43 protein-coding genes and 6 pseudogenes (1 of these 49 running past the window's edge) are annotated in these 48,878 nt (G+C 70.3%); 29 read left to right on the forward strand and 20 right to left on the reverse strand.

The annotated features are described in order from the left end of the window. From pafA to ACIQCJ_RS29720, 11 genes are all read left to right on the forward strand, one after another. Window positions 1-479 carry the 3' portion of a Pup--protein ligase gene (gene pafA / locus ACIQCJ_RS29670; RefSeq protein WP_355332986.1) on the forward strand. 883 nt of this gene lie to the left of the window's left edge, so the window shows 479 of its 1,362 coding nt (coding positions 884-1,362); its start codon lies beyond the left edge, outside the window; the stop codon is at window positions 477-479. 205 nt (window positions 480-684) lie between these two features. Continuing rightward, the gene (locus ACIQCJ_RS29675) at window positions 685-1,695 is read left to right on the forward strand and encodes an FKBP-type peptidyl-prolyl cis-trans isomerase (RefSeq protein WP_355332984.1); all 1,011 of its coding nucleotides are present in this window, start codon (window positions 685-687) and stop codon (window positions 1,693-1,695) included. 39 nt (window positions 1,696-1,734) lie between these two features. Continuing rightward, complete coding sequence (locus tag ACIQCJ_RS29680; protein ID WP_188282992.1) at window positions 1,735-2,106, forward strand: FKBP-type peptidyl-prolyl cis-trans isomerase; 372 nt, start codon at window positions 1,735-1,737, stop codon at window positions 2,104-2,106. 120 nt (window positions 2,107-2,226) lie between these two features. Next, window positions 2,227-3,165, forward strand: coding sequence for a WYL domain-containing protein (locus ACIQCJ_RS29685; protein WP_355332982.1), 939 nt, complete (start codon window positions 2,227-2,229; stop codon window positions 3,163-3,165). Between the two features lie 141 nt (window positions 3,166-3,306). Further along, entirely contained in the window at window positions 3,307-4,233 is a 927-nt protein-coding gene (locus tag ACIQCJ_RS29690; protein ID WP_355333585.1) for a WYL domain-containing protein, read from the forward strand. A 12-nt stretch (window positions 4,234-4,245) separates the two neighbouring features. Further along, window positions 4,246-4,500, forward strand: coding sequence for a hypothetical protein (locus tag ACIQCJ_RS29695; protein ID WP_391046240.1), 255 nt, complete (start codon window positions 4,246-4,248; stop codon window positions 4,498-4,500). Window positions 4,501-4,687: 187 nt separating this feature from the next. Next, a complete protein-coding gene (locus ACIQCJ_RS29700) occupies window positions 4,688-4,891 on the forward strand; it encodes a hypothetical protein (protein ID WP_355332978.1) in 204 nt (67 codons plus the stop codon). A gap of 247 nt (window positions 4,892-5,138) precedes the next feature. Continuing rightward, window positions 5,139-5,426 (forward strand): Sec-independent protein translocase subunit TatA, encoded by a 288-nt coding sequence (gene tatA / locus ACIQCJ_RS29705; protein ID WP_188282996.1) that lies wholly within the window; start codon window positions 5,139-5,141, stop codon window positions 5,424-5,426. Between the two features lie 68 nt (window positions 5,427-5,494). After that, complete coding sequence (tatC, locus tag ACIQCJ_RS29710; protein ID WP_355332976.1) at window positions 5,495-6,424, forward strand: twin-arginine translocase subunit TatC; 930 nt, start codon at window positions 5,495-5,497, stop codon at window positions 6,422-6,424. Window positions 6,425-6,506: 82 nt separating this feature from the next. Then, window positions 6,507-7,403 (forward strand): diacylglycerol kinase, encoded by an 897-nt coding sequence (locus tag ACIQCJ_RS29715; protein ID WP_355332974.1) that lies wholly within the window; start codon window positions 6,507-6,509, stop codon window positions 7,401-7,403. A 165-nt stretch (window positions 7,404-7,568) separates the two neighbouring features. Then, entirely contained in the window at window positions 7,569-10,424 is a 2,856-nt protein-coding gene (locus tag ACIQCJ_RS29720; protein WP_355332972.1) for a DEAD/DEAH box helicase, read from the forward strand. 155 nt (window positions 10,425-10,579) lie between these two features. On the opposite strand, the gene ACIQCJ_RS29725 is transcribed toward ACIQCJ_RS29720, so the two are convergent. The 5 genes from ACIQCJ_RS29725 to ACIQCJ_RS29745 all read right to left on the reverse strand — a co-directional run bounded on the left by ACIQCJ_RS29725 (window position 10,580) and on the right by ACIQCJ_RS29745 (window position 18,302). Then, window positions 10,580-11,143 (reverse strand): hypothetical protein, encoded by a 564-nt coding sequence (locus ACIQCJ_RS29725; protein ID WP_402713062.1) that lies wholly within the window; start codon window positions 11,141-11,143, stop codon window positions 10,580-10,582. Window positions 11,144-11,219: 76 nt separating this feature from the next. Then, a complete protein-coding gene (gene atzF, locus ACIQCJ_RS29730) occupies window positions 11,220-12,860 on the reverse strand; it encodes an allophanate hydrolase (RefSeq protein WP_402713063.1) in 1,641 nt (546 codons plus the stop codon). A 212-nt stretch (window positions 12,861-13,072) separates the two neighbouring features. Further along, the gene (gene uca / locus ACIQCJ_RS29735; protein WP_402713064.1) at window positions 13,073-16,669 is read right to left on the reverse strand and encodes an urea carboxylase; all 3,597 of its coding nucleotides are present in this window, start codon (window positions 16,667-16,669) and stop codon (window positions 13,073-13,075) included. Then, entirely contained in the window at window positions 16,666-17,436 is a 771-nt protein-coding gene (locus tag ACIQCJ_RS29740) for an urea amidolyase associated protein UAAP2 (RefSeq protein ID WP_402713065.1), read from the reverse strand. The genes uca and ACIQCJ_RS29740 overlap by 4 nt, the downstream gene beginning before the upstream one ends. After that, window positions 17,433-18,302 carry an urea amidolyase associated protein UAAP1 gene (locus ACIQCJ_RS29745; RefSeq protein WP_402713066.1) on the reverse strand — a complete coding sequence of 290 codons (870 nt, stop codon included), beginning with the start codon at window positions 18,300-18,302 and terminating at the stop codon, window positions 17,433-17,435. Before ACIQCJ_RS29745 ends, ACIQCJ_RS29740 begins: the two co-directional genes overlap by 4 nt. Window positions 18,303-18,535: 233 nt before the next feature. Between ACIQCJ_RS29745 and ACIQCJ_RS29750 the strand changes: the two genes are divergently transcribed. Continuing rightward, the gene (locus ACIQCJ_RS29750; protein ID WP_355333582.1) at window positions 18,536-19,108 is read left to right on the forward strand and encodes a TetR/AcrR family transcriptional regulator; all 573 of its coding nucleotides are present in this window, start codon (window positions 18,536-18,538) and stop codon (window positions 19,106-19,108) included. Window positions 19,109-19,150: 42 nt separating this feature from the next. On the opposite strand, the gene ACIQCJ_RS29755 is transcribed toward ACIQCJ_RS29750, so the two are convergent. Continuing rightward, on the reverse strand, window positions 19,151-19,591 hold the full coding sequence (locus tag ACIQCJ_RS29755) for a VOC family protein (RefSeq protein ID WP_391046260.1): 441 nt from the start codon (window positions 19,589-19,591) through the stop codon (window positions 19,151-19,153). A 189-nt stretch (window positions 19,592-19,780) separates the two neighbouring features. Here ACIQCJ_RS29755 and ACIQCJ_RS29760 point away from each other — a divergent pair. Next, window positions 19,781-20,562, forward strand: a pseudogene (locus tag ACIQCJ_RS29760) (DUF1731 domain-containing protein); the annotation flags it as partial. Window positions 20,563-20,626: 64 nt separating this feature from the next. After that, on the forward strand, window positions 20,627-21,406 hold the full coding sequence (locus ACIQCJ_RS29765) for an SDR family oxidoreductase (RefSeq protein ID WP_391161030.1): 780 nt from the start codon (window positions 20,627-20,629) through the stop codon (window positions 21,404-21,406). A gap of 64 nt (window positions 21,407-21,470) precedes the next feature. Here the strand turns inward: ACIQCJ_RS29765 and ACIQCJ_RS29770 are convergent, their stop codons facing one another. Continuing rightward, entirely contained in the window at window positions 21,471-21,716 is a 246-nt protein-coding gene (locus tag ACIQCJ_RS29770; protein WP_402713067.1) for a hypothetical protein, read from the reverse strand. Between the two features lie 135 nt (window positions 21,717-21,851). Between ACIQCJ_RS29770 and ACIQCJ_RS29775 the strand changes: the two genes are divergently transcribed. Next, window positions 21,852-22,391, forward strand: coding sequence for a GNAT family N-acetyltransferase (locus ACIQCJ_RS29775; RefSeq protein ID WP_402713068.1), 540 nt, complete (start codon window positions 21,852-21,854; stop codon window positions 22,389-22,391). A 79-nt stretch (window positions 22,392-22,470) separates the two neighbouring features. Here ACIQCJ_RS29775 and ACIQCJ_RS29780 read toward each other — a convergent pair whose 3' ends face one another. Next, window positions 22,471-22,977 (reverse strand): putative immunity protein, encoded by a 507-nt coding sequence (locus ACIQCJ_RS29780; protein WP_402713069.1) that lies wholly within the window; start codon window positions 22,975-22,977, stop codon window positions 22,471-22,473. A 581-nt stretch (window positions 22,978-23,558) separates the two neighbouring features. On the opposite strand from ACIQCJ_RS29780, the gene ACIQCJ_RS29785 reads away from it, so the two are divergent. Further along, the gene (locus tag ACIQCJ_RS29785) at window positions 23,559-24,614 is read left to right on the forward strand and encodes a hypothetical protein (protein ID WP_402713070.1); all 1,056 of its coding nucleotides are present in this window, start codon (window positions 23,559-23,561) and stop codon (window positions 24,612-24,614) included. A gap of 144 nt (window positions 24,615-24,758) precedes the next feature. Then, window positions 24,759-25,370 carry a hypothetical protein gene (locus ACIQCJ_RS29790; RefSeq protein ID WP_402713071.1) on the forward strand — a complete coding sequence of 204 codons (612 nt, stop codon included), beginning with the start codon at window positions 24,759-24,761 and terminating at the stop codon, window positions 25,368-25,370. A 183-nt stretch (window positions 25,371-25,553) separates the two neighbouring features. Here ACIQCJ_RS29790 and ACIQCJ_RS29795 read toward each other — a convergent pair whose 3' ends face one another. Next, complete coding sequence (locus ACIQCJ_RS29795; protein WP_391162955.1) at window positions 25,554-26,381, reverse strand: methyltransferase domain-containing protein; 828 nt, start codon at window positions 26,379-26,381, stop codon at window positions 25,554-25,556. Window positions 26,382-26,670: 289 nt separating this feature from the next. Between ACIQCJ_RS29795 and ACIQCJ_RS29800 the strand changes: the two genes are divergently transcribed. The 3 genes and pseudogenes from ACIQCJ_RS29800 to ACIQCJ_RS29810 all read left to right on the forward strand — a co-directional run bounded on the left by ACIQCJ_RS29800 (window position 26,671) and on the right by ACIQCJ_RS29810 (window position 29,613). Continuing rightward, the gene (locus tag ACIQCJ_RS29800; protein ID WP_402713072.1) at window positions 26,671-28,197 is read left to right on the forward strand and encodes a multicopper oxidase family protein; all 1,527 of its coding nucleotides are present in this window, start codon (window positions 26,671-26,673) and stop codon (window positions 28,195-28,197) included. A gap of 397 nt (window positions 28,198-28,594) precedes the next feature. Beyond that, window positions 28,595-29,071: a transposase gene (locus ACIQCJ_RS29805; protein WP_402713092.1), complete on the forward strand. Its 477-nt coding sequence runs from the start codon at window positions 28,595-28,597 to the stop codon at window positions 29,069-29,071. Then, window positions 29,068-29,613: pseudogene (locus ACIQCJ_RS29810) on the forward strand (transposase). Before ACIQCJ_RS29805 ends, ACIQCJ_RS29810 begins: the two are co-directional and overlap by 4 nt. Here the strand turns inward: ACIQCJ_RS29810 and ACIQCJ_RS29815 are convergent. Continuing rightward, on the reverse strand, window positions 29,614-29,988 hold the full coding sequence (locus ACIQCJ_RS29815) for a hypothetical protein (RefSeq protein ID WP_402713073.1): 375 nt from the start codon (window positions 29,986-29,988) through the stop codon (window positions 29,614-29,616). A gap of 452 nt (window positions 29,989-30,440) precedes the next feature. Between ACIQCJ_RS29815 and ACIQCJ_RS29820 the strand changes: the two genes are divergently transcribed. Both ACIQCJ_RS29820 and ACIQCJ_RS29825 read left to right on the forward strand, forming a co-directional pair. Beyond that, window positions 30,441-30,968 carry a hypothetical protein gene (locus ACIQCJ_RS29820; protein WP_402713074.1) on the forward strand — a complete coding sequence of 176 codons (528 nt, stop codon included), beginning with the start codon at window positions 30,441-30,443 and terminating at the stop codon, window positions 30,966-30,968. A 674-nt stretch (window positions 30,969-31,642) separates the two neighbouring features. Continuing rightward, window positions 31,643-31,807 (forward strand): PadR family transcriptional regulator, encoded by a 165-nt coding sequence (locus tag ACIQCJ_RS29825; protein ID WP_402713075.1) that lies wholly within the window; start codon window positions 31,643-31,645, stop codon window positions 31,805-31,807. A 662-nt stretch (window positions 31,808-32,469) separates the two neighbouring features. Here ACIQCJ_RS29825 and ACIQCJ_RS29830 read toward each other — a convergent pair. Continuing rightward, entirely contained in the window at window positions 32,470-32,760 is a 291-nt protein-coding gene (locus tag ACIQCJ_RS29830) for a hypothetical protein (protein ID WP_402713076.1), read from the reverse strand. A 151-nt stretch (window positions 32,761-32,911) separates the two neighbouring features. Between ACIQCJ_RS29830 and ACIQCJ_RS29835 the strand changes: the two genes are divergently transcribed. Next, on the forward strand, window positions 32,912-33,700 hold the full coding sequence (locus ACIQCJ_RS29835) for a hypothetical protein (protein WP_402713077.1): 789 nt from the start codon (window positions 32,912-32,914) through the stop codon (window positions 33,698-33,700). A gap of 575 nt (window positions 33,701-34,275) precedes the next feature. Here the strand turns inward: ACIQCJ_RS29835 and ACIQCJ_RS29840 are convergent. The 3 genes from ACIQCJ_RS29840 to ACIQCJ_RS29850 are packed head-to-tail and all read right to left on the reverse strand — an operon-like array spanning window position 34,276 to window position 35,798. Further along, the gene (locus ACIQCJ_RS29840; protein WP_402713078.1) at window positions 34,276-34,620 is read right to left on the reverse strand and encodes a hypothetical protein; all 345 of its coding nucleotides are present in this window, start codon (window positions 34,618-34,620) and stop codon (window positions 34,276-34,278) included. Window positions 34,621-34,663: 43 nt separating this feature from the next. Then, window positions 34,664-34,885, reverse strand: coding sequence for a hypothetical protein (locus ACIQCJ_RS29845; protein ID WP_402713079.1), 222 nt, complete (start codon window positions 34,883-34,885; stop codon window positions 34,664-34,666). A gap of 34 nt (window positions 34,886-34,919) precedes the next feature. Next, window positions 34,920-35,798, reverse strand: a complete 879-nt coding sequence (locus ACIQCJ_RS29850) for a hypothetical protein (RefSeq protein ID WP_402713080.1) — start codon at window positions 35,796-35,798, stop codon at window positions 34,920-34,922. A 410-nt stretch (window positions 35,799-36,208) separates the two neighbouring features. Here ACIQCJ_RS29850 and ACIQCJ_RS29855 point away from each other — a divergent pair, with 410 nt between their 5' ends. The 3 genes from ACIQCJ_RS29855 to ACIQCJ_RS29865 all read left to right on the forward strand — a co-directional run bounded on the left by ACIQCJ_RS29855 (window position 36,209) and on the right by ACIQCJ_RS29865 (window position 39,311). Then, complete coding sequence (locus tag ACIQCJ_RS29855) at window positions 36,209-36,748, forward strand: hypothetical protein (RefSeq protein WP_402713081.1); 540 nt, start codon at window positions 36,209-36,211, stop codon at window positions 36,746-36,748. Between the two features lie 225 nt (window positions 36,749-36,973). Further along, window positions 36,974-37,345 carry a hypothetical protein gene (locus tag ACIQCJ_RS29860; protein WP_402713082.1) on the forward strand — a complete coding sequence of 124 codons (372 nt, stop codon included), beginning with the start codon at window positions 36,974-36,976 and terminating at the stop codon, window positions 37,343-37,345. Window positions 37,346-38,978: 1,633 nt separating this feature from the next. Then, entirely contained in the window at window positions 38,979-39,311 is a 333-nt protein-coding gene (locus tag ACIQCJ_RS29865) for a MerR family transcriptional regulator (RefSeq protein ID WP_402713083.1), read from the forward strand. A 578-nt stretch (window positions 39,312-39,889) separates the two neighbouring features. On the opposite strand, the gene ACIQCJ_RS29870 is transcribed toward ACIQCJ_RS29865, so the two are convergent. The 6 genes and pseudogenes from ACIQCJ_RS29870 to ACIQCJ_RS29895 all read right to left on the reverse strand — a co-directional run bounded on the left by ACIQCJ_RS29870 (window position 39,890) and on the right by ACIQCJ_RS29895 (window position 45,561). Further along, complete coding sequence (locus ACIQCJ_RS29870; RefSeq protein ID WP_401308830.1) at window positions 39,890-40,093, reverse strand: cold-shock protein; 204 nt, start codon at window positions 40,091-40,093, stop codon at window positions 39,890-39,892. Window positions 40,094-40,558: 465 nt separating this feature from the next. Then, a complete protein-coding gene (locus ACIQCJ_RS29875) occupies window positions 40,559-40,867 on the reverse strand; it encodes an SCO5918 family protein (protein WP_401308827.1) in 309 nt (102 codons plus the stop codon). 72 nt (window positions 40,868-40,939) lie between these two features. Beyond that, entirely contained in the window at window positions 40,940-42,511 is a 1,572-nt protein-coding gene (locus ACIQCJ_RS29880; RefSeq protein ID WP_402713084.1) for a DEAD/DEAH box helicase, read from the reverse strand. Window positions 42,512-42,839: 328 nt separating this feature from the next. Continuing rightward, window positions 42,840-43,043 carry a cold-shock protein gene (locus ACIQCJ_RS29885; protein WP_311297653.1) on the reverse strand — a complete coding sequence of 68 codons (204 nt, stop codon included), beginning with the start codon at window positions 43,041-43,043 and terminating at the stop codon, window positions 42,840-42,842. Window positions 43,044-43,425: 382 nt separating this feature from the next. Further along, a pseudogene (locus tag ACIQCJ_RS29890) lies at window positions 43,426-43,865 on the reverse strand (hypothetical protein). A gap of 854 nt (window positions 43,866-44,719) precedes the next feature. Next, window positions 44,720-45,561: pseudogene (locus ACIQCJ_RS29895) on the reverse strand (IS5 family transposase). Between the two features lie 381 nt (window positions 45,562-45,942). Between ACIQCJ_RS29895 and ACIQCJ_RS29900 the strand changes: the two are divergent. The 3 genes and pseudogenes from ACIQCJ_RS29900 to ACIQCJ_RS29910 form a co-directional block, all read left to right on the forward strand. Next, window positions 45,943-46,374, forward strand: a complete 432-nt coding sequence (locus tag ACIQCJ_RS29900; RefSeq protein ID WP_402713085.1) for a hypothetical protein — start codon at window positions 45,943-45,945, stop codon at window positions 46,372-46,374. A gap of 1,555 nt (window positions 46,375-47,929) precedes the next feature. Continuing rightward, a pseudogene (locus ACIQCJ_RS29905) lies at window positions 47,930-48,319 on the forward strand (alpha/beta fold hydrolase); the annotation flags it as partial. Beyond that, window positions 48,319-48,878, forward strand: a pseudogene (locus ACIQCJ_RS29910) (histidine kinase); the annotation flags it as partial. The pseudogenes ACIQCJ_RS29905 and ACIQCJ_RS29910, both read left to right, overlap by 1 nt.

Genomic DNA, 48,878 nt, shown 5'->3' on the forward strand with positions numbered 1-48,878 from the left:
TCCGCAGCGGTGTCATCGAGCAGGTCCTGGAGCTATGGGGCCGCACCCTGGACTCCATCGGCAGCGGCGACCTCGCCCGGATCGGCACCGAGATCGACTGGGTGATGAAGTACCAGCTCATCGAGCGCTACCGGAACCGGGACAACATCACGATGTCCCACCCCCGGGTCGCCCAGATCGACCTCGCCTACCACGACATCCACCGCCGCCGCGGCCTGTACTACCTGCTGGAACGCAAGGGCCAGGCCAAGCGGATCTGCACCGACCTGAAGATCTTCGAGGCCAAGTCGGTGCCCCCGCAGACCACCAGGGCGCGGCTGCGCGGCGACTTCATCCGCCGCGCGCAGGAACAGCGCCGCGACTTCACTGTCGACTGGGTGCACCTGAAGCTCAACGACCAGGCGCAGCGCACCGTGCTGTGCAAGGACCCCTTCCGGTCGGTCGACGACCGGGTGGAGAAGCTCATCGCCGGTATGTAGGCCGGTACGCGAGCCGATATGTCCTACCGGCGGCGTGACATCCCGGTACGACCTGTCGGTTAGACGTACCGGCGCACGCCATGACCCGGCGTCACAGACGGCACACAGGCCCCGTGCAGAACTCGTACGGGGCCTGTGGCACGCCGTAGGGTGTGGGACGGCATCCAGCCGCCGTTCCCGAACCCGATCCGAACCGAGGACATCCGTGCGCCGACGCTCCGTACTGCTCGCCGTGCCCGCGCTCATGCTCACCGCCGCCGGTTGTGGCAGCGACGACAGCAAGAGCAAGAGCGACCCGGCGGCATCCGAATCCCCCTCGACCTCGGGCTCGCCGTCCGCGTCCGCCACGCCCAGCACGAAGATCGTGGCGGGCCCCGTACCGGACATCACCGGCGGCACCAAGTTCGGCGAGAAGCCCACCGTCGCCAAGGGCACCGGCACCCCGTCCACCGACCTGGCCGTCAAGACCGTCATCCAGGGCGACGGCGCCGCCATCGTCGCGGGCGACTACGTCACGACCAACTACCTCGGCCAGATCTGGGACACCGCCAAGGTCTTCGACACCTCCTACGGCCGCGCGCCGTACACCAACGTCATCGGCCAGGGGAAGGTCATCCCCGGCTGGGACAAGGGCCTGGTCGGCCAGAAGGTCAACAGCCGCGTCGAGATGGCGATCCCGCCGGCCCTGGGCTACGGCACCTCGGGCAACTCCCAGGCGGGCATCAAGGGCACCGACACGCTGGTCTTCGTGATCGACGTGCTGGCGACCTACAACGCCAAGAGCTCCGCCAAGGGCAAGGCCGTCCCGCAGAACGACGCGAATCTGCCGAAGGTCGGCACCAACACGGACGGCAAGGCGCCCAGCATCACGGTGCCCAAGGTCAAGGCGCCGACCAAGCTGGTCTCCGAGTACATCCTGGAGGGCGACGGCGCCGCGGTGAAGGCCACCGACACGCTGCTGCTCCAGTACAAGGGCGTGCTGTGGGACGGCGGCAAGGAGTTCGACGCCAGCTACACCGCAGGTCAGCTCGCCGCCTTCCCGCTCGCGCAGCTCATCAAGGGCTGGCAGGAGGGCCTGGTCGGCAAGAAGGCGGGCAGCCGCGTCATGCTGGTGACCCCCGGAGACCTGGCCTACGGCGCCACGCCGCCCAGCGGCAGCAACATCCCGGCCAACGCCACCCTGGTCTTCTCCTTGGACATCCTGGCGATTCTGTAAGACTGTCCAGGTTGCCCGCAACGCACAAGGAGCATTGAAGTGAGCATCGAGAAGCCCGAGATCGACTTCCCGGGCGGCGAGCCGCCGGCCGACCTGGAGATCAAGGACATCTGGGAGGGCGACGGCCCGGTCGCCAAGGCCGGGGACACGGTCTCCGTCCACTACGTCGGCGTGGCCTTCTCCTCCGGCGAGGAGTTCGACGCGAGCTGGAACCGCGGCTCCGCGCTCCAGTTCAAGCTCGGCGTCGGACAGGTCATCGCCGGCTGGGACCAGGGCGTGCAGGGCATGAAGGTCGGCGGTCGCCGCCAGCTCATCATCCCCGCGCACCTCGCCTACGGCGACCGCGGCGCCGGCGCCGCGATCAAACCCGGCGAGACCCTGATCTTCGTCTGCGACCTCGTCGCCGTCTGATCGGGCCCGTCCGCACAGCCGTCACAGGAGCCCCGGCCTGCCAGGCCGGGGCTCCTCGGCTTTTGTCGCGGGACCTCGGGGCGGTACGGTCGGCGACGAGAGCCGAACGAAGGGTGCGGGATGGCGATTGCCAAGGCTGAGCGGTTGATGAATCTCGCACTGTGCCTGATGAACACCCGGCGGCCGGTCAGCAAACGCGAGCTGCGCAGCTCCATTGAGGCGTACCACGAGGTCACCTCCGACGACTCCTTCAACCGGATGTTCGAACGGGACAAGGACGACCTGCGCGAGCTGGGTCTGGTCATCGACACGGTGGAGAGCATCGACGGCGAGTTCGGCTACCTGGCGCGGCGCGACCGCAACCGGCTGCCCGACATCGCCCTCGACCCCGAGGAGGCCGCCGCGCTCGCGCTGGCCGCCAAGGTCTGGCAGCAGGCCAGATTCGCCGAGGCCGCCAGCGGCGCGCTCCAGAAGCTGCGCGCGGCGGGCGTCCCGTACGAGGACACCCACAGCGCCCTCGAACCGCGCATCCCCACGCCGGAACCCGCCTTCGAGGCCCTGATGCTCGCCACCCGCGAGCGGCGCGCCGTCTCCTTCGAGTACCGCAAGGCCAACGCCGCGCGGCCGGAGCCCCGGCAGATCGAGCCGTGGGCGCTGGAGTGCTGGCGCGGCCACTGGTACGTGGCGGGCTGGGACCGCGACCGCGGCGCCGTCCGCGTCTTCCGGCTCTCCCGGATCAGCGGCAAGGTCCGCGCCCGCGGCGCCTTCACCACCGAGGTGCCCGCGCACGTCGACGTCCGCGAGGCGGTGGCCCGCTGGGCGGGCGAGGGCGCCACCGCGACCGCCCGCATCCGGCTGCGCCGCGACAGCGGCTACCCGCTGCGCTCCCGCGCCGTGACGACCACCCCGGTGGACGCCGACTGGGACGAGCTGGAGATCCCGTACGGGCACGGACTCGACGCCTGGCTGGCCGAGTTCGGCCCCGACGTACTCGTCCTGGCGCCCGAGGAGCTGCGCACGGACGTACTGGACCGGCTGCGCGCCGTGGCGAAGGGCTGACGTGGCCGACGTGAGCGACGCACGCGGGGCCGCCGGGCGGCGGACCAGGACGACGGCCGCGGCCTTGCGCCGGGCGGGCACGGAAGCGAAGAACAGGCGGGGGACGGCGGCGTGAGCAACGCGATCGACCAGACGCGCAGGATGCTGTCCCTGGTGACGTATCTGCGGGAGCGGCCCGGAGCACGGGTCAGCGAGGTGGCACGGGCCTTCGGGGTGACCGAGGCCGAGCTGATCGGCGACCTCAATGTGCTGCCGCTGTGCGGCACCAGCTTCCGCGGCGGCGACCTGCTGGACATCGACACCGACGGCGAACGGATCTGGTGGCACAACCCCGGCACCGCGGACGACGTGGCGCAGCCGCTGCGGCTGGCCGCGGACGAGGCCACCGCGCTGCTGGTGGCCGCCCGCGCGGTGGCCAATCTGCCGGGCCTGCGGGACAGCGACCGGCAGGCGCTGCTGCGTGCCGGGGCGAAGCTGGAGGCCGCCGCGGGCGAGGCGGCCGGGGCCAGCGCGCAGCTCTCGGTGACCTTCGAGTCCGAGGGCAGCGTGTTCGCCACCGTGGACCGGGCGATCACCGAGCGGCGGCGGCTGTGGATGCGCTACTACTCGCCCGCCAGGGACGCGCTGACCGAGCGCGAGGTCGACCCGATCCGGCTGTTCGCCGTCGGCCACACCTACTTCGAGGGCTGGTGCCGCCTCTCGGAGGACCGGCGCACCTTCCGGCTGGACCGGGTCGAGGAGATCCGGCTGCTGGACGAGCCGTCCGACCCGCCGCGGCTCCAGCCGCGCGACCTGTCGCAGGGCCTGGTCCAGCCCGCGGGCGACGACCCCGAGGTAGTGATCGAAGTGGGCCCCGGCGGGCGCTGGGTCGCGGAATACTATCCGCACGACAGTGCCGAGGAGCAGCCCGACGGCGGCCTGCGCATCACCTTGCGCACCCCCGACCCCGGGTCGCTGCGGCGGCTCGCGCTGCGGCTCGGCAAGGACGGCCGGATCGTGTCGCCCCCCGAACTGGCGGGGGACGCGCGCGACGCCGCCGTGCTGGCGCTCGCCGCCTACGGGGAGTGAGAGGACATCACGATGACGGCCACGGCGTCCGGCTGCGCGCCCATGACCATGCCCGTGCTCTTCCGCGCGGGCTGCCCGCACTGCCGCACCAGCTTCGAACTGTCCGCGGGAGCGCTGCTGCTGGCGATCGGCGGCTCGGCGCGTACGACCTTCTACTCCTTCACCTGCCCCGAGTGCGACACCGCCGTCCGCAAACCGGCGGGGGAGCGGATCGTCGAACTGCTCACGGTCGGCGGGGTCCGCACGATGCGGCTCCACGCCCACTGACGGGTGTTCACGTCGGGCGGCCGCGGACGGGGCCGGTGCGCACGGGGGCGGTACGGAACAGGCCGGTACGGAAGAGGCCGGTACGGAAGAGGCCGGTACGGAAGAGGCCGGTACGGAACAGGCCGGTACGGAACAGGCCGGTACGGGTGGCGTCGGCGCGGAAACGGAACCGGTAGGCTCGCGGCCCATGTGGTGGCTCTATCTCTGCGTCGGCCTGGCGACCGCGGGACTCCTGGTGCTCGGGGTGCTGGCGGTCCGGGTCTTCGCCGCCGTCCAGGAACTGGCCCGGCAGGTGGCCGCGGCCACCGACGCGCTGGCCGCCGCGGGCGACCGTCTACAGCGCGCCGCCCGCCCGTTGAGCGAGCGTGCCGGGCAGATCTCCAGAAGCTGAGCCTGCCGCGAGGCCGCGAACGCGGGGTACGCTGACCGGGCGGCCCGTACTCACGAGCGCGGCGAGGGTCGCAATCCGGCGGATTCCGGGGCATTCCCCGGTGTTCACCGGTGCACGATACGATCACAGCCAGCGCGGCGGCCGGGCACCTGCCCGAATCGTCGTGCACCTGCGGAAGCGGACGCGCGAGCGCCACGCCCTCGCAGTCACGGAACACGCCGCCCACCGGTGAGAAGGTAGACATTTTATGCTCGGCAATCTCAAGCCCCTAGAGATCGTCCTGATCCTTCTCGTCGTCGTCCTGCTCTTCGGCGCGAAGAAGCTGCCCGACATGGCCCGGTCGCTCGGCAAGTCGGCGCGCATCCTCAAGAGCGAGGCCAAGGCGATGAAGAACGACGACTCCGGCACCGCGGAGTCCACCGCCGCCCCGGCTCCCCAGGAGCAGGCCGCACCCCGCACCATCCAGGCCGCGCCCGGCGACACCACGAGCGCCCGTCCGGTCTCCGAGCCGGCGGACCGCACGCCCCGGGCCTGACCTGACCCTCTGCTGAAGGACGAAGCCGACCGCGAGCCGGGCGGCTGCCGCACGAGACGAGGACGTGGGTGCTCAAGACTGCCCGCAAGCAGGAGAAGGACCCCGAGGGGCGGATGCCCCTCGCGGACCACCTGCGTGAGCTGCGCAACAGGCTGGCCAAGTCCGTCCTGGCGATCCTGGCCGTCACGATCGTGGCGGCGTTCGTCTACAAGGACATCATTCACTTCTTCCAGCACCCGATCCTCAAGTCGGTCGGCTGTGTGGACGGTGCGACGCACCAGAAGAACGGCCAGCCCTGCGCCCAGATGACCGTCAACGGTCTGCTCGGCGGTTTCTCCATCGCGCTGAAGGTCTCGCTGATGGCGGGCATCCTCTGCGCCTCGCCGGTCTGGCTCTACCAGCTCTGGGCGTTCCTCGCGCCCGGTCTGCACCGCAGCGAGAAGCGGTACACCCTCGGCTTCGTCGGCGCGGGCGTCCCGCTCTTCTTCGCCGGTGCCTGGCTGGCCTACGCGATCCTGCCGCAGACCGCCAGGATCATGATCGGCTTCGTGCCGGACGACACCACCAACCTGCTGGCCCTGGACGACTTCCTCGACCTCGTCGTCCGCATGGTGATCGTCTTCGGTCTCGCCTTCGAACTGCCCCTGGTGCTGGTGCTGCTCAACTTCACCGGCATGGTCAGCGGCCGTCGCATGCTCGGCTGGTGGCGCGGCATGGTGATCGGCATCACCGTCTTCGCCGCGGTCGCCACGCCCACCGGCGACCCGCTCACCATGTGCCTGCTGGCCGCGCCGATCGTCTTCCTGTACTTCGTCGCCATGGGCATCTGCTTCTTCAACGACAGCCGCCGCAAGCGCCGACTCGAAGCGAACCCGGACTACGCCCTCGACCCGGACGAGGCGTCCACCCTGGACCACGTCCCGGAGCAGATCGCCGCCGAGCCGTACGAGGACCGGACCGGCGAGCGCGTCGACGACGGCTACGACGACGCGACCTGAGCGCCCGACCGCCCGGCCGGCCCCTGACACCGCCGCCCCCCACCGCTACTGGTGGGGGGCGGCTGTCCGGTAGGGTCCGCGCGTGACCAGCGAGATCACCCTCTTCGTCAATCCCGTCGCCGGACGCGGCCGGGGCGCCCGCGCCGCCCAGCCCGCCGCCCACGCGCTCCGCGAAGCCGGTTACGGCGTCCGTACCGTCGTGGGCGAGGACGCGGCCGACGCGCTGGCCCGCGCCCGGCAGGCCGTCGACAGCGGTACGGGGGCGCTGGTCGCGGTCGGCGGTGACGGCATGGTCTCGCTGGCCCTCCAGGCGGTCGCCGGGACCGACACGCCGCTCGGCGTGGTCGCCGTCGGCACCGGCAACGACTTCGCGCGGGTCAACGGCCTGCCGGTCCGGGACGCCGCGGCGGCCGGTACGGGCATCGCCGAGGCGCTGCGGGACGGCCGCAGCCGGGCGCTGGACCTGGGCAGGACCGGGGAGCGCTGGTTCGGCACCGTCCTCGCCTCCGGCTTCGACTCGCGGGTCAACGACCGCGGCAACCGTATGCGCTGGCCCGTCGGCCGCTTCCGCTACGACCTGGCGATGCTCGCGGAGCTGGCGGCGCTGCGGCCGATCCCGTACCGGGTGACCTTCGACGACGCGCCGGAACGGCAGATCGAGGCCACGCTCATAGCCGTCGGCAACGGCTCGTCGTACGGCGGCGGCATGCGGATCTGCGCGGACGCGGTGATGGACGACGGGCTCTTCGACGTGTGCGTGGTCGGCCCGTGCAGCCGCACCACCCTGCTGCGGGTCTTCCCCCGCGTCTACCGGGGCACCCACCCGAGCCACCCGGTCGTCACCGTGCACCGCGCGGCCCGCGTCCGGCTGGACGTCGACCCGGCGCAGGGCGTGACCGGCTACGCGGACGGCGAGCGGATCGGCCCGCTGCCGCTGGTCGCCGAGACGGTGCCGAAGGCCGTACGGCTGCTGGTCTGAGCCGGTTCACGCGCGGGTGCGCGGTGCCCCATGGGGGACCTGATCCGGTCGGCGTGGCGGGCCCGATCCGGCCGCCGCGGCGGGCCTGATCCGGCCGCTCGACGGGTATAGCGGCAATAAAGATCACGTGCCGTGTCAGTGGTGGCGGGTAGGCTCGGAGCCAAGATGACCGATGAGAAGTCCGCAGATGAGATGGCGCTCGATGAGATGTCGCCCGCCGAGCGCTTCGCCGCCAGCCGTCGCCGCGCAGCGGAGAACGCAACGGCCCTCGCCCAGTTCCGTGAGATGTACGAGTTCGGCCTCGACCCCTTCCAGGTCGAGGCGTGCCAGGCGCTGGAGGCGGGCAGCGGCGTCCTCGTCGCCGCCCCGACCGGCTCGGGCAAGACCATCGTCGGCGAGTTCGCCGTCCACCTCGCCCTCGCCGAGGGCCGCAAGTGCTTCTACACCACGCCCATCAAGGCCCTGTCCAACCAGAAGTACAGCGACCTCGCCAAGCGCTACGGCGCCGAGAAGGTCGGCCTGCTGACCGGTGACAACAGCGTCAACGGCGACGCGCCGGTGATCGTCATGACCACCGAGGTCCTGCGGAACATGCTGTACGCCGGCTCCGCCGCCCTCGACGGCCTCGGCTATGTGGTGATGGACGAGGTGCACTACCTCTCCGACCGCTTCCGCGGCGCCGTCTGGGAAGAGGTGATCATCCACCTCCCGCAGTCCGTCACCCTCGTGTCGCTCTCCGCGACCGTCTCCAACGCCGAGGAGTTCGGCGACTGGCTCGACACCGTCCGCGGCGACACCGAGGTCATCGTCTCCGAGCACCGCCCGGTCCCGCTGTGGCAGCACGTGCTGGCCGGCCGCCGGATGTACGACCTCTTCGAGGAGAAGGCCGGCGCCACCGACGGCAAGGGCCGCCGCGAGGTCAACGCCGATCTGGAACGGCTCGCGCGGATGGAGAACCAGCGCAGCTACCACCCGCGGGCCAAGCGCGGCCGCGAGGCCGACCGCGAGCGGGAGCGGCGCGCCCGCAGCCGGGTGTGGACGCCCAGCCGCGCCGAGGTCATCGACCGGCTGGACAACGAAGGACTGCTGCCCGCCATCACCTTCATCTTCAGCCGCGCGGGCTGCGAGGCCGCCGTCCAGCAGTGCCTCTACGCGGGCCTGCGGCTGAACACCGAGGACAAGCGCGCCCAGGTGCGCGCCATCGTGGAGGAGCGCACCCGCGCCATCCCCGACGAGGATCTGCACGTCCTGGGCTACTTCGAATGGCTCGAGGGCCTGGAGCGCGGCATCGCCGCCCACCACGCGGGCATGCTCCCGACCTTCAAGGAGGTCGTCGAGGAGCTCTTCGTCAAGGGCCTGGTCAAGGCGGTCTTCGCCACCGAGACGCTGGCGCTCGGCATCAACATGCCCGCCCGCTCCGTGGTGCTGGAAAAGCTCGTCAAGTGGAACGGCGAGACCCACGCCGACATCACCCCCGGCGAGTACACCCAGCTCACCGGCCGCGCGGGCCGCCGGGGCATCGACGTCGAGGGCCACGCCGTGGTGCTCTGGCAGCGCGGTTTCGACCCGGGCGCGGTCGCCGGACTCGCGGGCACCCGTACGTATCCGCTGCGGTCGTCCTTCAAGCCGTCGTACAACATGGCGGTCAACCTCGTCGGGCAGTTCGGGCGGCACCGCTCGCGCGAGCTGCTGGAGACGTCCTTCGCGCAGTTCCAGGCCGACCGCTCGGTGGTCGGCATCTCCAAGCAGGTGCAGCGCAACGAGGAAGGGCTCGACGGCTACAAGCAGTCGATGACCTGCCACCTCGGCGACTTCGACGCCTACATGCGGCTGCGGCGGGAGCTGAAGGAACGCGAGTCGGAACTGTCGAGGCAGGGCGCGATGCAGCGCCGCGCCGCGGCCTCCGACGCGCTGGAGAAGCTGAAGCCGGGCGACATCATCCACGTCCCCGCGGGCAAGTACGCCGGGCTCGCGCTGGTCCTCGAACCCGGTGTCCCCGCGGGCCGTTCCAACGGCCACCCGCATCGCAACGAGGAATTCGCCGACGGCCCGCGCCCATTGGTGCTCACCGCGGAGCGCCAGGTCAAGCGGCTCGGGCAGATAGACTTCCCCGTTCCCGTCGAGGCGCTGGACCGGATGCGGATCCCCAAGTCCTTCAACCCGCGCAGCCCGCAGTCCCGGCGCGACCTCGCCTCCGCGATGCGCTCCAAGGCGGGCACCGCGGGCTGGGCCGCACCCTCACGGCACCGCAAGCAGCGGGCCGCCGCGGCCGACGACACCGAGATCTCCCGGCTGCGTACCGCGATCCGCGCGCACCCCTGCCACGGCTGCGAGGAACGCGAGGACCACGCCCGCTGGGCCGAGCGCTACCACCGGCTGCGGCGCGACACCCAGCAGTTGGAGCGGCGCATCGAGGGCCGCACCAACACCATCGCCCGCACCTTCGACCGGATCTGCGCGCTGCTCACCGAACTGGGCTATCTCCAGGCCGAGAAGGTCACTCCCGAGGGGCGGCGGCTCGCCCGGCTCTACGGCGAGTTGGACCTGCTCGCCAGCGAATGCCTGCGCGAGGGCGTCTGGGACGGCCTCGGCCCGGCCGAACTGGCGGCCTGCGCCTCGGCGCTGGTCTACGAGACCCGGCAGGCCGACGACGCCGTCGCGCCCAAGCTGCCGACCGGCAACGCGAAGGAAGCCCTCGGCGAGATGGTCCGTATCTGGGGCCGTCTCGACGCGCTGGAGGAGTCCCACCACATCAACCAGGCCGAGGGCGTCGGCCAGCGCGAGCCCGACCTCGGCTTCGCCTGGCCCGCCTACCGCTGGGCCTCGGGCCACGGCCTGGACGCGGTCCTCTCCGACGCCGACATGCCCGCCGGTGACTTCGTCCGCTGGTGCAAGCAGCTCATCGACGTCCTGGGCCAGATCAGCGACGCCGCTCCGGAGGGCAGCCCGGTCCGCCGCAACGCCCGCCGGGCGGTCGACGGGCTGCGACGCGGGGTCGTCGCGTACTCCTCGGTGGGGTGAGCCGCCCCTGCGGCGTGCACCTGTGCGGCCCGGTCCCGGAGGATGACGGGCCGCACGGGCGGTCCGCGCGTTGACTCACGGCATCACGGCATCACGGCCTTACGGCCGCACCGGCGGACCGACACACCGGCGCACCGGCGCACCGGCGCACCGACTCACTGACCGGTGAGCTTGGTGCAGGTCAGAGAGCCGTTGACGGTGATCGACTTCCTGTCGTCGCCGTGGTTGCCCGCGATGACGAGGTCCTTCGCCGTCACCTTCCAGGTCCCGGCGCTCTTGGCGGCCGTCACGCTGCCGGACGACCGCTGGGAGTACGAGTCGGTGGCCGTCGGCTGGAGCATCGCCAGCTTCTGGAGGCCGCCGGTCGTCGCGATGAACGACGGGGACTTCGGCGCCGACGCGTCCGTCCTGTCGGGGGCGGTCACCCCGACCAGCTTTCCCGCCACGACCTCGCAGGAGATCGCCGAGGTGAACAGGGCGGTCCCGGTGGTGTCCCCGGTGTAGTCCAGCCTGCCGTTGGCGGTCTTCGTCGGCACCGCCGAGGTCGTCGGCGTGGCCGACGGTGTCCCGGCCGACGCGGTCGGTTTGGCGCTGTCGTCGGACGAGTCCGACGACGAACAGCCTGCCAGGGCCGTCCCGGTGAGCGTGACGGTCAGCAGAGCGGTGGTGATTGCGGTGACGCGGCGCATACGGCCGTGGTCCTCCCCGTCGGTGAACAATCCGCACAGTGTACGGAGGGTGCCGCTGGGTGGCGGGGGACGGGTGGGGCGACTTCTCCGGGTCCGCCGTCGAGGTTCATGCCCCGGACCGGTCGGCGAGGTACGCGCGCCAGCCGCCGTAGGCCGTGATGTCCTCGGCGCTGTCGAGCGCCGACGGCTCGCACAGGAAGCCGGGGCAACTGGTGCCGTCGGCCAACTCGACGCTGCCCAGGGCCATCGGGCGCGGCAGGGCGGCGGTCAGCGTGCCGAGACCGGCGGCGGGCAGTTCCCAGACCTCGGCCTCGACGGCGGCGCCGCCCTTCTCGGTCCGCACCAGACCGGGCTTGGCGGGTTCGGTGTCCAGGGCGTAGAGCCGGTACGCGGGGGCGGTGGTGGTCGTGGCCGTCAACCGGCCTCCGAGCGCGACGAGTTGGTGGTTGAGGGGCTGGCCGCTGAGGTGGGCGCCGACCACGGCGACGCGGAGAGGCGGCTCCAGCAGGGCGGCGACGTCCGCGATCCGGTCGTCGGTGTGCGCGGGGCCGAGCAGCATCACGCCGAAGGGCCGGCCCTCGACGGTGCCCGCCGGGACCGCGACCGCGCAAAGGTCCAGCAGGTTGGCCGAGTTGGTGAAGCGGCCGAGGCGCGCGTTCGCGCCGAGCGGGTCGGCGGCGACCTCGGCGAGCGTGGGGTGCCCCGGTGCGGTCGGCAGCAACAGGGCGTCGGCGTCGCCGAGTCGCGCCATGGCCTCGGTGCGCAGCGCGGCCAGCCGCCGCTGGTCGGTGAAGAGGCGGTGCGCGGGCAGGTCGCGGGCCGCTGTGATGATGGCCGCGACGGTCGGGTCCAGGTCGGGGGCGTCCCGGTGCGCCTCGATGAACTCGCCCACGGCTGACCAGCGTTCCGCGACGAAAGCGCCCTCGTAGAGCAGCGCCGCCGCCCACGTGAACGGCGTCAGGTCCAGCGTCCGCAGTTCGGCCCCGGCGGCGGCCAGCCGGTCCGCCGCCGCCTCGTAGGCCGCCGCCCATCCGGCGTCCATCTCGCCGAGTTGCGCTCGCGCCGCCACCGCCACGCGCCACGGTCCAGGGCGGCGCGGCGGTGCCTCGCAGCTCGCGAGGAGCGCCATCGCGCGGCGGGCCTCGGGCAGCGTCCTGGCGAAGACGGACACGCAGTCCAGGCTCGCGCACGCCGGTACGACGCCGCGCGTCGACACCAGGCCGCGGGTCGGCTTCACCCCGACGATGCCGTTGAACGCCGCCGGGACGCGGCCGGAGCCGGCCGTGTCCGTACCGAGCGCCACGTCCACGAGGCCGAGTGCCACCGCGACGGCCGAGCCCGAACTGGAGCCGCCGCTCACCCGCTCCGGGGTGACGGCGTTGCGCACCGCGCCGTAGGGGCTTCGCGTGCCGGCCAGGCCCGTCGCGAACTGGTCCATGTTCGTGCTGCCCAGCACGATCGCGCCCGCCGCGCGCAGGGCCCGCACCGCCGGGGCGTCCTCCCTCGGCGCGTACGCGTACGACGGGCAGCCCGCCGTCGTCTCCAGGCCCGCCACGTCGATGTTGCCCTTCACCGCCAGCAGCCGTCCCTCCAGGGGCAGCGCCTCCCCGGCCGCCCTTCTCTCGTCCACCTCCGCCGCCTCCGCCCGCACCTCCTCCTCCGCGCGCAGCGCGATCCACACCTCCGGGCGGTCCACCTCCGCGATCCGCCGATACGCGGCCCGCACGCGGTCCTGAGCGCTCTCCATGGGCTTCCTCCGTCTGATGTGCGGGTGCGGGTGCGGTGGCAGGGGGCCGCTCATTGCCGCTGGGGCTAGTCCTCAATCGCCGGACGGGCTGATTTTTTGCTTCTGGCGTGTCGCACACGCCTGGCCGCATGCGGGGTGGGTTGCCGATCGGCGGTGGCGGCACAAATCAGCCCCGCCGGCGATTGAGGCGGCGTGAGCCGGAAGGGGGTGGGTTAGGGGGAGAGGGTCAGGAGGGGGGTGCCGGGGGTGACTTGGTCGCCGGGGGAGACGAGGACTTGGGCGACGGTGCCGCCGGCGGGGGAGGTGACGGGGGACTCCATCTTCATGGCCTCCAGGGTCAGGAGGTGCTGCCCGGCCGCGACGCAGTCGCCGGGGCGGACGGCGATGTGCCAGACGGCGGCGGCGAATTCGGCGTCGACCGTACGGCCGCCGGGCGGCACGGTGACGGCGGCGGGGGCCGGGACGGCGGCGGCCGAGTCGTCGGTGCGGGCGAACTCACCGGCGGCTTCCCACGCGTCGCGCTCCGCGGCGAACGCGGCGCCCTGCCGGGCGCGGAAGGTCGCGATGGACTCCGCGTTGTCGGCGAGGAACCGCTGATGGTCCGCGAGGGCGAAACTCCCGTCCTCCACCCGCAGCGGCAGGCGCCCGGCCGCCATGTCGGCCCGGAGGTCGAGGAGTTCGTCGGCGGAGACGGGATACCACTTGATGCGGTCGAAGAAGCGCAGCAGCCACGGCTGTCGGCGGGCGCGGTTGGACCAGACCTGGATCGTACGGCCGACGAACTGGTAGCCGCCGGGCCCTTCCATGCCGTAGATGCAGAGGTAGGCCCCGCCGATGCCGACGGAGTTCTCCGCCGTCCAGGTGCGCGCCGGGTTGTACTTGGTGGTGACGAGCCGGTGGCGCGGGTCGAGCGGCGTGGCGACGGGCGCGCCGAGGTAGACGTCGCCGAGCCCGAGCACGAGGTATTCGGCGTCGAAGACGGTCCGGTATACGTCGTCCACGGAGTCGAGACCGTTGACGCGGCGGATGAACTCGATGTTCCACGGGCACCACGGCGCGTCGTCGCGGACGCCCGCCATGTAGCGCTCGATGGCCTCACGCGTGGCGGGGTCGTCCCAGGACAGCGGCAGGTGCACGGTCCGGCTGGGCACCACGAGCCGGTCGGTGGGCGGCAGTTGCTCCTCCGCCTCGCGCACGGCGTCGAGCAGTTTGGCGGTGGGCAGCGCGCCCGGGTCGGCGTGGATCTGGAGGGAGCGGATGCCGGGTGTGAGGTCGACGACGCCGGGCAGGCGTTGGGCGGCGAGGTGTTCCGCCAGGGCGTGCACCCGCATCCGCAGCGCCAAGTCGAGCTGCATGGGCCCGTATTCGACGAGCAGATTGTCGTCGCCGCTGCGGCGGTACGTCACGGCCGGGCGTGTCGCGGTCGCTTCGGCGCGCCCGAGGACACCCCCGTCGGCGATGACGGGCCGCGACGGCGTCGGCATGGTCGCGGGCGCGCGCCGCAGCCCGGCGGCGGCGTCCTCGCTGACCGGCACGAATCGTACGGTGTCGCCCGGCCGGAGCTGCCCGAGCTTCCAGCGCTGACCGGTCACGACGGTCGCGGGGCACACGAATCCGCCGAGCGAGGGGCCGTCGGGACCGAGCAGTACGGGCATGTCGCCCGTGTAGTCGACGGCGCCGACCGCGTACGGCGTGTCGTGGATGTTGGACGGGTGCAGTCCCGCCTCGCCGCCGTCGGAACGCGCCCAGCGCGGCTTCGGGCCGACGAGCCGTACGCCGGTGCGCGCGGAGTTGAAGTGCACGCTCCACTCGGCGGCGTAGAAGTCGCGGATGTCGTCCTCGGTGAAGAACTCCGGCGCGGCGTGCGGGCCCTCGACGGCGCCGATCAGCCACCGCGTCCCCCACTCCGGCCGCAGCGAGGCCGGTACGGGGCCGCTCGCCTCCGTCGTCGTACCGCCGTGCAGGACGTCACCGACGCGCAGCGCCCGGCCGCCGTGGCCGCCGAATCCGCCGAGCGTGAAGGTGGCCGCGCTGCCGAGGAAGCGGGGGACGTCGAGGCCGCCCGCGACCAGCAGGTATGTGCGCAGCCCTGCCGCCTCCGGCGCGCCGATGTCGAGCAGCGCGCCCGCCGGTACGGTGACCGGCTCCCAGCGCGGCACCGGGTGTCCGTCGACCGTGACGGTCGCGGGCGCGCCGGTCACGCAGACGGTGGTGGGGTGGCTGAAGCGCAACGCCGGTCCCTGGAGGGTGCATTCGAGGCCGGGCGCGCCCTCGTCGTTGCCGAGCGCTTCGTTGCCGAGCCGGAAGGACAGGTCGTCCATCGGGCCGCACGGCGGAACGCCGACGTGCCACAGGCCGGTGCGGCCCGGCCAGTCCTGGACGCTGGTCAGGGTGCCCGCGCGGACCACGTCGATCCGGCGGGTGGGGTCGGTGACCGCGTCGAGGGTCGCGGTGCTGTGCGTCGCGGCGTGCAGCGCCGGATCGGCGACGGCGGCCCGCAGCAGCCCCAGATTGGTCTCGATGCCGTCGATCCTGGTCGCGGCGAGGGCGTCCGCGAGCCGGGCGAGGGCCTGCGCCCGGTCGGCGCCGTGCGCGATCACCTTGGCGAGCATCGGATCGTAGGAGGTGGTGACCTCGGTGCCGGTCTCGATCCAGGCGTCGACGCGGACCCCCGGCGGGAAGACCACCTCGGTGAGCCGTCCCACGCTCGGCAGGTGGCCGCGCGTGGGGTCCTCGGCGTAGATCCGGGCCTCCACGGCGTGTCCCACTCGCTGTGTCGACAGGTCAATCGGCGTGTCGTCGCCGGTGCTCAGCGGTGTGTCGCCCTGCGCGAGCCGCAGCATCCACTCCACGAGGTCGACACCGTACGTCTCCTCGGTCACCGGATGCTCCACCTGGAGACGGGTGTTGACCTCCAGGAAGTACGCCTGGCCGCGCGCCGCGTCGTACACGAATTCCACGGTGCCCGCCGAGCGGTAGTCGACCGAGGCGCACAACGCCCGCGCGCTGAGCGCCAGTCGCTCCCGCAGGGCGTCGGGCAGGCCGGGCGCGGGGGCCTCCTCCAGGACCTTCTGGTGGCGGCGCTGGAGCGAGCAGTCGCGGTCGCCGAGGGTCAGGACGCGGCCGTGGCCGTCGCCGAAGACCTGCACCTCGACGTGCCGGGCGCTCTCCACCAGCCGTTCCAGGAAGACGCCCGCCGAGGAGAAGCTGGCCGCCGCTACACGCTGCACCGAGCCCCAGGCGTCGGTGAGTTCGGCGGGGGAGTGGCAGGCGCGCATGCCGATGCCGCCACCGCCGCCGGTCGCCTTGAGCATCACCGGGTAGCCGAGCGACGCGGCGGCCGTCAACGCGCTGTCCACGTCGGGCAGCAGTCCGGTGCCGGGCAGCAGCGGCACCCCGGCCGCCTCCGCCGCGGCGCGCGCGGTGTGCTTGGCGCCGAAGAGTTCGAGCTGGTCCGGCGTCGGACCGACGAAGGCGAGCCCCGCCGCTTCGCAGCGGCGCGCGAAGTCCGCGTCCTCCGACAGGAATCCGTAGCCGGGGTGGACGGCGCCCGCGCCGGTCTCGCGGGCCGCCGCGAGCACCGCGTCCACGTCCAGATAGCTGGACTTGGCCGGTGCGGGGCCCAGCCGTACGGCGGCGTCGGCCAGGTGCACGTGCGGCGCGGCGCGGTCGGGGTCGGAGAAGACCGCGACCGTGCGCAGCCCCATCCGGCGGGCGGTGCGGATGATCCGGGCGGCGATCTCGCCGCGGTTGGCGACCAGCAGGGTGTCGAAGCGCGCGGGGGCGCGCTTCACGGGCTCGTCGGTCATCGGACCGCCTCTCCGGACGGCGCGCCGACCGTGTCCCCGGCCCGGCCCGGCGTCCTGACCGTCATCAGGACCGGGGTCGGATCGAAGCCGTTGCAGGGGTTGTTGATCTGCGGGCAGTTGGAGACCAGGACCAACACGTCGGTCTCGGCGCGCAGTTCGACCTCAAGGCCGGGCGCGGAGATGCCGTCCACGATGCCGAGGGTGCCGTCCTCCTCGACAGGCACGTTCATGTACCAGTTGACGTTGCTCACCAGGTCGCGCTTGCCGAGGCCGTAACGCGCGCCCTCGGACAGGAAGTTGTCCACGCAGGCGTGCTGCGACCACGTGTGGTGGCCGTAGCGCAGGGTGTTGGACTCCTTGGAGCACGCGCCGCCGATCGTGTCGTGCCGGCCGCAGGTGTCGGCGACCACGGTCATCAGCGGGGTGTGCTCGTTGGACAACAGCACGCTGCCGGTGGTCAGGAAGAGGTTGCCCTGGGCCTGTACGGTGTCGGGCGCGCTGTAGCGGACGGCGGTGTCGTGGGCGTCGTAGACCAGGAAGTCCACGGCCTGGTTGCCGTGCAGGTCGGTGATGGTGAGGTGGCCGCCCGCCGGGATCATCGCGGACCAGGGTGCCCGCGCCGGTACGGTCACGGAGGTCGCGCCGCCCCGGGGGGACGGGCCCTCGGTACGGTCCTGGCCGCCGGTCCGGTCCGCGCCGTCCGCGTCGTCCGTACGGCCCCGGTCGGCCGTACGGCCCCGGTCGTCCGTCACATTCTGGCCGTTCATCCGATCCCCCTGGCGGTGAGGTGTTCCGCGGTGTTGAGGAAGGCGCGGCGGCCCTCGGGTGTCGCGTCCCACAGCGGGTCGCCGGGCGCGGTGGCGGCGCCGGGCCGTGCGCGTACCTCCAACGGGCCGCAGGTGTAGGCCGGTCGGGGGTCCAGCGGGTGCGGCACATTGGCCAGCAGTACGGTCAGCGGCTGCTCGGCGCGCAGGGTCACGCTTGTGCCGGGCCCCGCGGAACCGATGAACTCCAGTGCCCCGTCGGGCTCCACGCGCAGTCCCTGGAAGAAGGAGAGCGACGGCGGGAGGTCGCGTGCCCCCAGCCCGTTCTTGGCGGCGGCCAGCAGGAACAGCTCGCGGCCCGCGGGGGAGCGGCCCTGCGCCGAACCGTCCCCGTACCGCGCGGTGTTGCGCGCAGCCGACGACGTACCGCACAGCGTGTCGTGCCGCCCGCTGGTGTCCGAGACCAGGGAGGCCAGGACGCGGCCCTGGTCGGACAGCAGGAGGCGGCCCGCGCCGAGATACGCGTTCCACTGGACCTTGACGGTGTCGGCCGCGTTCAGCCGCTCCCAGGGGCGGCCGTCCACGAAGAGCAGGACGTGCGCGCACGCGTCGCCGGTCGGGTCGGCGAGCCGCAGCTCGCTGCCGCGGGCCAGCACCTTGTGGGTGTAGCCGCCGCCCGCCACGGTCTCCGACCACAACAGGCCCTCAGGCGCGGGCACTTGAGGCATCGCGGCGGCGCGGGCCCCTTCCTGGGCGCGGGCGTGCTCCCTGGCCTCGTACGTGGTCCCGGTCGGGCGCGGGGCCCTGCGGGATGTCCTGCGGGCCGTGCTCTGGCCGGTCTTCCTTCCACCGGTCGTCCCTGTCGCCACGGGGCTGCACCTCCGTCGTCTCACGGCTCCTGCTCCACACGAATTTCTGTCGCTCGACAGAAATTAGGCGGCGGTGGCTTCACGGCGATTGCCCGGTTGTTGCCGCCCGGTTACCGGCCCCTCACCGGACTGCCCGCCGTCGTCGTCGCGTCGCCGCGTGCGACGATCGGCGGGTGAGCACGAGCGGAAAACGGGTCGGCAGGCCGCGCGCCCAGCAGCGACCGGACAGCGGCATGAGCGTGCGCGAGGAACTGCTCGCGGCGGCGGCCGAACTCTTCACCACGCGCGGCTACACCGCCACCACCACGCGGGCGGTCGCCGAGCGGGCCGGGATGCGGCAGGCGTCGATCTACCACTACGTCGGCGGCAAGGAGGATCTGCTCGCCGAACTCCTCGAAGGCACGGTCACCCCGTCCCTCGACCTGGCCCGCGCGCTGCTCGCCGACGACACCCGCCCCGCCGAGGCCCGGCTCTGGGACCTGTGCCGCTACGACGCCGAACTCCTCTGCGCGGGGCCGCACAATCTCGGCGCCCTCTACCTCCTGCCCGAGGTCGCCGCCGAGCGCTTCACCGCCTTCCGCCGCGCCCGAGCCGACCTCAAGGCCGCCTACGCCCGCCTGCTGGCCGCCACCGCCCCGGGGCGCGCGCTGCCCGCCCCCGAACTGGCCCTCCGCACCGACCTGATCTTCGCCCTCATCGAGGGCGTCATCCTCGTGCACCGCTCCACCCCGGCCCGCCCCGTCCCCGCCTTCGCCCGCGCCGCCGCCGACGCGGCCCTGCGCATCGCGGACATCCCCGCTCCCTGAGCCGGGGGACCGCCGAGGAGGTGGCCGAACCGGGCTGTCCGCTCAGCTCAGTTGCTCGGCCAGCCCGACGATGATGCCCTCCGGGCCCCGGACGTAGCAGAGCAGGAAGCTGTCCTCGAACCGGGCGATCTCGCCGAGGACTTCGGCGCCGTGCGGGCGCAGGCGGGCCACGGTGTCCTCGATGTCGTCGACGGCGAACATGACGCGGTGGGTGCCCAGGATGTTGTGGGGCCGGTCGCGCGGTCCGCCGCTGATCGCCTCGGGGCTGCGGTACTTGGCCAGTTCGAGCCGGCTGTGACCGTCCGGGGTCCTGACCATCGCGATGTCGCAGTGGACGCCGTCGAGTCCGGTGCACTGGTCGGCGAAGCGGCCCTTGACCTCGGCCCTGCCCTCCAGCTCCATACCGAGGTCCACGAAGAACGCGATGGCGGCGTCCATGTCCTCGACGACGATGCCGACGTTGTCCATCCGCTGAATGGCCATGCTGGTCTCTCCTTCGTCCTCGCGCGGCCGGTGGCGGCCGCCGCTGCCCCTGGGACGGAGCCGGTGGCTCGTTCTCGACCTCTCTCGTGCCCGACATCGCTCGCCCTCGACATCGCTCGTCCTCAACATCTCTCGTCCTCGGCATTTTCGGGCAGGGGCCGCGCCGCCGCGCGCCCTGAGCGCACCGGCGTCTCGTGCCGGTACACCGCCGAGAACCGGCAGGCCATGATGCACTCCCGGGTGGATTCGGCGCGGGCGGTCGAAAAGCGATCGCCGCCGCCGCGCGGTCACCGCGCCTCTGGCTCCAGATGAGTACGGCCACGGTCTACGCCCACCGCTTCGACGCGGCACACGACGAGGCGACCGGAGTGATCGGCGGCTCGGAGGACGGAGTGCCGGACTACTGGGCGTACAGCGTCGCGATCGCCGAGAACTGGGAGCGCGCGCAGACCGAGGCGCCGACCCCCGCGACCCGCAAGGTGGCGCTGCGCTCGGCGATGGTCATGAGCCCGGACCGGGGCGGTGTGTTCGACGTGCTGTCACGACTGGCGCGCCTCGGGCTCGGCGGTCCGGTCGCCGGTGGCGCGCAGTACGTCTCCTGGATCCAGGACGAGGACTTCGTGCGGGCGGTGGAGTTCCTGATCGCGCGCGACGACATCGAGGGGCCGGTGAACCTCGCCTCGCCCGGCCCCCTTCCGCAGCGCGCCTTCATGCGGGCGCTGCGCGCGGCCTGGGGCGTCCCGCGGGGGCTGCCCGCGACGCGCTGGATGGCCGAGCTGGGGGCGTTCGCGCTGCGCTCGGACACGGAGCTGCTGCTCAAGAGCCGTCGGGTGGTGCCGGGGCGGCTGCTCGCGGCCGGGTTCACTTTCGCCTGTCCCGAGTGGGGGAGCGCCGCCACGTCCCTCGTGGAGCGGGCCAGGCCGCGGCGCGTTGCCACGAAGCGGGTCCGTGAATCGGGCGATGCCGCGTAACCGGCCACGGGCCTGCGGCTGACCTGGTCGTTGTCGCCGCGGGCCCGCCGTTTAGGATCCGGGCATGACGTCACAGACCTACCTCTCCGAACTGTTCTCGCTGGAGGGACGGGTCGCCGTGGTGACCGGCGGCAGTTCCGGCATCGGCCGCGCTGTCGCCGGGGCCCTCGCACACGCGGGGGCGAGCGTCGTGGTCGTGGCGCGCCGGGAGGCGGAGCTGGCCGCGACGGTCGGCGAGCTGGCGGCCGACGGCTGCCGGGCGGCCTGGGTGAGCGCCGACCTGAGTACGCGCGACGGCATGCGCGTGGCCGCCGAGGAGGCGGTCGAGGCGTTCGGCGAACCCGACATTCTCGTCAACTCCGCCGGGATCAACCTGCGGCCCCCGATGGGCGAGTTGGGCGAGGACGTGTGGGACACCACGATGGCGGTCAACCTGGAGGCGCCCTACCTGCTGGGGCAGCGCTTCGGGCCCGGCATGGCGGAGCGCGGCTTCGGGCGGATCATCCACATCACCTCCCAGCAGGCGCACCGGGCCTTCGTCCAGAGCGGCGCCTACGGCGTCTCCAAGGGGGCGCTGGAGTCACTGGCCCGCTCGCAGGCCGAGGCGTGGTCGCCGTACGGCGTCACGTGCAACACCCTGGTGCCCGGATTCGTCATGACCCCCCTCAATGCGCGCCTGTCGTCCGACCCCGAGAAGGTGGCGGCCCTGGCCGCCCGCACGATGGTCGGGCGCAACGGCCTGCCCGAGGACTTCGCGGGCGCGGCGGTCTTCCTGGCGAGCCGCGCCTCCGGCTACGTCACCGGCCAGGCGGTCTTCGTCGACGGCGGATTCTCCGTTCACTGACGGGGCGGGAGGGGGTGGGCCCCGGCAGGACGCGGTAGGCCCCGGTGCGAGCGGGTGCGGTCGCTCACGCGCCGGGAGGCCGCATGGGCGGCCACTCTTCGCTGCTCTCCTGCCGGAACAGCCTCCCGGACACATGGAGGGCCTGTTCCGGCAGCCACCCCTCGCAATGGTCCGGGTCGTCACGGAACGCCAGCGCCAGGCGCCGAACATGCAGGCAGGGCCACTGCTCCACGTCGATGCGGAAGAAGCTTGTGAACAGCGAGCCCGGCTCGATGCGCGAGCACGCGACGCAGCCCGTGAACATCACCATCCTCGACGCGAAAGCCGCGTCAAGGCGTCGGCGGAGTTGCGGAGTTGAGCCATTGGCCGCCCAGGGTATCCGGGACGTTCGCGGGAAGAGCCCGGTAACCGGCCCCCTGTCGGCGCCGCCCCATAGGCTTTCGCCATGAACGACGACACGCGTGTGATACGGATCAGGCCGGGCAGCCCGGCCGACGCACCAGCCGTGTTGGACATGCTCGACTCCGCGGTGGTCTGGATGAACGATCGCGGCAATACCGAGCAGTGGGGCACGACACCGTATTCGAAGAAGCCCGGTGGTGCGGAGCGGGTCGAGCGGTACATGACCGAAGGTGCCCCACATATAGCGGAGTTGGGCGGAGCGCCGGTCGGGGCCATGGTGCTGGACTCCGGGCCCAGTCCCCAGATGCCGATCGCCCCGGCCGGAGAACCCGAGCGGTATGTACGGCTGTTGGTCTCCGACCGACGGCACGCCGGTCTCGGCATCGGGGCGACGCTGCTGGCCCATGCCGTGCGGGAGACCCGGCGGGCAGGCGTCGACCTGCTGCGGGTCGACTGCTGGGCGGGCGGCGGCGGCGAACTCGTCGCGTTCTACGAGCGCAACGGCTTCGTTCCCACCGATCCTTTCCTGTTCGGGACGTGGCCGGGACAAGTGCTGGCCCGACGGGTCGGCGCGCATCGCTGACCGGGAGCGACACCGGAATCCACGTCAGAGGCCGGGCCTGCCCGGCGTTGACGGGCGCCCACGTCCGTGCGCATCGGCGTCACTCGCCTCGGCGCAGGGCATCGTCCAGCGTGCTCATCAGGTGGGCGACGCGACTGCTGCCGCGCGTCGCGGGCGGGTAGCGGCGCAATACGTCGATGAGCACCGGTGTCGCGCGCCGACGCGACCGTTCCAGCAGGGCCTCCGCGACGGCGGGGTCGCCGCCCGCTTCCAGTTCCCCGATACGGGCGGCGCTCGCGCAGGCCCGCAGGATGTGGCCGACCTGAGCGGCCTGGGCGAGAGGGTGCAAATACGCGGCCGACGCGGCGTCCCCGGCGGACCGCGCGGCCAGTCGCGCGGCTTCGGAGGGCGCGGACCGGGCGGCCCGATGGGCGTCGAAGGCTGCGACCCGCTGCGATGCCGTCCGATTGGCACCGTTGACGAACGCCCGGGCCGCGTCGATCGCCGCCCGCGGACGCGGATCATCGGGAACAGCCCGCTCGAAGACCGGCAGGACCTCCTCCGCGTGCCCCACCACGTAACGCGCCACGACGCGCAGCTCGTCCATGGTCAGATCGAAGTCCCCGGACCCGGTCTGCGCACTCCCCGCCGTATCCCCTCATCGTATCCCCGACCTCCCGACCCCCGGCCCCCTCAGCCGCCGCTCAGGCCACGTGGGATGTGGGCGCTTTGGCCGCCGCGTTGTTGGTGCCGCTCGGGCCGATTCCTTCGGCGCAGGCAATCTCGCCGATGACCTCTCCGGGCCGACGGAATTGCCTGACATCCCCCCGCACTCACACAACAGCCACTGGCCTTCCACAAGTCCGGGACGGACGGAAGCTTCGCATCCAGGCCTGACAAGAACGAGGAAGGAAGCATCAAGAGCCAGCCGCCGCCCGCAGGCCAGCAGAGCCATCGCACCTGGTGCGCCCGCGAATAGGCATGGCTACGAACGCGAACACAGAGCGGTGGGACATCACACCTTCCGTATGTGCTTCGGGAGGAATGATGTTGCCTGACTCGGTCGAGGTCCTCTTACACGCGGCCGGTAGGTGTGAGGACGGGTACAGAGGCTGGACGGCGGTTCTGACCTATGGATCCCACCAGCGGACGGTCAGCGGCAGCGAGAGTGGTACGACCTTTCACAAGATGGCGCTGACCGCTGTGGTGGAAGGGCTCGCGGCAGTGAACCGGCCCTCCTGGGTGCGGATCTGCGTGGATGACAGCCTGCTGCACGAGAAGCGCGCCCAGCATCTCCCGCCTGACGAGACCGAGTTGTGGAAACGCCTCCGACCGTTGCTCGTTCAGCATCACGTCGAGTTGTCCCAGAGGGGTGAACGGCCGGATGACCCGTCGTGCGACCCGGCCGCAGAGATGGCGTACCAGCAGCTACGCGGCGAAGCCGTCAGAGCCGGAGCACACGGCGAGAAGGCCACGCTGGCCGTCGCGCTCGCGCAGTTCCTGGCCGAACGCTGGGACGACATGCACGCGTTCGAGGACGCCGAGGAGGTGATCTCGATGCTCCGCTTCAGCATCTCCTGGTATGGCGACAAGCCCATCGCGGAAATGGCGCCCGCCGAGAACGTCGACGAACTCTGGGCCTTCTTCGACCGCACCCTGCCCCACAAACAACACGCCTCGCCCGGCGAGCCCCTGACAGCACAGCACGTCACTACGGATTTCCTGGACTGGCTGGTCTCGCGCCGAGCCCTCGACGCCGACCAGGTCCGGAACCGCTCGGACAGCATCAGGGAAGCCGCGCAGCGGCGGGTTCGCCTCAAGACGTTCGTCGACGCGTTCGAGCTCGACGATCTACCGTCCTGGCCACCCTCCTCCGAGACCGAGGACTGGATCGAATGCCGCTACATGAGCATCAAAGAGAAAACCAGGACGTGCCTGACCTTCCTCGATTTCGAGACGGGTCCTGACGACGACGGGGAATGTCCAACGGTGGGTCCGACCGCTGTCCGCCCCGATATCGCTGCCCAGGCCGAGATCGGCTGGAGCATCCTGTTGTCCGCGGTAAAGCCCAGGGCCAGGACGATCTCGTCCCAGTGGGTGGCGTCGCGCGGCACGGCGGTGGTGATCCGTCCCCACAGGGACCGGAGAACAGCCGGGCGTCGGGTCTGTTGCCAAGTGCGAGGGCGCTGCGGTCACCCACGCCCTGCGGGGTCCGAGGGCGGCGCGCGACCTCCTCCCCTGTGACGACACCGCCGCGTGCGACGTGTGCCACCCGCGTTCGTGAGCCCGCGCGGCCCGGGGCTGCCGGTGAACTACCAGCGCAATAAGGTGAGTTGAGCCTCCGGGCAGTACCCTGTGGTGCTTTGCGGCGACCACAGGGAGATCACGATGCACTACCGGAATCCCCGTTTCGAGCACTGGCCGGTCTACGAGGACATCACCGACACCTACTACCGGCACGGCCGCTTCTTCTACGGCGAGGACCGGGACGGCCACCTGCGGGTGGGGCGCGTCGTGGCCTTCTACCGGTACCTGCATCCCATCAACACCTCTGCCGTAGAGCCGGTCGTGCGCTTCGTCGGCACCGGCGGGGTGGAGGGCGAGCCCGAGTACGTCTCACTGGGTGAGGTGACCGAGCGCTGGTGGATCGGCCGGACCGCCGAGGACGTCGAACAGGCGTGGCGGGCGGCATCCACGACCGGGGAGTGGCCGCAGCCGCAGACCGGCGGGCCGGGACAGCACCCCGCGGCACCCTTCTACGTCGATCCGGCGCACTACCTGCTGTACTACGCGGCCCGTGACGACGACCGGTCCTACCTCGGCCGGGTCGTCGGGTGGGATCCGCCGCTGGATCCCAATGAGCTTCCCACGCCGATCGTGCGCCTCTACCAGCCGGACGGCAGCCTGGACGAGGAGGGCCAGTACGAGGGGCTGGACCTGCCGGTCGGCGGTTACGTCGCCGGGACGCTGGATGCAGCCCGGGACTACCTCGACAAGTAGCGCTAACGGGTGCCACATGCCCTGCCGCGCGAGGGGAGGCGCGGCGGGGCGCTGTCGAGCCGCTGTTCGCGGGAAATGCCTGGGCCCGCCGCCATTCGGTGGAGCGCGCCCAGTCGTCGCGATGCGGAATCTCCACGCCCACGGCCGAGTCCACGGCCGATCCGCGCGCACGGCGCGGGTGGCTCACTCGGCGCGTTGTCCGACCCGGAGGACGCTCAGATAGCGGCGTGCTGCTCGGTCGCCCATCCGCGTGCGGACGCGCTCGGCTACCGCGTCGAGCAGGGGCTCACGGATGTCGCGGTCGAGCCTCCGGTACAGCGACAACGAGCGGAGGTGATCGGCAAAGCCGTCTCCGTCGAACCATTGCACGGTCGGGTACCAGCGCACGATCGGGGGGCCGAACAGTCCTCCGGGATCGTCGACCAGGCCCCAGCCCTGGTCGGTGGCGCGCACCTCGTCCTCCAGGGGAGGACGACGCCAGTCGGGGTTCCCGGGGCAGAGCTGCTCGTGGAGATCGGCGGTCTCGGCGTAGAGCTCCTGCTCTCCCGGCCGGCGGACGACGACGTGGCCGAGCACCGCCATCCAGCCTCCGGGACGGAGCACGTCGTGCGCCCGTTGCCAGCCGATCGACGGGTCGACCCAGTGCCACGACGACGCGGCCACGAGAGCGTCGAAGCGTCGGCCGCGATCGTCCCACTCCTCGAACGTCGACGTCTCGACGTCGACGTTGCCGAAGGACGCGATCCGTTGGCGAGCGAGCGCGGCCATCTCCGCGCCCGGCTCGACGGCGGTCACTGAGCAGCCGAGTGCTGCCAGCGAGCGCGTCGCCTGACCGGTGCCGCAGCCCACTTCCAGCACCGACGACCTGTCGTCCGTGCCGGTGACGGCGACAAGGTCCGCGAACAGTTCGTCGGGGTAGCCCGGCCGGACCCGGTCGTAGAGCTCCGGCACGTCGTTGAACACCCGGCCGAGGTCGCGCGGATTCGGGCGCATCTCCGGAGTATCGGTCATGGGCGCACAAGCTATGAGGTTCGTCCACGGGGACGCCACTGGTTTAACGGCGGCTCCTCGACAGCAGCCGTGTCGGTCCTCTCTGTCTGCCCTGCGCGACGGCCCCGCAGCGGTCGCGGCGGTGTGGGACAGGTGGAAGGCCGGGGCGAGGTGCGGCGGGTCGGCGCCGACGGCCAGAGCTTCCCGGAGTGACGCGGCGCATCAAGGGCCAGGCGTGTCGTGCTTGTAGGCATTTGCGCATTTCGCGATGCTTGACGCGACATTGGTCGGCATCGTGTGGAGGCGTTTCATGGGTTCATCACGTGGTGTCAGCCGGCGTGCGCTGCTGGCGTCGGCCCCGGCGCTGGCGACGGGGGCGCTGCTCGCGCCCCGGGCCGCAGCCGCGCCCGCGCCGTTCCCGCAGCCGCCGGTCATCCGCTCCAAGGGCGGCGTCCTGTCGACCTCTCTGCGGGTCGCGTTCACCCGCGGCGTGCTGCCCGGCGTCGGCAACGTCAACCTCCGGCTCTACAACGGGCATGTGAACGGGCCGACACTTCGGCTGCGCCCGGGCGACGTCCTCGACCTGGAGCACGTCAACGACCTGCCGCCCAACCCCGACCAGACCTCCCACGCCGACCACAACGTCCCGCACAAGTTCAACTCGATCAATGTTCACACTCATGGCCTGCACGTCTCGCCGACGGGGAACGCGGACAACGTCTTCCGCGAGTTCACCCCCTACGACCCGCGCAACGGCCTGAACACGCGCAGCTACCGCAGCCGGATCGAGATTCCCGCGGATCACGAGGGCGGCACGTTCTGGTACCACCCCCACGTACACGGAGCAGCCGCCGTCCAGTTGTCCAGCGGGCTGATGGGCGCCCTGATCGTCGAGGGGGCCATCGACCAGGTCCCGCAGGTGGCCGCCGCGAGCGACCTGGTGATGTGCGTCGGCGAACTGAAGCTCGCCCGGGGCCAGGTACCCGACCTGCACGCCGAGGACGATCTCAGCTCGGTTCCCTCGACCTTCGTCGTGAACGGGAACTACCGGCCGCAGGTGCGGCTGCGCGTGGGCGAGGTACAGCGCTGGCGCCTGGTCAACGCCTCCGCGTTCACCGTCCTGCCGATCGAGGTGGAGGGGCACACCCTGCACCAGATCGCCATGGACGGCATCGCCTTCACCCGGCCCGTGGCGCGCGAGCGCGTCACCCTGGCCATGGGCAACCGCGCGGACGTCATGATCCGCGCACAGCGCCCGGGCAACTACCGGATCATGGCCGGGGACACCCTGCTGGCCACCATGACCGTGCAGTCGGGACCCGGCGTACGGATGGACCTGCCCGCCGAGCTGCCCGGCCCCGCGCCGTTCATCGACCCGGCCGAGGTGACCCGGCGCCGGGCCCTGACCTTCCACAGCGACATGGACGCCTTCCCCGGACAGGCGTTCACCCACGCCTTCCGCATCACCGGTGACGGCGCGACCCCCGCCACCCGCGACGCGGCTGACCCGTCGGATCCGACCTACGGGCGATTCGACCCCTCCTACGTCAACCACACGCTGCGGCTCGGCGACACCGAGGAATGGACGCTCACCAACGACTCCGCCAGCCACGCCAATCACCCCTTCCACCTGCACACCAACCACTTCCTGGTCACCGCCGTCGACGGCCGCGCACTCGACACACCCGTCTGGCAGGACACCGTCGCCATCAACAAGTCCGGCTCGGTGACCCTCCGCGTCCGCTTCAAGGACTTTCCCGGCCGGGCCCTGGTGCACTGCCATCACCTCCAGCACGAAGACCGCGGCATGATGCAACTCATCGAATACGTCTCCTGACCAGGGCGGGGACCAAGCCTGTTGCTCGACGCCCGGCCGGCCCTCCTCGGTCGTCCCTGCCCCGGAGACCGGCCGCGCCTCCTGGTCCGCCCTCCCGGACGCGATCCGCCACCCCAGGAGCTGACCTCCCCGCAGCCACCCCCGCGCAGGTCCGCGAGGCCGTCGAACAGCTCTTCGCCGCGGCTCTTTCCGTGGGGAAGATGACCAACAAGCCTAGGATGGGCGTGCTGTCGCAGGCCCGCCCCCGTGCACGAGCTCCGGCTCATCGTCACTGACCTTCGATGTGTGATGTCGTCGGGGGCTGACGGAAGGTGATCGTCGCGGTATGCCGGTTGTATGAGGTATCCGCAGGGTGGGGCTGACGCCCGAACGCCAGATGTTTCGAGAGCGGATTCGGATGGAGGCAGCCGAGCGATTCGCCGCCGGGAGCTCCAACGGGGAGGTCGCCAAGGACTTACGGGTGAGCGTGCGCTCAGTGCAGCGGTGGCGCCGGACCTGGGAGGGCGCTGGCTTGGAGGGGCTGCGGTCGGCGGGACCAGTCTCCACACCGAAGCTGAGCGACACGCTGTTCGTGGTGCTGGAGGCCGAGCTGGCCAAGGGTGTGGTCACGCACGGTTGGCCGGACCAGACCTGGACCCTGGCCCGGATCAAGACACTGATCGGGCGTTGCTTTAACAAGACCCTCTCGCTCTCGGGCATCTCGCAGATGCTGCGCCGCCACGGCTGGAGCCACCAGGTCCCCGCTCGACGCGCGGTCGAGCGAGACGAGACCACCGTCGTCGGCTGGGCAAAGGAGACTTGGCCAACCGCGGAAGCACCGCGGCGGCGCTCGACGCCTACCTCGTCTTCGAGGACGAGGCTGGCTTCTCGATGACGCCGTCCACCACCCGCACCTGGTCACTCTGCGGCCACACCCCGATCATCCACGTCCGCGGACGCTCCCAGCGCCGCATCCCCATCGCGGCCCTGACCTGCTACAAGACAGGCGAACGCTCTCGCCTGATCTACCGGCCGCTGATTCACCCAGACCACAAGACCGGTGCGCGCCGCAGCTTCTTCTGGACCGACTACCGTGACCTGCTCCTCGTCGCCCACCAGCAGCTCGGCAAGCCGATCGTCCTGGTGTGGGACAACCTCAACGTCCACCGCGACCGCCGTCTGCGCGAGTTCATCGATGCCCAGGACTGGCTCACCGTCCGCTAACTCCCGCCCTACGCGCCGCAACTCAACCCGGTCGAATGGATCTGGTCCCTGCTCCGGCGCCGCTGCCAGGCCAACGTCGCCTTCACCGACCCCGCTCACCTGATGCGCGCTCTGCGGCGGGGCCTGCGCCAGGTCCAGTACCGGCCCGACATCATCGACGGGTGCCTCGCTGGAACCGGACTCGCCCTGGTCGTCCCAGATCCCGGCCTTTGATCAGCTTGGGCAGGTCCCGGGTGGCCGTCCAGCACCACCGGCCCCGGCCGCCGTCTGCTCGCTCGCCGCCGCACGGATCCTTGCCTCTTCGATGTGACTCGGGCGGGTGCTCAGCCGGAGTTGACGGCCTGCGTAGCCAGCGCCAACAACCGTGATGACGGAGCCGACCGCTGGCCAGTCTTCGGAGTCGAGATAGCCGTCAGACATATCAACACGGTCGACCACGCCAATCTCGCCGGACGGAACCTGCACCCTGAGCCCGTAGTGCATGTGCTTGACCACTGTCCCCCTGGTCAAAGACCATTTCTGCAGTTGCTCAGGCATAACCCCAGTCTTCCAGGACTTCGGCGAGTAGAGCAGCTGATTGCTCGACATCACACCTTCAGGCTCAGTAGCGACCCGTCGAGACAGCAGCCGGCGGCCACTCTCGTCGATCACCACACAGGGTGGTGGGTTTGCCTGCGTCGATACCGGCCCAGATGGCGGCCACAAGCGGCAGGAGTTTGAAGCCACACCCGACACCCCTGGGCGGGCCAACCATACGAAGGGCTGGCCCGGACCCGTGCCACAACGTAGGGAAGTTCGATCGGCGACGTCCGGGCAACAGGTCTCGGAGGCGGGTGACGTGTACGTACATGTTCCGTATGTAGAAGCGGACTGGGTCACCGCCGAAGATCTCCAGTGTCCGGCCGTCGAACGAGTGGAACCTGGTGCCGACCGTGATGATCACCTCGGGGTGACTGCTCGTAGACGATGGTCGCGCCGGACAGGCTGCACATGTGGATAGGCCGTCGGCCGATGTCAGTGGGGTGGGTTCTACTGGGGTCATGAGCGAGAACACGGGTGAGAGTGCCCTCGGTGAGGACGAGGACGCCGCGTTCTTCGACCGGCTCCGCCGGTGGCAGGCGCGTTACGGCGACGGCGCCATGGTCGGGCCTATGCCCCGGTGGTGGCCCTGGCCGCTGGAAGAGGTCACCTTCGACGACGGCGACCCGGACAGCGGGCTGATCGTTATCGGCCTCGAACCGGTGCTGGTACCGCGGCACAGTGCCGCCGAGGCCGGGCGGCCGTACGCGAAGCTGGCACGCCAGCCCGCGGGCGAGCCGCCCTACCGCTTCGGCTGGGCCGGCCTGGCCTGGGGGCTTCCGCCGCTCACTGAGGAGGAGGCCGCAGAGCTGGAAGCGGAGCCGCTGGACCCGGTGGTCGCGTACAGCTGGCACGAAGCCGACTGGCAGTGGCACCTGTTCACGAACGGAGGGCAGCGGCGGCTGACCGCCGCCGAAGTGACCCGTATACGCGAGAACCTGGACCACGATCACCGGTTCCCACCGGGCTTCTCCTCTTTCCGGCTCTGACGCTTCCAGCGATGCAGTTGTCGCCGTTGAGCGCCACCGGGGACGCTCCTGCTCGGTGGGGCTACTTCGCGTTCGTGATCGGCGCGGCCACCGTCTGCGAGCAGTCACCCGAGATGATCAAGTTCAGTGGCAGACGGTCAAGGTTCAGTAGCACCGGACAGCGCCGCGGTGCGGGGACCGGCCGGCAGGGGCCGGCGGCCCGGCACAGCGTCAGCGGTGAGGCGCGCGCGTCACCACCACCGTGGCACGCAGCACGCGGGCGAGCGGGCCGTCCGGGAAGCCGCCGCCCGGCCCCCGCCGGACCGCGTGATCGCGCCGGGCGTGCGGATCACCCGTCAGGTCGCGCTGAGGACCCGTGGCGCACCCCGGCGAGCACCCGGCCCGGGCGGCCCGGTCAGAGGCGGGCCGTCGGACGAGCCACTCCGCCGCGATCGCGGACGCCGCTTCGCTGGCCGCGTGCACCTGCCCCGGGATTCTGGCTGGCAGCGGCTGGTCGACGTCATTGCCGGTCACCACCACGGTGCCGTACAGGAAGTAGTTCAGCTCGACGCCGCGCCAGACCGACGGCAGACGGGGGTGCCAGCCTCTGAAATCTCCCGATCGAGATGGCGTCCCAGCCCTCCACCGGCCCTGGACCTATGTTCCTGGTAGACCCTGACCTCGGCGTGGAGACCATGAGAAACGCTCGGGTCTCCAGTGGCTCCTTGTGTCCCGCGCTCGCGCGCCTTGAGCGGGCCGGATGGATCATCGGCGAAGCCGAGGACATCGACCCCAAAATCGAGGGCCGCCCGGCGCGCCGGTACTACACGATGACCGCCGAAGGCGCACGCGCCTTCTGACCCTTGAACGCGTTGAACGACCTTGCTGGCGAGGCGAAATCGAAGTTCTCGGCCCAACAGCGCGCGAGTGGACCGGAACGCTCGACGCCATCGGCATCGACGGACCCGACCTCCACGGCTGAGGCGTACTCCCCAGCCGACGCCATCACTGCACCCCCGTCCACGACCACCTCCGCCCCGCTGCGATCTCCCCTGCCCTGCGAGGGCCGAGCACCTTGCGGACCGTCGCTGCCAAGACCCAAATCACGTCACTCGAAAGGGTGACAACCCATCTCAAACAATCTGGTCGGGGCAGGGCAGCAGGCACTTGACTCCGTACCGGGCGGAGGATGGGCCGCTGGGGAGCTCACTCCCGGCTGGAGAGGGGAGCGCGTAGTTCGACACGGAGTCGGATGGACGTGTCGATGGGCAGTCCCAAGCTGGCGTGGCGAAGATCCTTAGAGTGTCGTGCGATGAGGTCCAGATCCCGGAGTTGCCGCTGGAGCTCAGAGGCGAGCACCTCGTCCGTGTCGACAGGAAGTTCGTCGTCTTCTTCCTGCTCGGCCAGGTACTGAAGGTGCTGGTCGACCGCCTGGTTGCTGGTCCAGGCTGCGAATTCCTGGCAGCCGAAAAGGTAGGCGTGTGCGGAATACAACGTCGCCGCTGCTGCCGACTCGTCTGCGTCATCCGGGCCGTCCTGGCCGTCGTTGTGGGCAGTACTCGCTGAGTATGTACTCGCCGACACCGCGCTTGACGGCCGAGAAGGCCGTCGAGTCGCCGAGAACGCCCTCCCATACGAAATTCAACAGAGGCCGCAGGCTCATGGTGAGCGGCGCTTGATCGTCCTCGGGCAGTGCCTCGTGCCGACTCATCAGTCGTTCCGCGACACCGGCGGCGAACACACCGCGTTCGCCGGACGGCATCGCCTTCAGTCGCTCGTCCACCAGCGCGGAAAGCTCCTGCCACGTATCCATTCGAAACCACTCCAAAGGCGCGGTGCCAGCGTGCTCACGCCGGCCAGAGCGATCATCGCAGTCGCCAGTGACAGGTCCGCCCGCGCCCTCAGCGGCCCGCGTTCATCGAGGACGGCTGTGTCCCACACGCGCACCTGGTTAGTCTGCGGGTATGACGGAGCACTTCGCGTTCGGCGCGATGCTGGCGCGGCTGCTGGACCAAAGAGAACTCGGCGCCCAGGAACTGGCCGACCGCGCCGGGCTGAGCCCAGTCGAGGTCCGCGCTGTGCTCGCCGGGGACAGCCCCAGGCAGGAACTCCTCCGACGGCTTGGGCCCGCACTGGGTTTCCATGCCGTCGATCTGTTCATCCTCGCTGGGCTGGCGGTCCCGGACGACATGGCGCCGCTGGACGCCATGGCCGCGATATGGGTGAGGAACACGGTGACGGAGGCGGTGCGTCTGCCTACGGCGGGACGTCGCGAGCTTCTGCAACTGGTCCGCTCGCTGCCGCAGGAGAAGCGGTGTTCCAGCTTCGTCCCGAAGCCGCTCATGCCCCTCGATGGCGGTCCGGGTGCTTGGGTCATCCGCATGCTCCAGTACCGCAATCTGAACTGGACGGGCATGGCGATGGCGCTCGCGTTCGTGACGCCCACGTATCTGTCGGCGGCCACTTACGGTGTGATCGGCACTGGCCGCAAGGAGTTGACCCCGCGCTTGGTGACGGACTTCGCTGCCCTGATGGGGATCGACGCACGCGATCTCGCCGCGCTGACGCGCGTCGATCTGACTGAGCTTCCACCACCTCCGCCATCGGAGGCGGTAGATGCCGCAGCACTGCTGTGGGAGGCACGGCGTCTGTCCGCTGCCCAGGTACAGCACGTCTTCGATTTGGCACGCTCCATGCAGGGCGACTCCCACGACACGCATTTCACGGAGCCGCCCGGATCTGACACCTGCTGACTGGCCCGTCTCATTAGATCTTGCAGGGGCGAGGCCGTTGACCTGCGGAGTGACAGGTTCAACCGCGATTTACTGGGGGGCAGCGACGAGGCGTCGCGAAGACGCGTGGGCGGTGCGGTTGGCGCGTCTCATGGATCATGGCGAGGGTGGTGCCGCCTGAGCAGGACCTTGCCAGGTTGGCGAGACGCCTGACGGTCGTTTTCGGGTTGAAGATGGCAGTTTTCCTGGTCGGGATCCGCAGTAATGGACGTGCTCAGGAAGGGGGCGCCGCTGACGATGCTGAAGTTCACCGCGGGCGGTCGACCAAACGATCTCGAACTGATCGGCCGACGACGACTGCGGGTCGTGCCCTTCCCACTCGGAGATGGCCGGTTCCGCGGTCAGACCGTAGACGCTCTCGTATTCAACGGACCGACCGTCTCTTCGGGCTTCTTGCCACTCGGCCAGCGAGGCAGCGGTCAGAGCCTTGTTTCCAGGCTCCTGCAATTCGACTTGACGAATCACATAGCAATCGGCGTCCAACTCGAAGTAGAAACAACCGTCTTCCTCGTCCCAGAAGCAGTGGACCCAGGCCGTCACGGGCTCACCGCGTCGAAGGGCTCGTCGTGCCAGCGCCAGCCGGCGGTGCCGTCGTCGTGGATGTGCAGCATGAACTCGGCGACCCGGCTGCCGCCGGGAAACGTCAGGGTCAGCGCACTGCGGATCTGGGTGTAGCAGGCATCGGCCCGATCCCAGTCCTCCTCGTCGACAGCCCGCTCTTGCTCACTGAAGAGGGGACGGAACTCTTCAAAACCAGGAAGTGCCTCGACTTCTGCGCGCGTCCAGGGCATATCGGCGCCGGTCACGGTCAGCCGGGCAATCTCCTGGTCGCCGTGGTGGAGCCGCCAGATACTGCCGGTGATGAGGTTCGGGTTGGTCATGTCTCCGATGATGACGATCGACACTGACAGCCGGCGAGTGAGATCACGGCCCCTCCTCGGTCGCGGTGACGACCGTCTCATGCAGCGGAAGCCGATGGGGTGCGATGTTGAGCCGCTGTGCCGCTTCGGTCGGCAACTGGGGATGGTCTTGCCAGTAACGCGAGGCGAACAGGCCGGTGAGAACGATGGCCTCGGGGTAGGTGGCCGGTTCGGTCCGGGCGTCGGAGGGACGGTGGGGATCACCGAACGGGTCCTCGCGCAGCACGTGGAGTCGGCGGTTCCATCTCTGTTGAAGCGGCTCACCGTTGCTCTCGCTGGTGAAGCACCCGTTCAGGCGGTCGTGGGCGTCGACGTAGGCCAGTGCCGTGGAGGGATGTGCGCCTCCACCCGCCCCACCACGCCGTCGTCCAGGACAACCAGCACGCCCAGCGGCGTGGTGTCGATCTGCACCACCTCACCGGGACGGGCGGCCAGCGTCGGAGTGAACGGGAGCATCCGGCCGCCCGGCCAGAGAACGCCGGGACCGCGCCCTGCCCATGCCGCTCGGCGACGAGCTTCTCGGCCAGCCGGATCACGCGGGTGCGGGTCCCCGACGACGCATCCTCCTGCGCGGCCAGGACCTTCAGCACCGCCTCGGCCAGACGCTCGTCCACCCGCCCGATGCCCGGCACCATGGACAACCGGGTAGCCCGCCGATCCACCAACCCCCAGAGCCCTTCATCCCGCCACTTCGACCTCAGCCGGAACAGGGTCCGGTCCGACACCTCGTTGCCTGCCGCGGTCAGCCCGGCCGCCTTGGACACGACGCGCTCGTTCACGGTTCGCCACTGCGGGTCGTACTCCGGCCGAGGAACAGTCCCTTTCGGCGCATCCGGCGGGAGCCTGGTCTCCACCTCGATCAGGTGCCTCTCGTAGAACCGGGCCTTGCGCAGAGCCACTTCGGGAACGGTGTCCAACAGGCCGAAGGGCGGAATCGCCGGCGTGGGCGCCGTAGAGTCCAGCAGTTCGAACTCCTGTGACACCATCAGGTGAGTGAACATCAGCATGCTCGCGGTGTTGTGCTCGTCGAGCAGGCGGACCGCCGTGCCCGACAAGCCCACCACGGTGTGGACCCGGTCCTCAAACCGGATCCGGTCACTCACTCGCAGCACACCCTTCGGCCGCTCGTGCTCGGTCATCAGCCCTCCACCCGGCTCACCAGAGAGTGATCGTTCAAAGGGCGCGACAGATCCGTTGTCAGCCGCCCGCAGCCGGCCAGACGACACCGCCACCCCACCGGCCACTACCACGACGACCGCGTCCGCCAAAGCCAACCCGAGGCCCGCCGCCGCGACGCCTTCGCACACCACTACGAAAGCGACGGTCCCCGGGCCCGCATCGTGCAAGGCCGCGATCAAAGCCCGGTACGCCCCGGGTACCGCGGTGCTGACCTGGGGCGCCGTCGAAGCCCCCGGCGGGCGACGACCTGTCGTCGGATGAGCTGTCTCAGATCGTCACGGACGTGCTCACCGAGAACACCAGCGGCTGACCTGTCGGACCCGCGCGCCATACTGCATACGGGCGCTGGGGCACCCGGATGGAGGACTTGATGGCTGCGTTCGATCGGCTGGGCGACCTGTTCGGCAGCGACGCAATCCGAGAGCATTTCACGGAAGCGATCGAGACAGCCGGGCTCGGCAGCCCCAGCACGGAACGCGACCTCCGCCAGAGGGCGTTTGCCGAGGCGGCGAAGCTCACCTACCACTTTCTTCGCGGTGACAACACTGCACGGACCGCGGAGGGGCGACGCCAAGTCGATGACGCCGTTGTCTTGGCGCGGCACCTTGTGCGCTGCGGATACGCGATGCGCCAGGCGCGCCAGCACAACGACCCGGTGGGGGACGACTGGGCCGAGCTCCTGGCCTTCGTGACGAAGGCGCGGGCGGCGATGGCAGAAGGCTCGGCGTCAACGGCGTGGTGCGGTGCGTTCGTCTACATCACCGAGCGGTGCGAGCAGTTGCACCAGCCCGGTCGACCCGAGGCGGACCGCACGGACGCGTACGCCGCCGTGCGGTACCTCGCCACCGAACTGCGGGGGTGCACCGGCTTCGAGGAGCGGTGGGCTCTGGTCGTCGGCGAGCCTGAGTAGGAGGCGCGTCCGGCCCCGCCACCAGGTGCGCTGCCCAGCCTGTGGTGTCGAGCTCGCGCTCTGGGGCCCGGCACTACTCCGCGCCGGCATGCGACAAGTGAGCCCCGCCACCGGCACGGTAGCGGGGCGGCGACGCCTCCGGGGTGCCTCTCCCTGAGTGCCAGACCCAGGCCCGGAAGGCCCGGTAGCAGCTGCAACTCCCGTCCCGTGAACGAAGGGGTGTCCATGCTGACGGTTCGGCCAATCACGAAGCCAGAGGACGCCAAGTTCGCCACGGACCCCCTGGTCGCACCGTCGGCATTCGTGAGGCCGCAGGAGCCGCGGGCGCACACGGTGTGGTCTGGCTCGGATGAAGCGCTGCACGTTCTTGGTCTGCAACGGGGCATGCAGGCGAAGGAGGAACAGATCGCGGCGGCGATAGTCGGGCTGCACGTGGACAGCGGCGAGAAGGTCCGGGACGGCCGCGCGTTCGACCTGACTCTTGTCGCTCCGGACTCGCTGACACGGCTGCAAATGGTGGATGGCTTCTTCTCCCGTTTGTGGCCCTCGTCCTCGGCTCGTGCCGCCAAGTACTCGGTCCAGTCGCGTCTGACGTAGGCGACCCAGCGGATCGCGGTGTGGCGTTGCATGCCGGTCAGGTCGGCGAGGATGGGGCTGGGGAGATTGGTGACGAGGGCGGAGGTGCGGGCCGCGCGGCACGAGATCCTGTGCCGGTTCAGCTTCTGTGTCATGGAGTGCGTCGAAATCGGCTTCCGCGGGACCAGACCCGCGAACAGCAGTGGTGGACCTGGAGTGGTCTGAGCGAACAGGGGTCGGGGGACGGACCATGGTCCGTCGGCCAGCTGCTGCAGCAGCCCGACCGGTCGTGGCGCCACCATCCGTACGCGCCCAGGACCAGTTTGCGGTTGCCCGCAAGTGCCGTCAGACCCTGAGCCTGATCACCGGCTTCGATCAGGCACTCGGCCGCAGCGCGGGCTCGGGCGACCGTCTCGTCCGTTACGGCAGGGGACCAAGCGGGGACCACACGCGCTGCACGTTGGTGAGCGATGGGTGCATAACTACACTTAGTGCGCACGGGATTGGTCCCGAATGGCGGGGAGATCCCTTGGCCTTCGCGACTGGGGGTCAAGGGGTCGCAGGTTCAAATCCTGTCGTCCCGACGGTGCACGAAGGGCCCGCTGGACTGGCATATAGCCAGGTCAGCGGGCCCTTCGGCTTGTCAGCAGCGGTTTCCGTGTGATGAGGGGTTGGAGGCGGCGCTGGGTGGTCTGCGGGGAGCCGTGGCCGGCGATCAATCTGAGGACGTGCAGGGGGACTCCGGTGTCCGCCGTCCAGGTCGGGCCGGTGCGTCTCAGGTCGTGTCGGCGCGGGTGTTCGTAGCCGAGGGTCTGGACGATGTCGTCCCAGTGGGTGGCGTCGCGCAGGACGGCGGTGGTGATCCGTCCCCCGTGGGGGCCGCGAGGACCCCGGCGTCGGAGTTGGTCGCAGGTTACCTCGGCCCCCGGTGACTGAAAATCTGTGATGGCCGGAGTAGACATTTGGTGGTGGCGTGGGTACGGTTTCTCTTGTACCCAGAGAGACAGAGGGCCCGGCAGAGACGAACTGCCGGGAGGCAGTACGCACATGACGCAGGTCGGTACGGTGGTGGAGCTCCAAAGCCAGGGATGTTGCCAGACGGGCGATGGGACTGACGACCGGACCGGGTGGCCCGCAGTGATCAGGGGCCGCCGTGAGAAGGACCGCAGCGGTAGTAGCGGTAAGTGCAGTGTGCGGTAACCAGCAGCGAAGTCAGTGAGCAGTACCTCGGTGAAGGCGTCGGCTGCGGGCGCGCGCACCGGGAGGTTCGGCAGTGGGGTTCCAAGCCAGAGAAGACGCAGGACGGGCGACGGGGCTGGCTGTCGAAGAGTGGTGCTGGTAGAGGCCATCAGCAGTACGAGAAGTGTGCAGTTCACGTTTGGCAGGCAGTTGATCCAGAGGGAAGAACGGAGGAGTTGAGCGCCATCGGGATCGCCCGGGCGGAGTGTTGAGTCCGGGTACCGCAGGACATCGATAGTGAGGTGGTCTCCGGTCAAGCAACCGCGATCCCCGCACCTGCCGCTCACCCTTTGGTGGCGGTGCGGACACAGTAGGCCGACGCAATAGCAGGTCGGCAGATGGTGTAGCAGTTCCTTCGGGGCCCCGGTGCCGGTATGGCACCGGGGCCCCTCCACGCGTTCCGCAGAGAGGTGCGATGACAGCAGGCGACACGAACGGGCGTCTCGATGACGACGACTACCCCGCGTACACCATGGGCCGAGCAGCCGAGATACTCGGTACCACCCAGGGCTTCCTCCGCGCGATCGGCGAAGCCCGCCTGATCACCCCGCTGCGTTCCGCGGGCGGCCACCGGCGCTACTCCCGCTACCAGTTGCGCATCGCCGCACGCGCCCGCGAACTCGTCGACCAGGGCACCCCGGTGGAGGCGGCCTGCCGCATCGTGATCCTCGAAGACCAGCTCGAGGAAGCGCAGCGCATCAACGAACAACTACGCCGTTTCCAACCCGGCGACCGGGCCGACGTCTGACCGGTGTCCCTGACACGAGGGAGCCTCTGCGGCTCGCGGAGGTGCTCCTCATATGTGCACATGATCGCCGAAGACGTTCAGCCGCCGGCTCCTGAGCGTGCTTCCCGGCCTGGTGCCGACACGCCACCCGACGTCGTCCCGGACACCGCTGGTGCACCTTCCGCCAGCGGGCCCGGCCACCGGTCCTCTGCCGCGGATGGCGTCGTGGGCGTCGTGGTGGAGCGGGTGGTCGCCGGGCCGAAGCCGGGGATGCGTGGCTCGCTGCACGCGGCTGGTCGAATCCGCTTTTGTGGTGTCCCGGCGACGGCCAATCCTTGGGCCTGCCAGGAGAGATGGTGATCGACCACGGGGGGGCCCGCTGTGCTCGGGTGATTGACCAAGCGTACGGAGAAAGATCGGCACTTCTCACGAGAGCCGCGGGTCTTTTCCGGTACGGGCGCCCGGATCGACGAGCCGTGTGTCGGGGCGGGCCGCGACCGTCGGATCGCGGAGGGGTCCGGACCGGGAAGACCGCCGTGTCCACGCTACGGAGCCACCGGACAGCGAGCCGACTGGGACGGGCCGGGAGTGGCCCGGCGTCAGTCGCAGGTGATGTTCTCCGCGTACAGACCCCTTGGGTTCTGCCCGATGTCGAAGTGGACCTTCTGGCCTTCGGTCAGCCCAGGAAGAGCGTCGTTGACGAGATTGGAGTAGTGCGCGAAGACGTCTTCACCGTCGCCCGACTGCTCGATGAATCCGTATCCTTTAGCTGAATTGAACCATTTCACAGTACCTGTGGCCATTCTGTAACTCCTGCTCGCTCGGCGTGCGGCACCAGATTCGCGAACTCCGCATCTATGTGGAATTTTCTTGTCCGTGCACCGGTGAAAGGGAAGAAGCAGTCGTCAATCACGCGGCTGGCGCGGCCCCACGGGCTGGTGGACGCGGGCTCTGCGGCGAGGCCGCCCGCAGCCCTTTTCCTCGGGCGTCGCCCGAGAGGCCCCTGGTATCTGCCCCGCCGACGGCTGGTGGGGCAGAGGGCTGAGCGTCCGCCCGCGACATGCGAGGGTCGGCGACCGCGGGCTGAGCGTCCGCCCGCGACATGCAAGGGTCGGCGACCGCTCGAATCGGAAGCCTGGCACGGCCGTTGGCCGGGTTGGCGCGGGCCGAGGAGTGACCTCCGCGCGTGGGACGAGGCGGGATCGGGCGCCTGCTGCTCGGAGCCAGGAGCCCGCCGGTGTGCCGCGAGTGTGGGTTCTCCTCGTGGGTCAGGCTGTCACGGGGATGCCGAGCAGTGACTGGGCTGTCCGGAGTGGACTGGAGGCGGTGGCGGGGACGTGGGGGGCGATGTTGCGGCAGGTGTAACCGAGGCTGAGGAGGGCGCGGGTCATCTCGGCGGCGCTGAAGTCGCGGCGGTCCTGGCGGGTGATCACCTCTCCCACTTGCTTCACGGGGTAGTGGCGTCGGCCGATGATCACGTACTCGCCCGTGACGACCTCGGGTTTGATGCCCTTCATGGACGCTTGCACGCCGCTTTTGGTGAGGTCGAAGGGGAAGTGGGCGATGATGCAGCGCATGGGACCTCGCGGAGATGAGGGGGGGATGGGGACAGGAGCCGGTTCGCCCTGGTGAGTGCGGTCCGGCGGCGTTCAGGCCGCCGGGCTGAGTGCGGTACGGCGGCCCTGGGTCTCCGTCGAGGCCGTGGTCGGACGGGCGGAGCGCCGGGCCGCGGCGGGGCGGCTGCGCCGGCCGCGCGCGGAGGCGGCGGACGTGCTGCGCCTGGTGCGGTCGGCGACTGGCTCGGTGATGGTGACGGGCACACCGGAAGGCGTGCGGGCTCCGGTGATGCGGTTCAACTCGGCTTCCCCGGACCGGATCTGGGTGGTCTGCGGGGTGATGCCTGCGGTGGTCATCAGACGGGTCATCTCGCGGCGCTGGTGGGGCAGGACCAGGGTGACGACGCGGCCGGACTCACCGGCGCGGGCGGTGCGTCCACCGCGGTGCAGGTAGTCCTTGTGGTCGGCGGGCGGGTCGACGTTGACCACCAGGTCGAGGTCGTCGACGTGGATGCCGCGGGCGGCCACGTTGGTGGCCACCAGCACCGTGACGTGCCCGGTCTTGAACTGCGCGAGGGTACGGGTGCGCTGCGGCTGCGACTTGCCGCCGTGCAGCGCCGCCGCCCGTACACCGCTCTTGAGCAGGTGCTCGGTGAGCTTGTCGACGGCGTGCTTGGTGTCGAGGAACATCAGCACCCGGCCGTCGCGCGCGGCGATCTCGGTCGTCGTGGCGTGCTTGTCCGTGTTCTGCACGTGCAGAACGTGATGCTCCATGGTGGTGACCGCGCCGGCTGACGGGTCGACGGAGTGGACCACCGGGTCGTTGAGGTAGCGGCGCACCAGCAGGTCGATGTTGCGGTCCAGGGTGGCGGAGAACAGCATCCGCTGGCCGTCGGGGCGCACCTGGTCGAGCAGCGCGGTGACCTGCGGCATGAAGCCCATGTCGGCCATCTGGTCCGCTTCGTCCAGGACGGTGACGCCGACCTGGCCCAGTTGGCACGCGCCGCGGTCGATGAGGTCCTTGAGCCGTCCGGGCGTCGCCACGACGACTTCCGCTCCGCCGCGCAGCGCGCTGATCTGCCGGCCGATGGACATGCCGCCGACGACCGTGGTCATCCGCAGCCGCAGGGCGCGGGCGTACGGGGTGAGAGCGTCGGTGACCTGCTGGGCCAGTTCACGGGTCGGAACCAGCACCAGGGCCAGCGGTTGCCGGGACTCGGCGCGCTGACCCGCAATACGGGCCAGCAGGGCCAGGCCGAAGGCGAGGGTCTTGCCGGAGCCGGTGCGCCCGCGGCCCAACACGTCACGTCCCGCGAGGGAGTTGGGCAGTGTCGCGGCCTGGATCGGGAAAGGCACGGCCATTCCCTGTGTGGCCAGCGACGTCAGCAGAGTGGCGGGCAGGTCGAGCTCGGCGAAGGTTTCCACCGGCGGCAGGGCCGGAGTGACGGAGACCGGCAGGGCGAACTCGCCCAGCGGGGCCGAGGGCCGCCGACCGCCGTAGCCGCCGGAACGGGAAGGGCCGCCGGAACGGGAAGGGCCGCCGGAACGGCTCGGGGCCTGGCCGCCGCGGTATCCACCACGGCCGGAGCCGGAGCCGGAGCCGGAGCCGGAACCCGGGGAGCGGGTGCGGGAGTAGCGGTCGGTGGAGCGAACAGTGCGGTTCACGGAGAACCTTCCTCGATGCGGTGCGTCGAGGGATCCCCGGCGGCAGACGAGCCGCACAGGGAGCACAGGAACGAACCGATGAAAGTGAATGTACGAAGCGGGCCATCTGGAGCTCTCGACGAGCTGTCCGGCCGTTCCCGCGGGCACCAGCGGTACTCACACGTTGATGGCGGACCGGGGCTGGACTTCCCCGCTGCGGCAGAGGTGCTCCTCCGGGCGGCCGGGAAGGCGCGCGGGCCGCCATGGCGGCCGGGGGCGGGGGGAAAACCAAGTAGGCCGGGGCCCGCACCCCAAGGTGCGGGCCCCGGCCTACTGCTACGCGTGAGCGTCAGGCGGGAACGATGTTCTCGGCCTGCGGGCCCTTCTGGCCCTGCGTGACGTCGAACGAAACCTTCTGGCCCTCCTGCAGCTCGCGGAAGCCGGAAGCGGAGATGTTCGAGTAGTGGGCGAACACGTCAGCGCCGCCACCGTCCTGCTCGATGAAGCCGAAACCCTTTTCCGCGTTGAACCACTTCACGGTGCCAGTAGCCATGTCATATCTCCTTCGGGGCAGTGCCCGGAGCCCGCACTGTGCGGCCTCCGCGTCGCCGCGAGGTTGCCCCATCCGGAATGCACCGGAAATACAAAAGTGCTTCCACCGCTTACAGCAGTGAAGGCACTTGAAGTCTTTGGGAACCACAACTGCAACTGGGGAAACCATAGCATGCCGCCAGCGGTAATGCTGGATCTCCGATTACTGGCCGCTAAAGGCACGAAATGCTGCGGTCGGTCTGCTGGTATTTCTGTGCCGGCGGTGTCAGATATTCCACCTGGGCTTTGACAGGGTCGGCGGACAGGACGCCGGGGGAGGCGGTCACCGACCGGCCCCTCGCGCGCAGGCGGGCGACGCGTGCGGGGGCTGGCGAACTGCCCGGTCAGCGGCGGCCGGTGGCCAGGATGACGAGGAACTGGCCGCCGCCTGGCTCGATTTCGGCGGTCACCGGCAGCCCGGGAACCAGTCGGGAGAACCGGTCCACCAGCCAATCCGCGGCCTCCTGGGCGTCCCGCCGGGTCGGACAACGGCCCACCATCTCGCGGCCCCCTTGCGCTCCAGTCTTCCGGCAACGGTAATCAGCGGCGCGGGTTCGACCACGTACAGGCGGTCCGGCCAGGCGATGACCACCTCGACCGCGCCCTTGCGGGTGTTGCAGCCGCGGTGCGCCAGCCGCTCGGCGACCTTGGCCTTCCGGTCGGCGGTCCGGCTGTCCACACTGGGCCCCCGCGGGTCGTTCACCGACATCTCGGGGTCGACCGGTTCGTCGCACACCCAGCACCGCCAGCCGTCGCGCTCGGCCACATCATCAAGGAGGCTCACCCGGGTAAGCTACCGCGCCCGGCCGGTACCCCGCGCACCTGGGCCGCGGCGGGCGAGGGTCCAGCCGCCAGTCGGGCACGGCGACTCTCCGTAGCCAGGAGACCGACGAAAACCCACCTGTAATCTCGCATCAGCCGCGATGTCAGGCTGCCTATAAACGACCGCGTTCATACCCGGTCACACGGAGAACGTGAACGAAACAGGCATTGAGCCGTACGCGCGTATCGCCAGTTCATCCCGGTCGGTCTGGAATTCCCGGGCGCTGCCGGAGGCGTCATGACGGTCGATGCGCACCCTTCGTTTCCTCCGCCTGCCATCCCTCCTCCACCACGTCCCCGAGCCGCCATCCCGAGACCGCCCCCGACCACCCGTCAGCCGGAACATCCGCAGGCCACACCCTGGGGCCCTGCTCCATCGGGGGACAGGGCAGGTGCATCGGCAGCCTGCAGTTGGGCAGCCAACGAGCATCAGAAAGGCTCTGGCCAGTCATTTCTACTGGTCAGAGCCTTGAGCCCGGAGTGCCCTCGGCAGGATTCGAACCTGCGCACACGGCTCCGGACCATTGCCGATTTCAGATCCGCCGAATACCTGACTCGCCGCAGGTTCGGGCGCTCGAACCGTTACCACATCCGCGCCGGTGCCGCCTTGTGGCATCCGGGGATGTGGGTTCGGCCGTCGCTGATCTCTCGTCCACCCTCACTCTGCGCGAGGAAGGGGCCACCCGCCGGGAGCAGGAAGCTTCCCTAGCCGCCAAAACTTGGTCATTCGTGACGGCCTTCCGGTTCGACCGGTGAATGATCTCGGGTTGTCGGGAGCGTGGTCGAGATATTGAGGCCTGGGTTCTGTCCCTTTGGTCAGCGTCGGCTCCAGATGAGGATGCGGCGAGATGGAGTGCGGCCTGGTAGGCGATGGCGAGCTTGTCGGTTCGTGTGGCCAGGCCGCGCTACTGCTTGAGTCTGTTGATGCACCGCTCGACGGTGTTGCGTTGCTTGTAGGCGTCGGGGTCGAAGCCGGGTGGGCGGCCGCCTTGGCGGCCTCGTCTGAGGCGGTGTCCGATCTGGCCGGACGGCTGCGGGATGACCGCCCGATCCCGCGGCGCCGTAGGTGGGTGCGGATGGCGCGGGAGGAGTACGCCCTGTCGGTCAGCACGGTCAGGGGTCGGGTCCGCGGCTGGCCAGTGCCGGAGCGGGGAACGCGGATGCGGGACATCACTGTCTCGAACGCGGGTGCGTCACCAGCCTGGCCTGTGGTGACGGCGAAGGCCAGCGGTCGCGCTCCTGCGTCCGCGGCCAGGTGGACCTTGGTACTCAGCCCGCCGCGGGAGCGTCCGAGGGCGTGTTCGGTGGCCTCGTCGCAGGTTGCCGCCCCTTTTTGCGGGCGCCTGACGCGTGCTGGTGAGCGCGGACGATGGTGAAGTCCACCGATACCGTCCAGTCGATGTCGTCGTCGGCGTCCGCAGCTGCCATGACGGCAGTCAAGACCTTCTCCCACGTCCCGTCGGCACCCCACCTGATCAGCCGTTTGTCAGCAGTCTGGAACGGTCCGGGTTCCTCCGGCAGGTCCCGCCAGGTGAGCAGATCCGGTACTTCCACGCGATGGCTTCAAGGATCCTGCGGTGGTCGGCCCACCGCCGCGCACGGACCGGATCGGCAGGCATCAGCGGCTCGATCCGGTCCCACATCGCATCAGTGATCATTCATCGGACAGACACATCCGATCAACTGACCAACCGATCAAAGAGACACGCTCTAGGTGTCGTGTGATCCGCTGGGGAGGCCCAGGCTCCAGCTACCGCTGTAGGCGCCTGGATGTCCGGGATTGGCTGTCTGCGAGTTCTGTGGCGGCGGCTGGAAGCGTGGTCACCTGTTTGACCGGTCCGGAAGGCGTGGGCACGAGGGGAGCCGCCTACTAGGGATGGGTGCGCGGTGCCGGGCCCGTTTCACGTGCCGGCTGCCAGGACCCACAGAGATCTGTTCGCACGAAGGGAATTCCTGTGCCAAGTCAACTCGCGCGTGGCAAGCGGCTTGCCCTCTGCGCTGCCGTAGGAGCAGTTGTGGCGATGGGGGGTGTGGCTGCCGTGGGATACGGAACCGCCGCAGCGGTCCCGCAGGCAGCGGCGCGGCACACCGCATCGCCGAACCCCTGCACAGCCCAGGACCATCTGCTCACCATCGCCGTTACCACGGATGCCAAGAACGTCGCTGTCGGCGACCGCCTGTGGGACAGCCATGCCCGCTTCGTCAGGAACACTCATCAGTCCTTCCTGGTCGCCTACGGCCTCGCGAAGGGTCCGGAGCGAGCCGACCCTCTGGACCCGGCCTCGGCACTGACGGGTCGGACGGTGTACGTCCTCAACGAGTGCTACCGGACCAGCGCCGACATCAGCAGGCACTGGAAGATCACCTCCACGCGGTGGCCCGAGTTCCAGGCAGTCCTCGACTGGATGCACACCCCGGGCACGCAGGTGGTGACCCTGCACGACGGGCAGGTCAGAAACTCCCTCTGGTAGTCCGCGGCCCGGCGGCAGTCGGGCGGCAAAGGCTGGTCGGCGCGGTCAATCCGGCTCTCGGTCGGTGCCGTGTTCAGGGTCCAGTGGACGTGGTCTCCGGTGCCTTGGGGCAGGGCAGTTGACGCGGGGTTAGTCGCGGAGCTGCTGGGCAACGGCTGTTGGGCAGTCGCGGAGGGTGCAGAGGGCGCGAGTCTGGGCTGGCTTCGGGACTTGCTCGCCGGGGCTTGGCGGAGCGCCGATCTGGTGGGGGAGGACCTGCGTGGTCGCGAGGGGTGAAGTCACTCCGGTGCGGGGGAGCCATTGGTGTCTTTGGCACCTCGGAGCAATGCCGCGTTTTTGGCCACCGTGATGATGGCTGTGCTCTGGAGACTGCTGTCCGGTCTGGGTGAGTTGTGATCATGCGGTGGCCGATGCCGTGGGAGGAACTGGCCCTGTGCGTCACGCCCGGGGCTCAGCGGTTGTCAGGGATCCTAGGCAGGGAAATCTGTGCTGTAAGGCGGCGGACGTTGTGGTCGCGGGGGCTCACGATGGGGGTGTGGTCGCTGGTCCGGGAGCGGGCCAGAAGTCGACGGTCCATTCTTCGGTGGCCTCGGCGGGAGGGCGGGTGGGCATGTCGCCTGTGTAGGAATTGCTGGGGTTTCCGCGTCGGTATGCCTTGATCTCGTACAGTCCGGCGGGCACCGGGATGCTGTCACCGGCGCTCCCTCCGAGGAGGTGCCTGACGGAGATGGATCCGGTCGGGAATTCGACGGCGAAGGTGGGGGATTCGTCCCAGGTGCCTTCCGGTGGCTGTGGCGGAGAGTCCCAGTGGCGGAGCCGGACGAGGGGGTAGAAGTCGTTTCCGTCGGACATGAGGATGATGCCGTGGCGTCCGGCCTGGGCCCGGTCAGTCCCGTTCGCGGACGGTGCGTCGCTGCCCGGTTGCGGGCACTCCGCGTCCGATACGACGACTGACCGGTACTGGACGAGAGGCCGTGTGTCGACACTGGCCCGGGGTGTGTTCGTCATGAGTGGCGGTTGTCCTCGGTGGTGTTGCGGCGTACGCGCGGCGGCCGGGTCCCCTGCTCCTTCGGTGTGGTCGTGGACGGTCAGCTCATCGAGGCCGTGGCGTTCGGGCGGGCCGTCCCCATGACGGTTGACGGCCCGTCAACGCGATGGCCAGAGGCATCGTATCCGCCGGGGGAGAAGAGGAGCTGGCCGTCGGGGGTGGTGGCCCACAGGTCGGGAAGGCCGTCACCGTTGGCATCGCTTCCCGACGCGACCAGCGGCCGGTTCGATGCCGTCCATCCACCGGTGCCGTAGGCCGTTGGGGTCCCGCCCGCGGCTGGCTCGGGCCAGGCGGCGACGGGCGCCGCGCCGTACTGTGCGGGCAGCCGCAACTCAGCACGCTGTCGCAGGCCGCCCGCCCACGGCCGACGGCCTCGGCCTCGCTCAAGTCCGCAGCTCAACGCCGCGACCGCCGACTTCCGGCAGACCGATTCGCCGACCGTTGCGGGTGCGCATCCGATGCAATCGGCGGTGGTCGGAACATCGGTACAGCGGTTAACGCCAAGTCATCGACGAGCTGCTGGAGTCGCTGGAGTCGAACTATCTGGGCTGGTCGGCGGCGATGGCCCCGGTCATCGTGGGCAACGCGGACCGCCGGGAACTCGGCCAGGAGCTGACCGCCTCGTTCTGCGCGACCGACCCGGACATGGCTCGCGTCTTCGCCCGCGCGACGTTCCTGTCCGACAGCCGCGAGGACCTGAAGACGGTCACGGCGCCGACGCTGGTCCTTGAATGCAGGCAGGACGTGATCGCGCCCCGGGAGGTCGGCGCCTACGTCCACGCGGCGATCCCCGGCAGCCGCCTGGTCACGCTGGAGGCGACGGGTCACTGCCCGCAGTTGAGCGCGCCGCAGGCCACCGCGGGCGCGATCATCGAGTTCGTCGGGACAAGCCGGTGATGTGCAGGACCGACCAGGCGCCCGAGCCGGGCATGGAGCGTGCGCAGGTGGTGGGGCGGATGCGGTTCACCGATCTGCTCACTGTGGGGGGCAAGCTCTATCACGAGACGCACTTCGCGCCGCTGTTGCAGATGAAGGGCGAGGTCAGCGGCATCGCCCTGGACATCAGGGCCGCCGGAAAGGCGCGGATGCCGGTGCTGGTCACCTCGAAGGTGAAGACCAGCGAGGACGGTGAGCCCCTGCTGATCCGCACCACCGTTTTCGACGCCCGCGACCGCCGCGCCTACGAGGCGGAGTTGCTGCGCGGCCGCGAGGCGGCTGAGGAAGCCCACCGGCAGGCCGAAGCGGCGCGCCGGCGGGCGGAGGCTGATCGCGTCCGGCTCCAGGAGGCGCTCGCCGTTCTCCAGCAGAGCCTGCTGCCCTCGCAGCTGCCCGCGATCCCGGGCCTGGAGGCCGGTTCCTATTACCACACGGCATCCCCGGATCTGCTGGGCGGAGACTTCTACGACCTGTTCCCCCTGGACTGCGGCCGGTGGGCGTTCTTCCTCGGGGACGTGTG

Origin of the sequence: Streptomyces sp. NPDC093221 (assembly GCF_044753885.1) — a bacterium.
Taxonomy (GTDB): domain Bacteria; phylum Actinomycetota; class Actinomycetes; order Streptomycetales; family Streptomycetaceae; genus Actinacidiphila.

Coding starts and splice junctions, on each gene's coding strand:
- ACIQCJ_RS29750 (WP_355333582.1), top strand. CDS start 18,536: ATGAGCGTGCGCGAGGAACTGCTCGCGGCGGCGGCCGAACTCTTCACC.
- ACIQCJ_RS29775 (WP_402713068.1), top strand. CDS start 21,852: ATGAACGACGACACGCGTGTGATACGGATCAGGCCGGGCAGCCCGGCC.
- ACIQCJ_RS29700 (WP_355332978.1), top strand. CDS start 4,688: ATGTGGTGGCTCTATCTCTGCGTCGGCCTGGCGACCGCGGGACTCCTG.
- ACIQCJ_RS29820 (WP_402713074.1), top strand. CDS start 30,441: ATGAGCGAGAACACGGGTGAGAGTGCCCTCGGTGAGGACGAGGACGCC.
- ACIQCJ_RS29840 (WP_402713078.1), bottom strand. CDS start 34,620: ATGACCAACCCGAACCTCATCACCGGCAGTATCTGGCGGCTCCACCAC.
- ACIQCJ_RS29835 (WP_402713077.1), top strand. CDS start 32,912: ATGACGGAGCACTTCGCGTTCGGCGCGATGCTGGCGCGGCTGCTGGAC.
- ACIQCJ_RS29805 (WP_402713092.1), top strand. CDS start 28,595: ATGGAGGCAGCCGAGCGATTCGCCGCCGGGAGCTCCAACGGGGAGGTC.
- ACIQCJ_RS29690 (WP_355333585.1), top strand. CDS start 3,307: ATGCTGTCCCTGGTGACGTATCTGCGGGAGCGGCCCGGAGCACGGGTC.
- ACIQCJ_RS29865 (WP_402713083.1), top strand. CDS start 38,979: ATGACAGCAGGCGACACGAACGGGCGTCTCGATGACGACGACTACCCC.
- ACIQCJ_RS29695 (WP_391046240.1), top strand. CDS start 4,246: ATGACGGCCACGGCGTCCGGCTGCGCGCCCATGACCATGCCCGTGCTC.
- atzF (WP_402713063.1), bottom strand. CDS start 12,860: ATGGAGAGCGCTCAGGACCGCGTGCGGGCCGCGTATCGGCGGATCGCG.
- ACIQCJ_RS29875 (WP_401308827.1), bottom strand. CDS start 40,867: ATGCGCTGCATCATCGCCCACTTCCCCTTCGACCTCACCAAAAGCGGC.
- ACIQCJ_RS29800 (WP_402713072.1), top strand. CDS start 26,671: ATGGGTTCATCACGTGGTGTCAGCCGGCGTGCGCTGCTGGCGTCGGCC.
- ACIQCJ_RS29885 (WP_311297653.1), bottom strand. CDS start 43,043: ATGGCTACTGGCACCGTGAAGTGGTTCAACGCGGAAAAGGGTTTCGGC.
- ACIQCJ_RS29830 (WP_402713076.1), bottom strand. CDS start 32,760: ATGGATACGTGGCAGGAGCTTTCCGCGCTGGTGGACGAGCGACTGAAG.
- ACIQCJ_RS29770 (WP_402713067.1), bottom strand. CDS start 21,716: ATGGTGATGTTCACGGGCTGCGTCGCGTGCTCGCGCATCGAGCCGGGC.
- ACIQCJ_RS29740 (WP_402713065.1), bottom strand. CDS start 17,436: ATGAACGGCCAGAATGTGACGGACGACCGGGGCCGTACGGCCGACCGG.
- ACIQCJ_RS29780 (WP_402713069.1), bottom strand. CDS start 22,977: ATGGACGAGCTGCGCGTCGTGGCGCGTTACGTGGTGGGGCACGCGGAG.
- ACIQCJ_RS29685 (WP_355332982.1), top strand. CDS start 2,227: ATGGCGATTGCCAAGGCTGAGCGGTTGATGAATCTCGCACTGTGCCTG.
- ACIQCJ_RS29870 (WP_401308830.1), bottom strand. CDS start 40,093: ATGGCCACAGGTACTGTGAAATGGTTCAATTCAGCTAAAGGATACGGA.
- ACIQCJ_RS29795 (WP_391162955.1), bottom strand. CDS start 26,381: ATGACCGATACTCCGGAGATGCGCCCGAATCCGCGCGACCTCGGCCGG.
- ACIQCJ_RS29850 (WP_402713080.1), bottom strand. CDS start 35,798: ATGACCGAGCACGAGCGGCCGAAGGGTGTGCTGCGAGTGAGTGACCGG.
- ACIQCJ_RS29855 (WP_402713081.1), top strand. CDS start 36,209: ATGGCTGCGTTCGATCGGCTGGGCGACCTGTTCGGCAGCGACGCAATC.
- ACIQCJ_RS29790 (WP_402713071.1), top strand. CDS start 24,759: ATGCACTACCGGAATCCCCGTTTCGAGCACTGGCCGGTCTACGAGGAC.
- uca (WP_402713064.1), bottom strand. CDS start 16,669: ATGACCGACGAGCCCGTGAAGCGCGCCCCCGCGCGCTTCGACACCCTG.
- ACIQCJ_RS29815 (WP_402713073.1), bottom strand. CDS start 29,988: ATGTCGAGCAATCAGCTGCTCTACTCGCCGAAGTCCTGGAAGACTGGG.
- ACIQCJ_RS29825 (WP_402713075.1), top strand. CDS start 31,643: ATGAGAAACGCTCGGGTCTCCAGTGGCTCCTTGTGTCCCGCGCTCGCG.
- ACIQCJ_RS29860 (WP_402713082.1), top strand. CDS start 36,974: ATGCTGACGGTTCGGCCAATCACGAAGCCAGAGGACGCCAAGTTCGCC.
- tatA (WP_188282996.1), top strand. CDS start 5,139: ATGCTCGGCAATCTCAAGCCCCTAGAGATCGTCCTGATCCTTCTCGTC.
- ACIQCJ_RS29720 (WP_355332972.1), top strand. CDS start 7,569: ATGACCGATGAGAAGTCCGCAGATGAGATGGCGCTCGATGAGATGTCG.
- ACIQCJ_RS29765 (WP_391161030.1), top strand. CDS start 20,627: ATGACGTCACAGACCTACCTCTCCGAACTGTTCTCGCTGGAGGGACGG.
- ACIQCJ_RS29755 (WP_391046260.1), bottom strand. CDS start 19,591: ATGGCCATTCAGCGGATGGACAACGTCGGCATCGTCGTCGAGGACATG.
- ACIQCJ_RS29785 (WP_402713070.1), top strand. CDS start 23,559: ATGGCGCTGACCGCTGTGGTGGAAGGGCTCGCGGCAGTGAACCGGCCC.